Origin of the sequence: Pseudomonas baetica, from assembly GCF_019733355.1 — a bacterium.
GTDB lineage: Bacteria > Pseudomonadota > Gammaproteobacteria > Pseudomonadales > Pseudomonadaceae > Aquipseudomonas > Aquipseudomonas baetica_A.
Window position 1 is genome coordinate 57,672 of record NZ_JAIHLQ010000017.1, and the last position, 57,671, is coordinate 115,342.

Genomic DNA, 57,671 nt, shown 5'->3' on the forward strand with positions numbered 1-57,671 from the left:
AAGGCATCAACAAACGCTTGGCCGAGTTGAAGGCGAGCGGGCAGGGCATCGGAATTGAAGTGTCGCGAGTCGATGTGCAATCGAGTCTGCCAGGCCCTGCGGTCAGTGCCTTCAATGCGGTTTTGACCGCCAGCCAACAAGCCGATAAAGCCGTGGCCAATGCGCGCACAGACGCGGAGAAACTCACCCAAACCGCCAACGAACAAGCCGATCGCACCTTGCAAGTTGCCCATGCCCAGGCCGGCGAACGTCTGGCGAAAGCGTCCGCCGACACCGCCACAGTGCTGAGTCTGGCCAAGGCGCAGCAACAAGGCACCGACCCGCAAATGCTCTTGCGGATTTACCGTGAGCGTATGCCGAAGATTCTCGCTCAGGCCGGATCGGTGACCACGGTCGATCCGAAAGACGATTCCCGCCTGATCATTCAGGGAGCCAGTAAATGAGTGCGACCACTGCTGCACCGAGCCTGTTGTCCTCGGCCGAACAACGCCGCGCCGCGAGGCAATTGACCTTGGCGATGCTCGCGCTCGGTCTGCTTGGCCTGGGATTGATCTGGCGTTGGCAGGTGCCGGAACAAACCGGCGTCAGTCAGTTGCTGCTCGGTTTTGCTTCTGTGTTGGTGGCCGTACCGGTCATGCGCTCGGCGTGGTACAGCCTGCGTTATCCGAGCCTGCACGGCATTACCGATCAACTGATTGCCCTGGCGATGTTGGGGGCCTGGGCGACGGGCGATCTGCTGACGGCGGCGCTGCTGCCGATCATCATGATCTTTGGTCATGTGCTGGAGGAGCGCAGTGTCATCGGTTCGCAGGAAGCGATTCACGCCCTCGGTCAATTGACCCGCAGCCATGCGCGCAAGATTCAGGCTGACGGTTCGATCATCGAAGTGGACAACGGCACGCTCAGATCCGGCGACACGGTTGAGGTGCGTGCCGGTGATCGCGTCCCGGCGGACGGTCGGGTTCTTTGCGGTCAAGCGAGCCTCGATACCGCGTCGATTACCGGTGAGTCCGTACCGGTTGAGGCGGGTGTCGGTATGACCGTATTCGGTGGCGCGATCAATCTCGACGGTTTGCTGCGCGTCGAAGTGACCCGTACGGGCGATGAGTCGACCCTGGGTAAAGTTATCGCACTGATGCAAAACGCCGAGCGCTCGAAGCCGCCGATCACCCGGTTGCTCGAACGTTATGCCGGCAGCTACATGGTGCTGGTGTTGCTGCTGGCGGCGGTGACCTGGTTTATCACCCACGATGCGCAGGCGATGCTCGCAGTGCTGGTGGCGGCGTGTCCGTGCGCCTTGGTGTTGTCGGCACCGGCCACGGCGATTGCCGGTGTTGCGGTGGCGGCGCGCCACGGGATACTGATCTGCAGTTCGGCGTTCCTTGAAGAGTTGGCCGACCTCACATCCCTGGTGGTCGACAAAACCGGGACCCTGACTTACGGCACTTTGCGCTTACAGTCGATCAGCAGTCCCCGGGCGGACTCAACCAGTGTCATGGCGCTGGCCGCCAGTCTTGGCGCGGCGAGTAGTCACCCGGTTAGTCGTGCGCTCGCCGGGTTGGTTAGCCAGGAAGGATATTTGTCGCTCACTGAGATACATGAGCGGCAGGGGCTTGGTGTCGTCGCCATGACCGGGCAAGGCGAGGCGGCCCTCGGGCGGCCGGAGTTGTTCGCGCAATTGGCTATCGCCACCACGCCGATTCCTGAACATGACGGACCGATTGCCGGCCTGGCGCTGAACGGTGAGTTTCTCGCGTGGTTGTTGTTGGCCGACACGGTTAAACCGGAAGCGCGTTTTGCGCTTGGCGAATTACGAGAGCTGGGCCTGGGCCGGCAGTTGTTGCTGACCGGTGATCGGCAAAGCGTCGCCCAGACCTTGGCCAGGGATGTCGGTTTGCAGGAGGTTCAAGCCCAAGCCTTGCCCGAGGACAAACTCAATCGCGTGCTCAAGGAAATCGACAACGGCTTCCGGCCGATGGTGGTCGGTGACGGCATCAACGATTCGCTCGCGCTCAAGGCTGGCGTGGTTGGCGTCGCGATGGGGGCGGGTGGTGCGGATATTGCGTTGGCGTCGGCGGACATCGTGCTGATCGGCAGTGATCTGCGTCGGCTCGGTACCTGCGTGCGATTAAGCCGTCAATGCCGCAGGACATTGCAGGTCAACGTGATCATCGGTCTGGGCTGGACGCTGGCCATCGTCGTGTTTGCCGCATTCGGCTGGCTGGGGGCAGCTGGGGCGATGATTGCCGCGTTGCTGCATAACCTCAGTACGCTATTGGTGCTGGGCAACGCCGGGCGTTTGCTGCGTTTTCAGGAGCCGTTGCTCAAGCTCAGAGAAGATATTTAAATTTTTTTGAGGCCTCTGTAACGCCGTCGGGGTAGCGCTCTCTAGTGCTATGTCGGGACTGAACAAACCGTCCAGCCGACATCCCTGACGATTACCGAGGATAAGAAAAATGACTATCAAGACCGCTGCTGCTGGTGCCGCTCTCGCTTTGGCCGCTGCCACTCTGTTTGCCGGTGTCGCCACCAATGCGATGGCCGCTGATGCCAACGTTCACTGCTACGGCGTGACTGCCTGCAAAGGCCAGAACGACTGCAAAACCAAAGACCATGCTTGCAAAGGCCAAGGCTCCTGCAAAGGCCAGGGTTTCAAAGCCATGACTCAAGCGGATTGCGAAAAAGCAGGTGGCAAGGTCGGCGAATAACTGACCGGCAAGTGCCGCCGCAGTGGCTCACGCCACTGCGGCCACTTTTTATCAGGAGTCTGCACATGTCCGCCTCTGTCCCCTTCCTCGGCTATGGCCTGGGATTGCGTAGCGCTTACTACCAGCAGATCCTCGAACAGTCGCCGAACGTGGACTGGTTTGAAGTGGTCTCCGAAAATTTCATGGTGCAGGGCGGTAAAGCCCTGTATCACCTGGACGCCATTGCCGAGCGTTATCCGCTGGTGATGCATGGCGTTTCCCTCTCCATCGGCGGGCCACATGCCCTCGATGTGGACTATCTGAAACAACTCAAGCAACTGGCCGAACGGGTCAACCCCGCGTGGATCTCTGATCACTTGTGCTGGAGTCGCGGCAACGCTCATCAGTTGCACGATTTGCTGCCTCTGCCTTACACCGAAGAAAGTCTTGAATACATTGCCGAACGCGTGCGCCACGTTCAGGACGTTTTGCAGCGGCCGTTGGTGCTGGAGAACGTCTCCAGCTATGTCCGCGGCGCTTCGGATGATTTCACTGAATGGGAATTTCTTGCTGTCCTGAGTCGGGTGAGCGGTTGTGAGTTACTGCTGGACGTCAACAATGTCTACGTCAGCTCCCGCAATCATGGTTTCGATCCGTGGACGTTCATTCAAAGCCTGCCGACCGACAAGGTGCGTCAACTGCATCTGGCGGGACACAGCGACTACGGCGATTACGTCATCGATACCCATGACCAACCGGTGAGCGACCCCGTCTGGGCGTTGTATCAACGTACGTTGGAGCACTTCGGGCCGGTGGCTACTTTGCTGGAACGTGACGACCACTTTCCGCCTTTTGAAGAGTTGCTCGATGAGCTGCAAAAGGCCCGGGCGCTGGGTGAAAGGGTTCTGGCCGGGAGACAGCAATGCGCCTGAAAGAATGGCAATTGGCATTCGAGTCGTATTTGCTGGATGAGGCGGCCACAGCCCAACCGCTGCTGGGCGCCAGCCTGATCGGCGGGCCTACGCTGGATGTCGGCACCGGTCTGGCGATCTATCACAACGCTTATCAGGCCCGACTACTGGAAGTGTTGCGCAACGATTTTCCGGTGATCTGGTACTGGATGGGCGACGAGGAGTTCGACTCGCTCGCCACCGCGTACCTGCGTCAATACCCGTCGGCGCATTACAGCCTGCGTTGGTTGGGTAAAGGTTTCGAAGGGTTTATTCGCGAGCATCTGGTGCCTGAACACAGTGCGCCTTTGTCTGAAATGGCCACGCTCGAGTGGGCATTCACTTTGGCTTTCGATGCGCCAGCGGGTGAGCCGTTAAATCTCGAAACCATGACGACGCTGTCCGCGCAAGAATGGCCAGTGCTGCGGGTCAAACTCGCGCCTTGCGTTCAGTGGCTGGAATGCCGGTTCAACAGCGTCGCCCTGTGGCGTTCCGTTAAAGAACAAACCGATTTCCCTACCAGCCAGCCACTCCAAACCCCTCAGATCTACCTGATCTGGCGCAACGATCTGATCTGTCATTACCGCAGTCTGGAATCTGCCGAGGCCAATGCTCTGAATGGCTTGGTAAACGAAGGTTGGAGTTTCGCCGAACTGTGCGCCGAGTTAGCAGTCATCTATGAAGAGGGCGCTCCACTTCAGGCCGTGACCTGGTTGAAACAGTGGGTGCAGGAAGGCCTGTTAGAGCGTCTGCAACAATAGATAAGGCTAATTAAATCGATAGCCTGCTATTTTTCCAGGATGGTCTACCCTCAGATTCGACGTCTGAAACAAGGGGGATTTCCATGCTCGCGCAACTTCCACCGGCCTTACAGAATCTGCAGCTTGCGCTTCGTCTGCGACTTTGGGATGGCCATGAGTTCAATCTCGGGCCATCGCCCAGTGTCACCATCGTGGTCAAGGATCCCCAGATGGTTTCGCAGTTGACCCACCCAAGCCTTGATGCGCTAGGGGCTGCATTCGTCGAGGGCAAGCTCGAACTGGAGGGCTCGATTGCCGAGGTCATCCGTGTTTGTGACGAGTGGAGCAGCGCTTTGCTCAATGAGGATGACGACAGCAACCCGGTACGCTCGCTGCACGACAAGGAAACCGACGCCAAAGCCATCTCCTATCACTACGACCTGTCCAACGCGTTCTACCAGCTCTGGCTGGACAGCGACATGGCGTACTCCTGCGCTTATTTTGAGACTGGCAGCGAAACCCTTGAACAGGCGCAACAAGCCAAATTCGGTCATCTATGCCGCAAGCTGCGTTTGCAGCCAGGCGACTATTTACTCGATGTCGGTTGTGGATGGGGCGGCCTGGCGCGCTACGCCGCGCGGGAGTTCGGCGCCAAGGTATTGGGTATCACCCTGAGCAACGCGCAACTGGAACTGGCCCGCGAGCGGGTGAAAGCCGAAGGCCTGGAAGACCTGATCGAACTGCAACTGCTCGACTACCGCGATCTTCCCCAGGACGGGCGTTTCGACAAAGTGGTCAGCGTCGGTATGTTTGAGCACGTCGGCCACGCCAATCTCGCCGAGTACTGTAAAACCTTGTTTGGCGCGGTGAAGGAGGGCGGTCTGGTGATGAACCATGGCATCACCGCCAAGCATACCGATGGCCGTCCGGTGGGGCGTGGTGCCGGGGAGTTCATCGAGAAATATGTATTCCCCAACGGCGAGCTACCGCACCTGGCAATGATCTCGGGCGAGATCAGCGAAGCCGGACTGGAGATTGTCGACGTCGAAAGCCTGCGCCTGCATTACGCACGTACGCTGGATCACTGGAGCGAGCGGCTGGAGGACAACCTCGAAGCCGCCGCGAAACTGGTGCCTGATCAGGCGTTGCGTATCTGGCGCCTGTACCTGGCTGGCTGTGCTTACGCATTCGCGCATGGCTGGATCAATCTGCACCAGATTCTCGCGGTGAAAGCGCACGCCGATGGCAGCCATGAACTGCCTTGGACCCGTGACGACATCTACCACCCTTGATAACCGCCGCTCCCTCAATCTGTAGGAGGGAGCGTTTAGAGAATCGGTGAAATAAGCCGGGCGATCCGCATGCCGACCTGTTGCAGGCGGTGGATCTTCCGGCTTTCTTCTTTGGCGATCTCAAAGGCTTGCTCGAAATCCTCGTTGAGCATGTGTTCCACGCTGACGGCAAAATCGCTGTCGACGGTCAGCAGCATCACTTCGAAATTCAGCCGGAACGAGCGGTTGTCCAGATTGGCGCTGCCGATGGCGCTGATCTCACTGTCGATCAACACGACTTTCTGATGCAGGAACCCCGGTTGGTAGCGGAATACGCGCACGCCTGCGCGCACGGCTTCAAACGCATAGAGGCTAGAGGCGGCATAGACGATACGGTGATCGGGACGCGAAGGCAGCAGCAAGCGCACATCCACACCGCGTAAAACCGCCAGCCTTAACGCCGCGAATACGGCTTCGTCAGGAATGAAATAAGGGCTGGTGATCCACACCCGCTCCGTCGCGGCGTGGATGGCTTCGACGAAGAACAGAGAGCAGGTTTCGTAAGCATCCGCCGGCCCACTGGCGAGCAGTTGGCAGAGCACGCCATCGTCGGGGTACTCATCCGGCAAGATGAGCGGCGGTAACGTTCGCGCGGCCCAGAACCAGTCTTCGGCAAAGGATTCCTGCATGCACGCCACCACCGGGCCTCGCACTTTCACATGCGTGTCGCGCCATGGCGCCAACGGTGGTTTCTCCCCCATGTATTCATCGCCGACGTTATGCCCGCCGACAAACCCGATCACACCATCGACCACGACGATTTTGCGGTGGTTACGGAAATTGACCTGAAAGCGGTTGAGCCAGCCGCTGCGTGTGGCGAAGGCTTTGACTTCGACGCCGCCATCACGCAATGCCTGCACATAGCTGTGGGGCAGGGCGTGGCTGCCGATGCCGTCGAAGAGCAAATGGATGGTCACGCCTTCAGCGGCTTTCTTGAGCAGCAAATCGCGCAGGCGTTGGCCGAGTCGGTCGTCATGAATGATGAAGAACTGGATCAGTACCGCTTCCCGGGCTTGATCGATGGCATGGAAAATCGCCTCGAAGGTGTCTGTGCCGTTCACCAACAACTGTACTTCGTTGTTTGCCAGGCACGGCATGCGGCCCAGTTTGGGCATGGCGCGTAGCGATGCATAGGCATTCGAGGCCCGGGCGGTCAGGGCTTCTTCTACCCATGGACGCCAGTTCAGTTCGGAGATGGCCTGACGCATCTGTTCGTTGGCTTGGCGTCGCGCTTTGATGTAGCCATCGAACGTGCTGCGGCCGAACACCAGGTAAGGAATAAGCGTCAGGTAAGGAATGAAGATCAGCGACAATGCCCAAGCGATCGAGCCCTGAGCCGTGCGCACGGTCAGCACCGCATGAATCGCGGCGATCAATCCGAGGGTGTGTATCAGGGCGATCATATAACCGAAAATGTGCGGTCCAAAATAATCCATGGGGCAGCCTTGCTCCGCAAGATTCAATGCTTAACAGACCATGTTCTATCGCGAATGTCGCTATTTAATTGGTGCATGAACCGAAGCAATCGGCCGACGTCTAAAGGCCACTACTGATCAGGAGTTTATCGATGAATGTTCGTCTGCTGGGTTTGGCGCTGGGCCTGGGTTTGGCAATGCCGGTGATGGCTCAGGCGCAGATGCTGCAACCGGGTCTGTGGGAAATGACCTCGAGCAATGTGAAAGTCGATGATCAACCGATGGATGTGCAATCGATCCTTGGCCAACTCCAGGGGCAGATGACTCCCCAACAGCGGGCAGCGCTGGAAAAGAACGGGATCAATATTGGCGGTAAAGGCATCCGCGCCTGTCTGACGCCGCAACAAGTGGCGACCGATGATATTCCGTTGGCTGATCCGCAATCGGGCTGCAAACAGCAGATCACCGACCGTAGCGGCAACCAATGGAAATTCCGCTTCAGTTGCCCGAGAGCGCAGGGCACTGGTGTGGCCACGTTCCTCAGTGATCGTGAATTCACCACGGTCGCCAACGGTACATTCAACGCCATCGGTATCAATCAGAAGGGTAGTCTGGAAACCCGCGCGGTATGGCTGGGCCAGGATTGCGGCGCTGTCAAACCAAGAACTTAAATCCTTCGCGAGCAAGCCCGCAGCCTCAGGTCTAGTGTTGACCTTGTGGCTGCGGGCTTGTTCGTGAACGCGTCTCTAAAGCCTTATCAAAATGAGGGGTCAGAACTCGTTCTGCAGGGCTTTGTAGCCGCGTACCAGATCGACGTTGGTACGCGCCACGTCTTCGGAAAACTCTGAGGCGCTGACACTCACTGGCGCGAATAACGACAGGTCGGTGTTCGGGCCGATGCGGGTGGTGGAGGGCACATAGAACGCGTCTGGCAAATCGCGACCATCGACCACGGAGTTATGGCGTACCACGCAGCCACTGCCAACCACGCAGTTGAACAACACGCTGTTGAAGCCGATGAATACCCGGTCGCCGACCACGCACGGGCCGTGCACGATCGAGCGGTGTGCGATGGAGCTGAACTCGCCGATGGTCACCGCTGCACCGGATTTTGAGTGGATCACCACACCGTCCTGAATGTTCGAATTGGCGCCGATGGTGATCGGCTCCATCCCGCCCGATGCATCCACCTCGTCCGCGCGGATGACCGCGTACGGGCCGACGAAGACGTTTTCGCCGATCACCACTTTGCCGCAGATGATCGCGGTTTTGTCGACATAGGCCGACTCGGCAATTTGCGGTAAATCGCCTGAAGGATTTTTGCGGATCATGGTCGGCTCAGCGCGTCGTAAAGGGTGTTGAGGTTGTATTCGAATAAGCCGGTGAAGGTGCTGGCGGGGCCACTCGCGGCGAGGGCGTCCGAGTAAAGCGTGCCGCCGATGTGCGCGCCGCTTTCGTCGGCGATCTGTTTGAGCAGGCGGGCGTCCTTGATGTTTTCCATGAACACCGCTTTGACGTGGGCCTGGCGGATCTGGGTGATCAGTGCAGCGACTTCTGCGGCGGACGGTTCGCGCTCGGTCGACAGCCCCTGGGGAGCCATGAAGTCGATACCGTAGGCCTGACCGAGGTAACCGAAGGCATCATGGCTAGTAACGATCTTGCGATTGCCCGGTGGTAGCGAACCCAGTTTGGCCTTGGCTTCGGCGAGGAGGGCGTAGATTTGCTTCAGATAGGTTTTGCTGTTGCGCTCGTAATCGGCTTTGTTCGCCGGGTCAGCCGCGATCAGTGCTTTGGTGATGTTGGCGATGTACAGCTCAGTGTTGGCCAGATTGTGCCAGGCGTGTGGGTCGGGAACGGTCTCGCCGTCCTCGTCCAGCGAGCGTGGAATCACGCCGTGACTGGCACTGACGACCGGGGCTTTGGTCTCAGTGCTGGTCACCAGACGATCCAGCCATGGCTCAAAACCGAGCCCGTTCTTGATGATCAGTTTGGCCTTGAGCAGGGCTTTGGCATCGTCCGGTGTTGGCTCATAGGTGTGGGCGTCAGCGTCCGGGCCGACCATGTTGGTGATCTGGATATGCTCGCCGCCGACCTGATGCACCATGTCGGCGAGGATGCTGAAGCTGGTGACCACTGGCAATTTTTCCGCCGCCGACAACGACATCGACAGCATCAGGCTGAACAGCACAAGTAGAGCGCGCATCGGGAAACACCTCATTGGGATGTGAGCAAAGGCGGGCGGCGCAGCAGGCCGTGCACCGGTCCGAACACCACGGACAGCAGATAAGCCGCGCCGGCGACCAGCACGATGGCGGGGCCGCTGGGCAGTGAGTAATAGAACGACAGCAACAAACCGAGCCATACCGACAGGCAACCCAGGGTTGCTGCAACGGCTATCAGGATGGGTAGGCGTCGACTCCAGAATCGTGAGGCCGCAGCGGGAAGCATCATCAGCCCGACCACCATCAGCGCACCGATGGCCTGGAAACCGATCACTAGATTCAGTACAACCAGCGTCAGAAACACACCATGGGCGAGCGGGCCTAGGCGGCTGACGGTTCTCAAAAATAGCGGGTCGAGGGTATCGAGCAGCAGCGGTTTGTAGATGAGCGTCATGGCGATCAGGCTCAGCGCCGAGACCCACAACATGCCATTGAGGGTTGGCCCATCGACGGCCAAGGCCGAGCCGAACAGCAGGTGCAAAAGGTCGAGGCGTTTGCCGGCCACGCCAAGAATGAGTACGCCGGCGGCCAAGGAGATTGGATAGATCGCCGCCAGGCTGGCGTCTTCGCGCAGGCCGGTGCGTCGGGTGATCCATGCGGCGAGACCGGCCATGGTCAAACCGGCACCGAGGCCGCCGAGTGTCAGCGCCGGCAGACTTAGACCGGCGAACCAGAAGCCCAATGCGGCGCCGGGAAGGATGCCGTGGGCGACGGCGTCACCAATCAGGCTCATGCGTCGCAAGATCAGAAACACACCCAGGGGGGCGGTGCTGCAGGCCAATACCAGCCCGCCTAACAAGGCGCGACGCATGAAGACGAACTCGCTGAACGGCTGCCAGAAGTGGGCGACGGTGAGCATCAGGCCACCTGCGTATGAGGTGTTTGCCGGATCAGTTCGGCGCTCGGTCCATACACGCAGCCGGTGTTTTTGATCAGCAAGGTTTGGGGGATGTGTTGGCGCACGGCGCTCAGGTCATGACACACCACGACGAGTGTGCGTTCCTCTGCATGCCATGCGTGGATGTGTTGCCAGAGTAGCTGCTGACCGAGTTCATCGAGTGCGGCGTGGGGTTCGTCCAGCAGTAGCACAGGTGTGTCCGTCAGGCTTAGTCGAGCGAGCAGGGCGCGTTGTAATTCGCCGCCCGATAGCGCCATGAGTGGACGGCGTTCAAGTCCACCAAGGTGCCAGTTTTCCAGTGCGGTTTTGAGGCGCTGAGCGCGCAACGTTGTCGACAGTCTGCGTCCCCAGAATCCGGCGGCCACGAGTTCCTCTAGGCTAATCGGGAATTGCCGATCCAGATGCTGTTGTTGTGGGAGGAAGGACAGCCCGCTCTGCCGTGGAACGCTCAGGGTGACTTGGCCTGCCAAGGGTTTTTGCAGGCCCGCGATCACTTTCAGCAAACTGCTTTTGCCGCAGCCGTTAGCGCCGATGATCGCGGTAAGACTGCCTGTTTCGAATTCGAGCCTCAGAGGCGAAGTCAGCGGCTGGCCGGGTGCGCCCCAGCTCAAGGATTGGCAGCGGATCATGCGTTCTCCCGGTGCCAACGACTTTCGGCGACGGCGTCATGGGCGTGCAGACTTTCTGCGTGAATCACTCGCAGGTGAAAGGCGTTGACGCCTGGTGAGCGGCGTAAGGCCAGATTCAGTCGGCGAGCGGCGTCTTCGCAGAACATCGGATTCTGTCCGTTGGCCAAGGCGAAGGCTTGTTCGTCAGCACGTTTCACAGCGGTTTGGACGGCGGTGCCGAGGGCTGCTTCAGCATCGTTGATGATCGTGCTCAACGGCAGCTCATCGATAAATTCATCGAGGTGCAGGTGTAATTGCGCGGTACTGCGTTGGCTGTGTGGCGTCGCGACGATGCCTTGGCTTGTACCGAGCCAGGACAGCACATCGGCGTGTTGCAGCGGTTTGTTGGCGAAGTCATCAATGAATTGTTGCTGGATGAGCTGCCTCGCGAGTGCTGCGGAGCAAGGGCACGTCGAGGAATATTTCACGTCAATTTTGAGTTCCACGTGGAACATATCGTTTTTCAGACTGGCTGAAAGGGTGACTGGGTAGGATCGCCACCCGGCCAAAGGGCTGACCAATGCGGTACGTTTCAATAGCAGATCGGTGTGGATATTCAGGTAGGCATTTTTGGATAAGCCGTCATGGCTATCGAGAAAATGCTGGAGTATTTGGCGCAAAAAATTGGGGGAGAGGTTTGTGTGTTCGAGGGCCGCTAACGACACATAGAGTCGCGACATATGAATGCCGCGTGCTTCACCGTCATCGAGACTCACACCGGCATCAGCCTTGGCGCTCAGACGTTGGCCTTCTAGCAACACGGGTAACTCAATGCCGCACATGCCCACCCATTCGAGGGGTAAAGCTTGGCGAGACGCCTGCGCGGCGATATCCGGGAGTGTCAGCGAATTCATGTTCGGGGCCATCGTGTTAATTGAATTAGATGTTACATTATAACAATTCAAATCACGATGCCTTTTTCATGAACAGGCTTTCATATGCACAGACGTCATTTGCTCAATTTGATTCTGGCCAGTGCGGCCTTCGCTCTCCCTTTCAGTGCGTCAGCTACGCAGATCCGCAACGCTCGACTCTGGCGCTCAGATGAAAGGCTGCGTTTGGTCTTCGATTTAAGCGGACCGGTACGCTACAAAACCTTCACGCTCAGTGCGCCGGAGCGGCTCATTATTGATTTGAGTGGGGCGAGTGTCAGCGGTGATTTCAGTCAGCTAGCGTTAAAAAACACCGTTATTCGATCTATCAGATCCGGCGCTTTTGGCCGTGGTGATACGCGGATTGTTCTCGATTTGAGCAGCCCTGTACTGCTTAACAGCTTCCTTCTGGCGCCACAGGAGGGTCAGGGACACCGGCTTGTGTTGGATTTGGTCAGCGCAAAGCAGTCCCTTGCAGCGCCAATGGTTCCACGTGAAACATCCTTGGATAAGGTTCATCCAAAGCGCGACATCATCGTGGTTGTCGACCCTGGGCATGGTGGAAAGGACCCTGGTGCAGTCGGCGCCAAGGGAGAGCGGGAAAAGGATGTGGTGTTATCCATCGCGAAATTGCTCGCCAAACGTCTGAAAAAAGAGAAAGGTTTTGACGTGAAGCTGGTGCGCAACGACGACTTCTTCGTGCCTTTACGCAAGCGTGTCGAGATCGCTCGTCAGCACAAGGCCGACATGTTCATTTCGGTACATGCCGATGCGGCGCCGCGTCTGACGGCCTCTGGCGCGTCGGTGTATTGCCTGTCTGAAGGTGGCGCGACATCAGCGACTGCCCGCTTCATGGCGCAACGCGAAAACGGTGCCGATCTGCTCGGCGCCACCAGCCTGCTTAATCTCAAAGACAAGGACCCGATGCTCGCGGGGGTGATTCTCGACATGTCGATGAACGCGACGATCGCTGCTAGTTTGCAGCTTGGGAAAACGGTTCTCGGCAGTCTTGCAGGCATTACTACGCTGCACCAAAAGCGCGTCGAGCAAGCAGGCTTCGCGGTTTTGAAGTCGCCAGATGTGCCCTCGATCCTGGTGGAAACAGGCTTTATTTCCAACGTGCGTGACAGTCAGCGGCTGGTCACGACGCGGCATCAACAGGCCGTCGCTGATGGTTTATTTGACGGGCTGCAGCGCTACTTTGAAAAGAATCCACCCATCGACAGCTACCTCGCGTGGCAGCAGACCCGGAAAAAAACGCAGGCCTAGCAGCCGGTGATTCGGCTGCAAGTAAACTTCGCGCTGCTACCGCCCGAACTGGAGAAGCGGTTGATAGTCGTCCAACCAACCCGACGGGTATAGCCCACCCAGGCTTCCCCGTCGGAGGCGACGCCGGTGAAGAACGTCAGTTGACCGAACCGACTGTTGGTTTGCGCCCAGTAACGCTGGCTGCTCTTTTCAAAACCACGCAGATAGAGCGTGTTGCCTACCGTATTGACGCTATAGGCGTTGCCATCGGCATCGACGCAGGCCAGCAGATTAGCGCTGCGCGTGCACTTGGCGATCTCCGGAATTTGCGCCCAAACGCGGCCAGTCATTAACAGCATGAGGCTCAACAACGAGCATTTCAGCGCATTTTTCATAGTGTTTCCCGGGCGTGAGAGGGGTTGCAGCTTCCTGCTCTTCGTCGTTTAGGGCGGGAGGGGGCTGGATTATTCATATTGTTATACTATAACATCAGCTTGAACTGAGCCTGAGCGGGTCGATTTAAAGCGTTCACCTTTCATGACCCTGTCGTGGGAGGCCAGAAAACGTCATGCGCAACCTATGCGTTGATCGGCTGCTATCTAATGAGGATTATCCAATGTCAGCCGAATTGCCCGTGACCGTACTTTCCGGATTTCTCGGCGCCGGTAAAAGTACACTTTTGAATTACGTACTACGTAATCGAAACGGTTTGCGTGTTGCGGTCATCGTCAATGATATGAGCGAGATCAACATTGATGGCAGCGAAGTCCAGCGTGATGTCAGCCTGAACCGCGCCGAAGAAAAACTCGTGGAAATGAGTAACGGCTGTATCTGCTGTACGTTACGTGAAGACTTGCTTGAGGAAGTCAGCAAGCTTGCCCGTGATGGCCGCTTCGATTACTTGTTGATCGAGTCAACGGGGATCTCCGAGCCACTGCCGGTGGCGGAGACCTTCACCTTCCGCGATGAGCAGGGACAGAGCCTCGCTGACATCGCCCGTCTCGACACCATGGTCACTGTCGTCGACGGCATGAATTTCCTCCTCGACTATCAGGCCGCCGAAAGCCTTGCCTCTCGCGGTGAAACCCTTGGTGAGGAGGACGAGCGCTCCATCACTGATCTGCTCATTGAGCAAGTCGAGTTCGCCGATGTGTTGCTGATCAGCAAGATCGATCTGATCAGCCAGAGCGAGCGCGAACAACTGATCGCCATCCTCAAGCGCCTCAATGCTCAGGCCGAAATAATCCCTATGGTCATGGGCGAAGTGCCGTTGGGAAAAATCCTCAACACGGGTCGCTTCGACTTTGAAAAAGCTGCGCAAGCCCCCGGTTGGTTGCAGGAACTGCGTGGTGAGCACGTCCCGGAAACTGATGAATATGGCATCGCCTCTACCGCTTATCGCGCGCGCCGGCCATTCCACCCGCAACGTTTTTACAACTTCATTGATCGTCCGTGGCTCAACGGCAAGCTGCTGCGCTCCAAAGGCTTCTTCTGGCTGGCGAGCAAGCCTACTGACGCGGGCAGTTGGTCACAGGCCGGTGGTTTGATGCGCCATGGTTTTGCCGGACGCTGGTGGCGTTTCGTACCGAAAAACCAATGGCCGCAGGATCAGGACAGTACTGCAGCGATCATGGAAAACTGGACAGCCAGCGTCGGAGACTGCCGTCAGGAGTTGGTGTTTATCGGCCAGAACATCGATTTCGTGCAGCTTTCCGCCGAGCTCGACGAGTGTTTGCTGACCGATGATGAAATGGCCATCGGCGTCGAAGGCTGGCGATCGATGCCGGATCCGTTCGGCCCCTGGCATGAAGAGGCGGCCTGATGCTCGCGCTCAAAATGCTGCAAACTCGCACCCGCTACCAGCATCGGGGGGCCACGCCCAAAGTGCTGACACGCATCCTTGAGGACGAAACCAACCTCGCGGTCTGGCAGCGGCAACTACCACTGCACATCGCCGAATTCGCTGATTTGCTGCTGTCCCTCAACGACCCCTTGGCTGAGTCGCTGTGCCTGGAAATGGCTGACGAAGAGGCCGAGCCGGATCTCGCCGGGTTGGCGGGCGGATTGCGCGATCTGCAGGGTTACGAGGGCTTTATCGCAGACCTGAAGTGGCTGGTCAGCGCCTTCGCGTGCCTGCTCGGCGCCCGGCGTATCGGCTTGCGTCTGCGGGTGCTGGATAAGGCCATGTGTCCGCGTTTCCACGTTGATCATGTGCCGGTGCGGCTGATCAGCACGTATGCGGGTGTCGGCAGCCAGTGGCTCAAAGAAGGTGCGATGGATCGTCAGCAACTGGGCCAGGCGAACGCGCAGCCGCAAGACTCGGCACAGATCCAGCAACTGGCCAGCGGTGAAGTCGCGCTACTCAAGGGCGAGAAGTGGCACGGCAATGAAGGTTTTGGCTTGATTCATCGCTCGCCCCAGCCGGCGGCCGGCGAGCGACGGCTGATTCTCACCCTCGACTGGCTCGGCTAACGCTTCAAGGCTTGAGCCATTTACCGTGGCTCTGCCCCTCGCAATAGGGCTGCAGATAAGCGGCATCAGTGGCCACGCCGTAATAGTGAGTATCCTGGCGATAGGGCATATTGGCGACTTGCGCGTTGCTGCAAACGCCGAAGGCTCCGGTCGGGCACTGATCGACGTACTGCACCTCGACTTTCTGCCCGGCCAGCGTGGGTTGGCAAAAGCCGTCGTTGAACAGTTTTTCCGGGATGTTGCGGTTCTGCTGGCAGACTTTGACGTCCAGCCGCTCGCCCTGGCTGCGCACCACGCAGGCTTGGGCCAACACTTCGCTCGACACCAGCATCAGCAACAACGACCATCCCATCCAACGCATCTTCGCTCTCCTCAGAAAATCCCCGGCCATGTTGCAGAACATTCCTACCCATGTCATCGCCGGCCCTTTGGGCGCCGGCAAGACCAGTCTGATTCGCCAGCTCATGGCGCAACGACCGGTCGGTGAACGCTGGGCCGTGCTCATCAACGAGTTCGGCCAGATCGGCCTGGACGCTGCGCTGTTGACTCGCGACGGCGATGGTATCGCACTGGGTGAAGTGGCCGGAGGCTGTTTGTGTTGCGTGAATGGTGCGCCGTTTCAGGTCGGCCTTGGACGTTTACTGCGCAAGGCCAAACCGGATCGGCTGTTTATCGAGCCATCCGGGCTGGGCCATCCCGCGCAGTTACTTGAACAGCTGAGCGAAGCGCCATGGCAGGGCGTACTGGCGATACAACCGTGTGTGCTGGTGCTGGATGCCCAGTCGCTCAACGCGGGGAATGCGCTGCCGACAGCGCAACAGCAAGCGTTGGCCCGTGCCGGTTTACTGTTGCTGAACAAGGCTGAAGGCCTGGATGGGATTGCCCGACAGAAAATAGCCAGTCAGTTGCCGCCCGTCAGGCTGATCTGGACGCAACAGGCGCAACTGCCCTTGAGCGAACTGCCAGGCCTGGCCGCGCAAGCGGTGGCGGGTGTGGATAACTGGGTCGCGCCCAAAGGGTTGGCGCAGATGCCGGCTGTCTGGAGCGATCCGACGCTACCGATTTGCCTGAGTCAGGCACAGGAGGGCGGTTGGAGCATGGGATGGCGCTGGCATCCGAGCCAGACGTTCGATAAGCAACAAATAGCCGTTTGGCTTGAGAGCCTTGAGTGGGCAAGGGCCAAACTGGTTATCCACAGAGCCGACGGTTGGTTTTCGGCGAATGCTCTGAATAACGCTGAGCTGAATTGGCAAACCAGTGAATGGCGAAAGGATTCGCGAATCGAGCTGATCTTCGCCGACTCGCAGAATATCGATCAACTGCAGGCAGGATTGGCGCAGTGCCGGATTCAGACGCGCTAATTCACGGCTTCCACTTGGTATGTTCCTGCCGCCACTGACTCAGTTCGATCACTTCAGCGCGTGGCTTCTGGACTTCGACCACGGGCGGCGTATCGTCGAACGGCGCCGGGTAGGGCGCCAGTTCGATCTGCGCGCTGTGGGCGCCAAACTGGGTGATGGTGCCGTTGTGGCGGGTTTCGCCGGTCACCGTGAATTCGAAGGTGTACACCCGCGCCAGACGTCGGCGACCGTTGGCGTCCTTGATCAAGCCGATCTTCTTTAGCGCAACGTTGCCGTCGAGCAACTCGACGCGCACGTTCAGACAATGCTGCTTGACCCGCTCCAGCGCTCGCTCGCGCAAGCCGTGGTTGTGCCAAAGCCACGCGCCGGCAGCGGCAAACAGCATCAACACAAAGATGTTTTCGAGGGTCAGCATCAACATCAAACTCCAAAAGATGGCGTCAGCTTAACTGCGTCGCCGGTCTGTCGTACAGACTGCGTTTCGTCGCATACTGCGCGGCTTGAATTTCAATCGTTTTACGGAAAACCCGAATGAAACGTACGCCTCATCTGCTCGCCATTCAGTCCCATGTGGTGTTTGGCCACGCCGGCAACAGCGCTGCGGTTTTCCCGATGCAGCGGGTCGGGGTGAATGTCTGGCCGCTCAACACCGTGCAGTTCTCCAACCACACCCAATACGGCCAGTGGGCCGGCGAAGTGCTGTCGCCTGAGCAGATTCCCGAACTGGTCGAAGGCATCGCTGCCATTGGCGAATTGGGTAACTGCGATGCGGTGCTCTCGGGGTATCTGGGCAGCGCCGCACAGGGGCGGGCGATTCTCAGCGGCGTTGCGCGCATCAAATCGGTCAACCCGAAGGCGCTTTATCTGTGTGATCCGGTGATGGGGCACCCGCAGAAGGGGTGCAGCGTGCCGACGGAGGTCAGCGACTTCTTATTGGAAGAGGCGGCCGCGGTGGCGGACATTATGTGTCCGAATCAACTGGAACTGGACAGCTTCTCCGGACGCAAGCCGCAGTCATTGTTCGATTGTCTGGCGATGGCGCGGGCATTGCTGGCGCGTGGGCCGAAAGCGGTGCTGGTCAAACATCTGGATTATCCGGGCAAACCGGCGGATGGCTTCGAGATGTTGTTGGTGACTGCCGAGGGCAGTTGGCATCTGCGCCGTCCGTTGCTGGCGTTCCCGCGCCAGCCGGTGGGCGTGGGCGATCTGACGTCTGGTCTGTTCCTGGCGCGGGTGCTGCTGGGCGACAGCCTGGTGGCCGCGTTCGAATTCACGGCGGCGGCGGTGCATGAAGTGTTGCTGGAGACTCAGGCGTGCGCCAGTTATGAGCTGCAACTGGTGCGTGCGCAGGACCGAATTGCGCATCCGCGAGTGAAGTTCGAGGCTACGGCGATCAGTCTGTAAGACCGCGTCACCCCTTTCGCGAGCAAGCCCGCTCCCCCATTCGACCGCGTTCTCATGGGAGGACTGCGATTAAATGTGGGCGCTGGCTTGCTCGCGAAGGCTATCTGTAAAGCGACATCGTTCCAAAGGATCGATCAGGCGTCGCCCTTGATCTCCTGGTAACGCTTCTCCAGTTCCTGACGAATCTGCCGGCGCTGCTGGGCCTGCATGTAACGGCGCTTGTCTTCACTGTTCTGCGGTTGTAGCGGCGGCACGGCAGCGGGTTTGCGCTGATCATCCACCGCGACCATGGTGAAGAAGCAACTGTTGGTGTGGCGCACCGAGCGTTCGCGGATGTTCTCGGTCACGACTTTGATGCCGACTTCCATCGACGTATTGCCGGTGTAGTTGACCGAGGCGAGGAACGTCACCAGTTCACCGACATGGATCGGCTCGCGGAAAATCACCTGATCCACCGACAGGGTCACCACATAGCGGCCGGCATAGCGGCTCGCGCAGGCGTAGGCCACTTCGTCGAGGTATTTGAGCAGGGTGCCGCCGTGGACATTGCCTGAGAAGTTGGCCATGTCGGGGGTCATCAGTACCGTCATCGACAGCTGGGCGTTTCCGGGTTCCATAACGTTCTCACGGATCAAGGCTGGATTGCTGGAAGCACCTCTGCGGGTGCCTGGTCACTTTTCAAAAAGTACCGTTATCGGGACGCCGGGCAACAGGTCGCCGTCACGCCTGGATCGATCTGTTTCCATATATTGCACTGCCTTCCAGCCCGAAGTCGCGGTGTTACCCTGCAAAAGCCCGTGCAAAAAGGCAATTCCCACAAGAAAAGCGGATTTTTCCGAGCACGCTCAGACCTCTCTGGCGTCTGACTGCGCGCTTCGCCAATCTAGGAGCCCACGCCATGCATGCCATCAGCTTTATTCAGGATCTGGCGGTGATCATGTTGGTCGCTGGCGTGGTAACTGTCCTGTTTCACCGGTTCAAGCAACCGGTGGTGCTCGGTTACATCGTTGCCGGTTTCATCATCGGGCCGCACACCCCGCCGTTCGGCTTCATCCATGACGAAGAAACGATCAAGACCCTCGCCGAACTGGGGGTGATTTTCCTGATGTTCTGCCTGGGCCTTGAGTTCAGCCTGCGTAAGCTGTTCAAGGTCGGCGCCACGGCGTTTATCGCGGCGTTCCTCGAAATCGTCCTGATGATCTGGATCGGCTATGAGATTGGTCGCTGGTTTGAATGGAGCACCATGGACTCGCTGTTTCTCGGCGCGATCCTGGCGATCTCCTCGACCACCATCATCGTCAAGGCGCTCAATGATCTGAAGATGAAGAACGAGCGCTTCGCGCAGCTGATCTTCGGTGTGTTGATCGTCGAAGACATCCTCGGCATCGGCATTATTGCCCTGCTGTCGAGCATCGCCGTCAGCGGCACAGTGAGCTCCGGCGAAGTGTTCTCCACGGTCGGCAAGCTGTCGCTGTTCATGATTGTTGCGCTGGTGATCGGCATTCTGTTGGTGCCACGCTTGCTGGCTTACGTCGCCAAATTCGAAAGCAACGAGATGCTGCTGATCACCGTGCTGGGCCTGTGTTTCGGCTTTTGCCTGCTGGTCGTGAAGCTCGAATACAGCATGGTGCTGGGCGCATTCCTGATCGGCGCAATCATGGCTGAGTCACGGCAACTGCTGAAAATCGAACGGCTGATCGAGCCAATTCGTGATCTGTTCAGCGCGATCTTCTTTGTAGCCATCGGTCTGATGCTCGACCCGATGATCCTGCTGCAATATGCGTGGCCGATAGCGGTCATCACCGTCGCCGTGGTGCTGGGCAAGATGCTGTCCTGCGGCCTCGGTGCCTTTATCGCTGGCAATGACGGACGCACCTCACTGCGAGTAGGGATGGGGCTGTCACAGATTGGCGAATTTTCCTTCATTATCGCGGCACTGGGCATGACCTTGCAGGTGACCAGTCACTTCCTTTATCCGGTTGCCGTGGCGGTGTCGGTGATCACTACACTGCTGACGCCTTATCTGATTCGCGCCGCTGATCCGCTGTCGATCAAGCTGTCTGCCGCCATGCCGCAGCGCCTCGCGCGGGTGTTCGGGATGTATGGCGAATGGCTGCGCAGCATTCAGCCGCAGGGCGAGGGCGCGATGCTGGCGGCGATGATTCGGCGGATTCTGTTGCAGGTCGGGGTCAATCTGGCGCTGGTGATTGCGATCTTCTTCACCGGCGCATTCTTTGCCGGACGTCTGTCGGTCTGGATGCAAGACTGGATCAGCGATCCGAGCTGGCAGAAAGCGTTGATCTGGGGTGGAGCGTTGCTGGTGTCGCTGCCGTTCTTGATTGCGGCGTACCGCAAGCTCAAGGCGCTGTCGATGTTGCTGGCGGAGATGGGCGTGAAGCCGCACATGGCTGGGCGTCACACGCAACGAGTGCGCCGGGTGATCTGCGAAGTGATCCCGATTCTCTCGCTGCTGGTGATTTTTCTGCTGCTGGCAGCCTTGTCGGCCAGTATTCTGCCGACCAACAAGTTGCTGGTGCTGATCGCCGTGGTCGCGGCCGCCGTGGCGGCGCTGCTCTGGCGTTGGTTCATCCGCGTGCACACGCGGATGCAGGTGGCCTTGCTGGAAACCCTCGACAATCACAAGGAGTCGTCGGGGCACTGATCACCCGGGGCGCTTGGCCGATCAGCTTTCCAGCCAGACGTCCCGTGCCCAGTGCCATACCGATTCCCAGGTTTCTTCGGCAACCAACTCTTCTTCGGCCTGCCACAGCACCACTGTGCCGTCTTCCTCGACACAGTAGTAGTCGTCGCCGTCCTGACAGATCGGGATCAGGCTGCGATCAACACCGACATCCCAGGCGTTGGCGGCAACATCCGGCAAGTAAGTGTGGGATTGTGGGTCGGTCACGGTCACAGGTTCCAGGCTGCCGTAAACCACATCGCTGACGGTCAGCAAAAACTCTTTGAAGACAAACGGAATATCGATGAACAGTTGTTCTTCGATTTCGACCAGCAGATCTTCGTCAGGCAACTCCAATGGAACCGGTACGGGTTCGTTGGCTTCGCGCAGTTGTTCGATGATTTCTTCCACGTCCGGGATCCTCTTGCTTGAATGGCGCGGTTTATATGGGCCGGTTTATACAGTAGCTCGCTATAGATGCAACCGTGAAATAGAAAAACCCCGGACGAGTCCAGGGTTTTCATGAGCGCATGCTTAACGCAGAGGGTATCAGCCGTTCTGGCGGATACCGGCGACCAGCCAAGGCTGGTTGTCGCCCTGCGGACGTTCCATGTTCCAGCTTTCGCTGAACACTTCGCCCTGGTCGAAACGCGAAGTCTTCGACACACCGCTGAAGGTCAGGGTGGCGATGGTCTTGTCGGCACGGTCATCCACGCCGTCCAGTTGCACCTGGAGGTTGTCGATGTAGGTCGACTGGAACGCGTCGCCCAGATCCGCACGCTCACGCTTGAGGAACTCGAGCATTTGCGGGGTCACGAACTCGGCGATCTTGTCCATTTCGTTGGCATCCCAGTGCTGCTGCAGCGACTGGAAGTGGCTGCGCGCAGCTTCAAGGAAGTTCTGTTCGTTGAACCAGGCCGGTGCGTTGATCACCGGACGGGCGGCAGCCGGTGCAGCCGAACCACCGAAGATCGACCCCATGGCCGCAGGCTTGTGCTCGAACGTTTCACGCTGCATCGGCGCGCCGGCCGGAGCGAATTGCTCTTGCTGCTTGCGGCGACGAGCGGCGATGAAACGGAAGATCACGAACGCGATCAAGCCCATGATCAGGATGTCGAAGATCTGCATGCCCTGGAAGCCGCCGCCCATGAACATGGACGCGAGCAGGCCACCGGCAGCGATGCCGGCCAGAGGGCCGAGCCAGCGCGAAGCACCGCCGGCCTTGGCAGCGGCGCCAGCGGCACCGGCAGCACCCGCGGTCGCCGCAGCGCCGCCCATGCCTGAGGAAGAAGGAGCCATCTGGCTGGTCTGGTGCGTCGGCGCAGCGCCGGCGCTTTTGCCACCACCAAAGCGCTTGGCGTTGGCGTCGAGGCTCATCGTCAGGCCGATGCACAACGCCATGGCGATGCTAAGAAAACGTTTCATAAAGGGAATACCCGTTTGTGGAGACACGCGCGCCATGTTGCACAGCTGAAGTGTTACTGGCTAGCGAGAGAGTGTTTCGGGCTTTTGCCTGACAGGTTACGTTCAGCTTGGTCCAAGCAATAAGGCTATGTACTTTTGTCTGTAGGAAATCGGGATGGGTTCAGTGAGAAATTAGCTCAGCGACGAAACGCCAGCATCACCACACCGGCCGTAATCAGACCGATTCCACCCCATTGACGCAGGTCGAGTTTCTCGCCCAGCAGGATCACGCTGAGCACTGCCACCAGCACCACGCTGAGCTTGTCGACTGGAGCCACCAGCGAGGCCGGGCCGACCTTTAGCGCCCGGAAATAGCACAGCCAAGACGCGCCGGTGCCCAGGCTGGATAACAGCAGGAACAGATAGCTCTTGGCGGATATTGATCCCAATGACTGATATTGGCCCGTGGCGTACAAAATCAAGGCCAGGCTGACGAGTACCACGATGGTGCGCAGGAGGGTGGCGAAGTCGGAATTGACGTTTTCGATGCCGACTTTGGCGAAAATCGCCGTCAGTGCCGCGAACGTCGCCGAGAGCAGTGCCCAGAATGTCCAGGAGGAAAAGAAGCCTGAGCCCATGTGGCTATCCTGATGATTAACGCCAGCCCCTGTGGGAGCGAGCGTGCTCGCGATGAGGGTGTGTCAGCCAACGCAGTGTTGAATGAAAGACCACTTTGGCGACAAGCTCGCTCCCACAGGGACGCCGTAAGGCTTAAATGGCTTCCAGCTTCGCGTAGCCCAACATCAGCCACTTGCTGCCTTCGCCGAAATTCACCTGCACCCGCGCTTGAGCCCCGGCGCCTTCGAAATTCAGGATCACTCCGTCGCCAAAGATCGAATGACGAACAGTCTGGCCGAGGCTGAAGCCGGTTTCCGGAATTTCGCTGCCGCTGAACAGATTGCTGCCACTCATCGACTGATTGCCGCCGAATGGCCGGCTGACGCTGTTCGACAAGCGCACTTCCTGAATCAGACCCTTGGGCACTTCGCGTACGAAACGCGACACCTTGTTGTAGGTTTCACTGCCGTAAAGGCGTCGGGTTTCAGCATAGGTCATCACCAGATTCTGCATCGCCCGGGTGATACCGACGTAGGCCAGACGCCGTTCTTCCTCAAGGCGTCCCGGTTCTTCCAAGCTCATCTTGTGCGGGAACAGGCCTTCTTCCATGCCCACCAGGAACACGTAAGGGAATTCCAGGCCTTTGGCGCTGTGCAGGGTCATCAACTGAACGCTGTCTTCATGCTCATCGGCCTGAGTGTCGCCGGCCTCAAGCGAGGCGTGGCCGAGGAATGCCGCCAGCGGTGACAGTTCTTCGTCTTCTTCGGTGTTCTCGAAGTTGCGCGCGGCGCTGACCAGTTCCTCAAGGTTTTCCACCCGGGCCTGGCCTTTCTCGCCTTTTTCCGCTTCGTGATAGGCGATGAGGCCGGATTGCTCGATGACGGTTTGCGTCATCAAATGCAGCGGCATCTCCATGCACTTGGCGGCGAGGTTCTCGATCAGCTCGATAAACGCCCCCAGCGCGCCCGCCGCGCGCCCGGTCAGGCCTTTATTGGCGACCAGTTGGCGCATGGCTTCCCACATCGATACATCGCTGTGGCGCGCATGCTCGCGGATCGCTTCGACGGTTTTCTCGCCGATGCCACGGGCCGGGACGTTGATCACCCGCTCCAGTGCCGCATCGTTGCCACGACCTTCCAGCAAGCGCAGATAGGCCATGGCGTTTTTGATTTCCGCCCGTTCGAAGAAGCGCTGGCCGCCGTAAATGCGATACGGAATGCGTTCGCGCAGCAAGGCTTCTTCCAGAACGCGCGATTGGGCGTTGGAGCGGTACAGAATCGCGATATCGCTACGGGCTAAGCCGGTTTTCAGCGCGCTTTCGATGGTTTCGACAACGTAGCGTGCTTCGTCGTGTTCATTGAACGCGGCATACAGGTTGATCGCTTCGCCGTCGCCGCCGTCTGTCCACAGCTCTTTGCCGAGGCGGCCGGTGTTGTTGGCGATCAGGGCGTTGGCGGCCTTGAGGATGCCGGCAGTGGAGCGATAGTTCTGCTCCAGGCGAATGGTCACCGAATCCGGGAAGTCGGAAGAGTACTGATGAATGTTTTCGATTTTCGCGCCGCGCCAGCCGTAGATCGACTGGTCGTCATCGCCAACCACCATCAGGCTGTCGCCGCCCTTGCCCAGCAGACGCAACCAGGCGTACTGCACGGCGTTGGTGTCCTGGAATTCGTCCACCAGAATGTGCCGGAAACGCTTCTGATAATGCGCCAACAGGCCCGGATGATCGCGCCACAGGTCGAGCGCGCGCAGCAGCAGCTCAGAGAAGTCGATGACGCCGGCACGCAGGCAAGCCGCCTCGTAGGCCTCATAGATGCTGCGCATGGTTGCCAGGTACAGATCGCCGCTGGCCTGAATGTGTTTGGGACGCAGACCTTCGTCTTTCTGCCCGTTGATGAACCACTGGGCCTGACGGGCGGGCCAGCGTTGTTCGTCCAGACCCAGCTCGCGAATCACTCGCTTGACCAGCCGCTGCTGATCGTCGCTGTCGAGAATCTGGAAAGTCTGGCTCAAGCCCGCTTCCTGCCAGTGTGCCCGCAGCAAGCGGTGCGCCAGGCCGTGGAAGGTGCCGACCCACATGCCGGCCGGGTTGATGCCCAGCAACTGCTCGATGCGGTGACGCATCTCGGCAGCGGCCTTGTTGGTGAAGGTCACCGACAAAATGGAGTGGGGCGAGGCGTTTTCGACCTGGATCAACCAGGCGATACGGTGCACCAGCACTCGGGTTTTACCGGAGCCAGCACCGGCCAGGACCAACTGACGGCCAACGGAGGCGGCTACGGCCTGGCGTTGGGCATCGTTGAGGGAGTTCAGCAGAAGGGAGAGATCATCGCGCATCGGGGCATTCTAGGGTGCGCCGCAGGCCCGGGCAAACCGAGCTTTGCATTAGCCGATGAAAGTCCTGCCAGTGACGACCGGTCGGTCACTGCCTACAGGCGTCAGCCCGCCTCGCTTTGCGGGTTTTTTCAGTGGCGAGAGGGCGAAAAGTTTCCGTGAAATTATGATCTGGAGCAGTTTGGCAACGGGATCGGCTTGTGTATGCTCCGTCCACGTTTCGGGCGCACGCCCTCCTTATAAGAACAAGAACGTTGCCCATGACCCTCAGCTCCGAACTGTCGGGCCCCTCTGTGGAACCCCGGGTTATTCGCCGGCACTACGCCACCGAAATGGCGGTCGAGCGCACACGCCTGCTGTATCAGGGCTCTTTATTGCCCACGCTGTTCATGTTGATCAATGGTCTGGTCTGCGCCGGTTTGCTCTGGAGCCCGCAGCGTTACTTCGTGGTCAGCGTCTGGTTGGTGTGGTTGCTGTTGCTGGTCGCATTGCGGGTGATTCAGGTGGCAGCGTTCGATTCGGCGATTCCCCATCGCCAAGCCCAGCCGATCTGGTTCCGGATGTTCCTGATCGGCTCGACCATGACCGGCCTGACCCTGGCCGGCGCCGGCATCGCTCTGGTGCCGGCCGACAATTTCATGCAGCAAGCCTGGGTGTTCGGCCTGATCGGCGCCGCGACCCTCTCGGCCAGTGTTGCCTATGCGGTGAGCCTGCCGGCGTTCTTGTCCTTTACCTTGCCGTGCCTGCTGCCGGCGATCGGTTTTCTGTTTTGGGGCGGCGATGAGCAGGCGCGCGGCTGGGGTTGGCTGGGGCTGATTCTGTTGGGTTCGCTGAGCGTGGTGGCGTGGCAGGTCAATCGTTTGATCGATCGCGGTTTGCTGCGACGCTTCCAGAATCAGCGCCTGATCGAACACCTGCAACAGACGCAGTCGCGCAGCGAGCAACTCAATCAGGAACTGGCCAGGGAAATCGAGCACCGCCGCTGTGCCGAGGGCCAATTGCGCGAAGCGCAGGTCGAACTGGAAGACCGCGTCGCCCAGCGCAGTCGTGAGCTGGACGCCGCTAACCAAGCGTTGAGCAAAAGCGAGGCGCGCCTGGCACTGGCGTTGAAAGCCAGTGAGTTGGGGCTATGGGACTGGAATCTGCAAACCGACGAAGTCCATCACACGCAGATTCAGGAGCTGTTCGGCCTCGCCCCGGAATACGTCACGGCCATCCTGCGCGACCTCAAGCCGCGGCTGCACCCACAAGACCTGCCGTCGCTCAAACACGCGCTGATCGAACATTTGAAGGGTCGCACCGAGGACTACCAGATCGAATACCGCGTGCGTCACGGCGACGGCCACTGGGTGTGGATTGAAGATCGTGGTCGCGCCGTGGAGCGCAGCGAGAGCGGGCGGGTGATCCGCATGCTCGGCACGCGCCGCGACATCAGCGCCAGTAAACACCTTGAAGAACAGCAGCGACTGGCGGCGACCGTGTTTGAAGCGGCCAGCGAAGGCATCGTGATTCTCGACCCGAATTACGCGCTGATCGCGATCAATCAGGCATTCAGTCGGGTCACGGGGTACGACATCGACGACATGCTTGGGCGCAATGTCGTCGAGCTGCCGTGTAGCCGCGATGCCCGCCGCCATTACGTTGCGATCCGCCATGCGCTGGAACAGCACGGCAGTTGGCAGGGCGAACTGGTGGAGACCCGCAAGAACGGTGAGCTGTATCCGCAGTGGCTACAACTTAACGCGGTGCGCGATAGTCGGGGAAATGTCAGCCATATCGTCGGCTTTTTCGCCGATCTGTCGGCGCGGCGCGAATCCGAAGAGCGCATGCGTTATCTGGCCCATTACGACGAACTCACAGGTCTGGCCAACCGCTCGCTGTTCCGCGAACGCCTGCACGAAGCGCATCAACGGGTGCGGCAGGGCGGGCGACGCAGTCTGGCGCTGCTGCACATCAATCTGGATCGCTTCAAGCTGCTCAATGACAGCCTGGGTCATGAAATCGCTGACCAGTTGCTGCAAAAAATGGCGCGACGGTTGGTTAACGCCTTACCGGAAGCCGACACCATTGCCCGGTTGTCCGGCGACGAATTTGCGGTGCTCTTCGACGCCTACGGCAACCTGTCGAGTCTGGCCCGAGTCGCCACGCGGTTGTCGGCCAAACTGCGCCTGCCGCTGACGGTCGAAGGCCATGAGTTGGTGGTCAGCGCATCAATGGGCATCAGCATGTTGCCGGACAACGCGCGGGAGATTTCCGCGCTGCTCAGTCAGTCGAACATGGCCATGCAACATGCCAAACATTTGGGCGGCAACAACTTCCAGTTCTACACCGACAGCTTGCAGGCCAGCACCCTTGAGCGCTTGCAGCTGGAAAACCAGTTGCGCAAAGCCATCGAAGAGCAGCAGTTGAAGGTGTTCTACCAGCCCAAGCTGTGCCTGGAGACCGGGCGCCTGAATGCGGCGGAAGCGCTGGTGCGCTGGGACCATCCAACCATGGGCCGGGTGCCGCCGGGAGATTTCATCGGGCTTGCCGAAGAAACCGGACTGATCGGGCCGATCGGCGAATTCGTGCTGCGCCAAGCCTGCTGGCAGGCGTGTGAGTGGCAGCGTCAGGGGCTGGCGCCGATCCGTGTTTCGGTGAATCTGTCGGTGCACCAGTTGCGTCAAGGCAAACTGGTCAGTCTGGTGCGTCAGGTGCTGGAGGAAACCGGGCTGGCGCCGCACTACCTCGAACTGGAACTGACCGAGAGCCAGTTGCTCGACAGCGTCGAACACATCATCGCGACCTTCCAGCAACTACGCGACCTGGGCGTGAAACTGGCGATTGATGATTTCGGTACAGGCTATTCGTCGCTCAGTTACCTCAAGCGCATCCCGGTGGATTACGTGAAGATCGATCAGGCTTTCATTCGCGGTTTGGGGGAGGGCAGTGAAGATGCGGCGATCACCCGGGCGATCATTGCCATGGCCCATGGGTTGTCGCTGAAGGTGGTGGCCGAGGGGGTCGAGCGGCAGGAGCAACTGGAATTTTTGCGCGCCGAGCATTGTGATGAAGTGCAAGGCTATCTGATCAGTCGACCGGTGGAAGCTGCCGATCTGGCCGGGCTTTTGCGCGAACAGGACAATACGTTTTAAGGGCTACATGTATGCCATCGCGCCTGATATGGGGGCATGGAGTTACGTATTGAGCAGGCAAAAAGCCGATTCATGTAGTATAACTACAAGCTTGCTACATCCCCGACCATAAGAAGAGTCCAGCCCCGTGAATCTGCTGCAACACATCGCCCAATCACGTCACCTGTTACGCAAGTCGGAGCTCAAGGTCGCCGACCACGTGCTGCTTGACCCTGCGGCGGTGATGCACAGTTCCATGGCCGACCTGGCCCACAGCGTCGGCATCAGCGAGCCAACCATCGTGCGTTTTTGCCGCGCCATCGGTTGCTCCGGGTTTCAGGATCTGAAACTCAAACTGGCGCAGAGCCTGGCCGCCGGTGCGAGTTTCGGCCAGTTCGCGATCCATGAGGACGACTCGGTTGCCGATTACAGCCTGAAGATTTTCGACACGACGTTGCACACGCTGATGGAAGTTCGCGAGAAGCTCGATCCGGTGGAGTTGCAGCGTGCGGTGACGCTGATGTCCCAGGCCCAGCGCGTCGAGTTCTACGGCTTTGGCGCATCGGGCGCGGTGGCCGCGGATGCGCAGCACAAGTTCTTCCGCCTGCTGCTGACGGCGGCGGCGTATTCCGATCCGCACATGCAAGCGATGTCGGCGGTGACGTTGAAGCCGACCGACGTGGCGATCTGCATTTCCCAGTCCGGGCGTTCGAAGGATTTGCTGATCACTGCCAACCTGGTGCGCGAGAGCGGCGCTTCACTGATCACGTTGTGCCCGAGCCAGACGCCGTTGGCTGAATTGTCCACGGTCAACCTGGCGATCGATGTGCATGAAGACACCGAAATCTATACGCCGCTGACTTCGCGCATTGCGCATCTGGTGGTCATCGACGTGTTGGCGATGGGCGTGGCCATGGCGCGGGGGCCGAGTCTGGTCAACCACCTCAAGAGCGTGAAGCGCAGCCTGCGCAGCTTGCGGCTCTCACCCAAGGCTGTGAAAGCCTTGGACGATTAAAGCAAGGTCGCTCCCACATTTGATCCCCAGGACACAAGATGTGTGTCCGCCGCAGATCCACTGTGGGAGCAGGCTTGCTCGCGAAGGCATTCTCTAAAACACCCTCGCCCTGCGAAACTTTCATCGCACTGTCATCCACGCGAAGCCAAACCGTCATCCCCCGCGCCTATCGTGAAACTCCCGTACTCGCCTTGGGAGACTCGAAATGGCTCAGCCCTACGAAGAACGCAACAGCGCAGCGAAAACCCGTCGTCAGCAGGAAGATCAGCGCCGCATGGAATTTCGCCGCGCCATCGAAGATCGCTTTGAACTCCGCCAGCTTCAGGCCCAGATCGGAGATTTTCCCGAGGAAGGTAAACTCAACTACTGGCACGCGGCACCGGCAGCTTCCCGTCGAAGCGTTCAACCAGCGCGCTGATCTGTGCCCGTTCGCTGCGGATAAACGCCAGGAAGGCGTGTGCCACCGGTGACAGCCGTTTGGCTTTGGCTTGCACCAGGCACCAGCTGCGAAACAGCGGCAACTCTTCGACCGGCAGCTCGACCAGGCCACCGGTCGCCAGCTCCAGGTTCAGGGCGTGGCGCGTCAACAGCGCCAAGCCCAGACCCGCCACCACGCATTCGCGCTGAGCTTCGGCCGAGGCCACTTCCTGAGTCTGGGTGAAGTGCACGCGTTTCTCTTTGAAGTATTCCTCGCAGGCCAGTCGTGTACCCGAACCCGGTTCGCGGATCAGCAAGGTGTAAGGTTCCAGATCCTGCAAGCGCAGCGGCCCCAAGTGCGCCAGCGGATGATCCGGGCGGGCCACGGCAACAATCGGGTTGTTGAGGAACGGCAGGAATTCCAGGCCCATGTCCTGGGGCACCATTGACATGATCACCAGGTCGTCACGGTTATCCGAGAGGCGCCGGATGACCTGGCCACGGTTGACCACCGTCAGTTGCAGGTTCACCTCCGGGTGCTGGCGCTTAAAGGCGGCGAACAGGTGCGGCACGAAATACTTGGCGCTGGATTCCACGGCCAGTTTCAGTTGGCCTTGCAGTGAGCCCTGCATGTCCGACAGCTGCATATCGAGGTTTTCCAGGCGCCCGAAAATGTCCCGGCTGGCGCGCTGCAAAGCTTCGGCAGCCTCGGTCATATAGAGTTTTTTGCCGACGTAATCGAATAATGGCTGCCCGATCAGCTCCTCGAGCTGACGAATCTGAAGGCTGACGGCCGGTTGCGTGAGAGACATTTCATCCGCAGCGCGGCTGTAAGAGCGCAAATCACACACTTCGTTGAAGATCTGCAATTGACGCAATGTCATACGCATCAGGGACTTACGCATTTTTTACAGGCTCTGAAGGCTGGCGAGTGGCTCAACTATAAGTCTTTACTTATGCCTGACCCAATTTTTATTCATTTTTATTAATCCCTTACCGACGCTAGTGTGGGGTCGCGACTAAATTGAAACATTTGGTCACGCGTCGACCTGGGTCTAGCAGGTCGTGGTGCCACCGGCTCAAGGGAACCTCCAAGTGATAACAAAGATCCTGATCGCCAACCGTGGTGAGATTGCCGTACGAATCGTGCGAGCCTGCGCCGAGATGGGCATTCGCTCGGTTGCGATTTTTTCCGACGCCGACCGACATGCGTTGCATGTGAAGCGTGCGGACGAGGCCCACAGCATCGGTGCCGAGCCACTGGCCGGTTATCTGAACCCGCGCAAACTGGTGAACCTGGCGGTTGAAACCGGCTGCGATGCACTGCACCCCGGTTACGGTTTCCTTTCGGAAAACGCTGAGCTGGCAGACATCTGCGCCGAACGCGGCATCAAATTCATTGGCCCCTCGGCAGAAGTCATTCGCCGCATGGGCGACAAGACCGAAGCGCGCCGCAGCATGATCAAGGCCGGCGTACCGGTCACCCCAGGCACCGAAGGCAACGTTGCCGACATCGAAGAAGCCTTGGCCGAGGGCGACCGCATCGGCTACCCGGTGATGCTCAAAGCCACTTCCGGTGGCGGTGGCCGCGGTATCCGGCGCTGCAACAGCCGCGAAGAACTCGAACAGAATTTCCCCCGCGTCATCTCCGAAGCCACCAAGGCTTTCGGTTCGGCGCAAGTGTTCCTGGAAAAATGCATCGTCAATCCCAAGCACATCGAAGCGCAGATCCTCGGCGACAGCTTTGGCAACGTGGTGCACCTGTTCGAGCGTGACTGTTCGATCCAGCGTCGCAACCAGAAGCTGATCGAAATCGCCCCGAGCCCGCAACTGACCCCGGAACAGCGCGCCTACATCGGCGACCTGTCGGTGCGTGCGGCCAAGGCTGTGGGCTACGAGAACGCTGGCACCGTGGAGTTTCTGCTCGCCGAGGGCGAGGTGTACTTCATGGAGATGAACACCCGGGTGCAGGTGGAGCACACCATCACCGAAGAAATCACCGGGATCGACATCGTCCGAGAGCAGATTCGCATCGCTTCCGGCCTGCCGCTGTCGGTGAAGCAGGAAGACATTCAGCACCGTGGTTTCGCGTTGCAGTTCCGCATCAACGCCGAAGACCCGAAAAACAACTTCCTGCCGAGCTTCGGCAAGATCACTCGTTACTACGCCCCGGGTGGCCCGGGCGTGCGTACCGACACGGCGATCTACACCGGCTACACCATTCCGCCTTACTACGACTCCATGTGCCTGAAGCTGGTTGTGTGGGCACTGACCTGGGAAGAGGCGATGGACCGTGGCCTGCGCGCCCTCGACGACATGCGTCTGCAAGGCGTGAAGACCACTGCCGCGTACTACCAGGAAATCCTGCGCAACCCGGAATTCCGTAGCGGCCAGTTCAATACCAGCTTCGTTGAAAGCCATCCGGAACTGACCAACTACTCGATCAAGCGCAAACCCGAAGAGCTGGCCCTGGCCATCGCCGCCGCCATCGCCGCCCACGCAGGCCTGTGAGGAATAGAACAATGACCAAAAAGATTTTTGTAACCGACACCATCCTGCGCGACGCCCACCAATCGCTGCTCGCCACCCGCATGCGCACCGAAGACATGCTGCCGATCTGCGACAAGCTCGACAAAGTTGGCTATTGGTCGCTGGAGTGCTGGGGCGGCGCGACCTTCGACGCCTGCGTACGCTTTCTGAAAGAAGACCCGTGGGAGCGCCTGCGCCAACTGCGCGCCGCGCTGCCTAACACGCGCCTGCAAATGCTCCTGCGCGGGCAGAACCTGCTCGGCTACCGCCACTACAGCGACGACGTGGTCAAAGCCTTCGTCGCCAAGGCCGCAGTCAACGGTATCGACGTGTTCCGCATCTTCGACGCGATGAACGACGTGCGTAACCTGCGCGTGGCCATCGAAGCGGTGAAAGCGGCGGGCAAACATGCACAGGGCACCATCGCTTACACCACCAGCCCGGTGCACACCATCGACGCCTTTGTGGCGCAGGCCAAGCAAATGGAAGCCATGGGTTGCGACTCGGTGGCGATCAAGGACATGGCCGGTCTGCTGACCCCGTACGCCACGGGTGAGTTGGTCAGGGCATTGAAAGCCGAGCAGTCGCTGCCAGTGTTCATCCACTCCCACGACACGGCCGGTCTGGCCGCCATGTGCCAGCTCAAGGCAATCGAAAACGGCGCCGACCACATCGACACCGCGATCTCCAGCTTCGCCTCGGGCACCAGCCATCCGGGCACCGAATCGATGGTGGCAGCGCTCAAGGACACCGAGTACGACACCGGTCTGAATCTGGAACTGCTGCAAGAGATCGGTCTGTACTTCTATGCCGTGCGCAAGAAGTACCACCAGTTCGAAAGCGAATTCACAGCGGTCGACACTCGTGTTCAAGTCAACCAGGTGCCGGGTGGGATGATCTCCAACCTCGCCAACCAGTTGAAAGAGCAGGGCGCCCTTAACCGCATGGCCGAAGTGCTGGCGGAAATCCCGCGTGTGCGTGAGGACCTCGGCTACCCACCGCTGGTGACCCCGACGTCGCAGATCGTCGGCACTCAGGCGTTCTTCAACGTGCTGGCCGGCGAGCGCTACAAGACCATCACCAACGAAGTGAAGCTGTATTTGCAGGGCGGCTACGGCAAAGCGCCGGGCGTGGTTAACGAGAAACTGCGTCGTCAGGCCATCGGCAGCGAAGAAGTGATCGACGTCCGTCCGGCCGATCTGCTCAAGCCGGAAATGACCAAGCTGCGTGCCGATATCGGCGCACTGGCCAAGTCCGAAGAAGACGTGCTGACCTTCGCCATGTTCCCGGAAATCGGTCGCAAGTTCCTCGAAGAGCGTGCCGCCGGCACCCTCACGCCGGAAGTGCTGTTGCCGATTCCTGAAGCCGGCAAAGTCGCTTCGGCGGGCGGCGAAGGTGTGCCGACCGAGTTCGTCATTGACGTTCACGGCGAAACCTACCGCGTCGACATCACCGGTGTTGGTGTGAAGGCCGAAGGCAAGCGTCACTTCTACCTGTCCATCGACGGCATGCCGGAAGAAGTGGTGTTCGAACCGCTCAACGAATTCGTCGGCGGTGGCAGCAGCAAGCGCAAGCAAGCGTCGGCGCCGGGCCACGTCAGCACCACCATGCCGGGCAACATCGTTGATGTGCTGGTCAAGGAGGGCGACACCGTCAAGGCTGGCCAAGCGGTGTTGATCACCGAAGCCATGAAGATGGAAACCGAAGTCCAGGCCGCTGTTGCCGGTAAGGTCACGGCGATTCATGTGGCCAAGGGCGACCGGGTCAATCCGGGCGAAATCCTGATCGAGATCGAAGGCTGAGATAACAGCCTCGGTACAACGCTTTAAACCTCGGGGGGGCATGTGCTCCCCTTTTTTTTGCCCGGGATTTGACTGAATCACGCAAATCCCCTGTGGGAGCGGGCTTGCTCGCGAATGCGGTGTATCAGTCACAGAACATGTCGACTGACACCCCCTCTTCGCGAGCAAGCTCGCTCCCACAGGGACAGTGTTCAGACCATCAGAACGCCATTCGCCACTGGCCCATCACACTGTGAGTACGGCTTTCGGTTCCGAAATCCCCCGTGATGCCTAGCCCAACGGTGTGGTTGGCCGACAGGCCAAGGTCGAGGCCAGCATCGACGCCCAAACTGTTTCGATCCAGCGCGGCACCGGCCACTTCAAAGCGTTTCCCACCCTTGAGCAGTTGTTGGCGGGCATCGCTGTCGAGTTCGCCGAAGGTATGTTTCCAGCCGGCGGCGAATCGCGGCGTCAGGCTCATGCCGTTGTCCAGTCGGCTGATTTTCGCTGCACGCAGGCCGAAGGTGCTGCTGAGGTTGTCGCGGGTTTGCCCGAACACCTTCAGCGCCGCATCGCCGCCTTTTTCGCTGAAGCTGTCACGTTGATAACGCTGATAGCCGAGGCTGGCGAACGGTTCGAGCGTCACGTTGTTATGGCCGAAATTGAAGCCCAGTTCGGCAAAGGCCTGCTGGGTGTTGGCGTCGTAGTTGCCCTTCAGGCGGTCGCTGAAGCCCTTGAACACCACTCGACGTTTGCTGCTGCCGTCATGGCTGGCGTAGGTCGCCCCGAGGCGCAGGGCCAGTGGCCCGTCCTGGCGCACGGCATAGGCGCCGAGGTGCCAGCTGTCGAGGTCGCCATCGTACTGGCGGGCATCCAGTTTCGTCTGGGACTTACCGCCCAGCAGGCCGATATGCCATTGCTCATCGAGTCGCCAATCCGCGCCCATGACCAGACCCTGGGTGGCGTGTTTCAGGGTGCTGTCGTGATCGCGATCGACCTTGCCACCATGGCCGATGGCCTGAACCCAGACGCGTCCGGAGTCTGCACTGCCGGCCGCCTGCCGGGGTGAACTGCCAGAGCCAGACGCAGCGCCCGAGCGGCTGTCCAGTTGGCGCATGGCCGAAAGCATGCTCGCGCTCACGGGCGTGACGCTGCTCAATGTGGCTTTGGCGAGGTTGGCGTTGCTGCCGGCGGCCAACTGCTCGATGGCAATCGGTGCGGTGCTTTTGTCGCTAGCCAACAGTGCGACGACCGCTGCGTTTTTGGGGGCCGCTGTTTGAGGGGCTGGCGGTGTGACGACAGGGGCGGCACGCACAGCCACCGCGTCTTCTGAAATGGGGGCTTCTTCTGACGTGGAAGATGGACCTGTCGCCAGTACGGGCGTTGTTGCCGGCAGTGGTGCTGATATCGGTGGTCGATCCGAGATCGATGGCTCTTCAATACTTTCGGCTACTGCACGACCGTTGTCGGTGGTGGCCACGCTAGGCAGGGATACCTCGTTGCGGGCGTAGGTCAGTCCCACAGATTTTTTGTTGTATTGAGGTGTGGCTGTCATGAACGCCAGATCGTTCAGTATCGTGCCGAACTGACCTTCAACCTTGCTGGCTTCGATGATTTTGTACTGGCTGCTTTGCGGGTATTCCCCTGCAACTGCAACGACTTTCAGGGTGGCGCCTTCAAGTTTGGCAGTGCCGTCTACCTTGATCGTTTGACCACTGCTGCCGGGGGCGACCTCATAAGACAGTTCAGCATTTGGGGATAGGCTCAAACTGCCTTTCACTCGAGGGCTACCATGCAATCCATTGACCATGAGCAGGCCGTTAACGTGCAAGTTTCCTACCGAGCCCTTACCCGCAAAGCTGCCGCCGTTCTCGACATAGACATCCCCTTTTATGCTTCCATTGTTGAAGAGTTTGCCAGCGGTAACCGCCCCACCGTTGATGGTGCCCTGGTTGGTCAGCGCACCGTTGTGTGTTACCAGCACGCCTTGGTTGAAGTCTCCCTTTGTGCTCAGCGTCCAGTCTCCGCGCACGAGAAACAGTGCATTGAAATTGCGGGTGTCTTTCAGCGTGCCCCCCTGGGAGATATCCAGTAGCAGCATGTTGTCCCCCTTGCCACCATCCAACTGCCCCGTGAAGCTTGCGTCGTCTTGAAGAGCGATCAGATCGTTGAGGTCAGTTCCTCGAAAAGTGCTCTGGGGTGTATTGAAGGCAATCGGAACGGTCGCTTTATCGTTGATAAAGTCCTTAATCCTCCCAAGAGATTCTGCATAGACGGTGTCCTCGGGCTGTTCTGGCACCTGCGCGGTGGACGCTGCGTCAGAGGCTTCAGGCAGTTGCTGGGCGTTTGCAATCTCTGCGCAGCCCAGCGCCAACGCAATGGCCAAAGCCAAGTGTTGTGGTTTGAATGTGTGTTGAATGAGCATCAAGTAAGGCCTTTTTTGAAAGAAGGCCAAACTCTAGGGATGCAGCAAAAATTTCGATGTCGGCTACTTCCCGCCGTTTTGCAGGCGCTGTCGCATCATTTTGTCGAAATCTTCCGCTATATCCGGAACCGGTATTTTTACGCGACTGCACCGGCTCCTTTTCCTACGACTAATCAAGACCACACTGGCTATTCAACGATCAAAAACTCATCTGCCACTGCCCGATCATTCCGTGATTACGGCTGTTGCTGCCGATCTCGCCGCTGTAACCCACCCCTAGCGTATGACGCGCCGAGATCCCGAGATCGAGACCGGCCTCCAGCACCAAGCTGTCGCGGTCCAGCGCGCTGCCGTCGACATTGAATGCTGTGCCGCCGACTACGAAGGCCTGGCGCGTCGAGCTGCTGACGTCGCCGTAAGTGTGTTTCCAGCCCGCCGCCATACGTGGCGTCAGGCTCATGCCGTTGTCCAGACTGCTCAGGTGTGCCAAGCGCAGGCCGAAGGTGCTGCTGAAGTTGTCCTGGGTCTGGCTGTCGACTTGCAGCGCAGCGGCGCCGCCCTTTTCCCGGTAGCTGTCACGGTGGTAGCGCTGGTAGCCGAGGCTGGCGAACGGTTCGGCGCTGAGGCGGCCGCTGCCCATGGCGTAACCGAGTTCGGCGAAGGCTTGCTGGCTGTCGGCGTCATAGTCGCCTTTGGGGCGATCACTGAAACCGTTGAAAGCGATGGTGCGTTTGGTTTCGCCTTGATGGCCGCTGTATGCCGCGCCGAGGCGCAGTGAGATCGGGCCGTTCTGATGCAGGGCATAAACGCCGGCATGCCAGCTCTCGACATTGCCATCGACGCCTGTGGCGTCCAGATCGGTTGTCGAATAACCGCCCAATACGCCCAACCGCCATGCTGGATTCAGCGACCAGTCGGCACCGAGCACGCTGCCCTTTGAGCGTTGCTCCAGACCGCTGCTGCCGTGTTCGCCGTCGAGCTTGCCGTAGCCGCCGATGGCTTGCAGCCAGAGGCGGCCGCGAGCGTTCGGATCATTCAGGTTGCGCGCCTCGGACGGCACGCCGTTGGCCGCCAGCACAGGGGTTTCGCGTTGATCGAGGCCGACCATCAGTCCTGGGCTGCCGCCGATCTGCTGCATCGCCGAGAGCATGCTGTTGCCCACCTGGCTGCTGGCGCCAAGGGTGGCGCTGGTCAGGTTGGCATTGCTGGCCCCGGCCAGCTGTTCGATTGCCGCGCCGGCAGTGCTTTGGGTGGTGTTGAGCAGGGCGTTGTATAGCGCGTTGTTCTTGCCCATTGAGGCCAGACTGTTGGCGGCGCTACTGCCGTTGCCGGTGGCGGCGAAATCTTTGAAGGCGACGTCGTTACGGGTGTACGTCAGGTCGACTTGAGTTGGCGTGTAGGCGAGCGTGGGTGTGAGAAAGGCGTAATCGCTGCTGACCTTGCCGAAGGTGCCGTTGATCTGCGTGGCTTGCAGCACGGTGTAATGGCTCTGCCACGGATAGGTGCCGCTGCCGGGATTAACGGCCAGGGTCGCGCCGTTGAGATTCGCGGTGCCGCCGACCTGCACTGGCGCGCTGCTGCCGTCGGCGTTGACGCCGTAGGCGAGGGTGGCTGCGCTGCCCATGTTCAAGTCATGCACAATCGTCGCGCGGCCCAGGCCCGTGTCAGTGCGTAAGGTGCCGTTGACGTTGAGGCTGCCCACCGAACCGCCCCCGGCATACATACCACCGGCATCCACGGTGAGATTGCCGGCGATACCGCTCTGGTTGATCAACGTCGCGCCGTTGCGCACTGCGCCGCCGTCGCTGAAATCGCCGCTACCGGTCAGCGTCCATGCGCCTTGCTTGACCTCCAGCCACTCCAAATTGCGACTCTCGCCGAAGCTGCCACCCGCCACGTCGTCCATCACCACCCGGTCGTAACCGCTGCCGCCATCGACCACACCGATAAAGCGGCTGCCATTGCGCAAGGTCAGGCTGTCGTTGCCGCCGCCCAGATCCAGTGCCAGGCCATTGCTGCCGCTGAGGGTGCCGCCGTTGACCACGTTGTCGGCGAACTCACCGACGAACTTCACGCCAAAACCGTCGAGGCCCTGGAGGGTGCCGAAGTTTTCCAGCGTGGTTGCCGCCAGCCCCGAGCCGTCGCTACCGTCGTCTACCAGGATCGCGCTGTTAGCGCCGCTGATCAGGGCGCCGCTGGCGTTGAGAATGTAGCCGCCGCCCAGGGCGATGCCTTCACTGCCGTTGGCGAACCCAGCTTTGTCGACACCGCCCGCGCCGACGCCTTGAATGGTGCCGTAGTTTTCGATGTGGGCAATCTTGTCGATGTCCACGCCGTCGCCATCACCGTTGGCTTGCAGCCCGGAGTACGCGCCGGTAATGGTGCCGTGGTTGATCACCGTGCCATCGCCGTCGGAGCCGAATCCCGAGCCGTTGCGCCCGGTGATCTGTCCGTAGTTGACCAGTGTCGCGCCGAGGTCAGTGGTGATGCCGTGGCGGCCGCCGGAAATGACGCCGTCGTTGGTGATCGACACACCCGTGGCGGTATCGATATCGATGCCGTCGAATTTTTGGTCGGCGTTGTGCGAATCGCCCGTCGAGATCTCGCCGTAGTTGGTAATCGTCGCGTTGGCGCCGGTCTTCATGCCGTCGCTGGCCTCACCGCGAATCAGCCCGCCCGCACGGTTGATGATCGTGGTTTTCACGCCGTCACTGCGCAGCGCATCCAGATCCAGCCCTTGGCCGGTGGCGGAGCGAATGACGCCACTGTTGTCGATCAACAGGCTGCCGCTGACGAAGTTGCTGTCGATGCGCAACGCATCATTGGCACCGAGGATCTGCCCGCCGCTGCGGTTGTAGAGGGCGTAGTTGCGCGCCTGGCTCAGGTCGCCGCTGCTGTCGATGGCCCGGCCGCCAGTGGAGATGATTTTGCCGGCGTTATCGATCACCACGCCGACACCGCTGGTGTTGTCCTTCAGGCTGACAGCCTTGCCAGTGTTGGTGATGCTGCCCGGCGCCGAAATCGTCAGCGTGTCGCTGCCACCGAGGGTTTGCGAAGCCGTGGTGGCGCTGTCGATCTGCACGGTTTTACCGTGAGCGGCCGTGGTGGCGATCAACAGGGCGATGGCGAGGGACAATCGCTGAGGCGAGAAGGGCATGGGCGGACGGCCTTTTGTTATAAGCGGGCCGTCCTGTATAGCGATGGGGTTTTACAGAATGATGTCGGTAATAGTGCAGAGCACCTTAGGTACGGCGTTCGTAAGCCTTGCCGTAATGGCGCTCCATGCGTGCCTGAATCAGCTCAAGCCCGATCGACATCACCCAGTAAATGATCGCGGCGGTCGTGAGCATTTCGATGTAGCGATAGCTTGACCGACCATACGACTGCGCCAGAAACATCACCTCCCAAACGCCCATCACCGAGATCAGCGACGAGTCTTTGAGCATGGAAATGAATTGGTTGGTGGTTGGCGGGATGATCGTGCGCATGGCCTGGGGCAGGGTGATGCGCCAGAAAATCACCGACTCACGCATGCCCAGCGCCAGCGACGCTTCGCGTTGACCATAGGGGACGCCGAGGATGCCGGCGCGGAAAATTTCGCTGAGATAAGCGCCATAGTTCAGCGACAGGGCGATGATCCCGGCAACGATGGCGCCGGGCACGATGCCCAATTGCGGCAAGCCGAGATAGATCAGCAGGATCTGGATCAGCAGCGGCGTGCCACGAAAAAACGAAGCGTAAAAACTGGCGATGCCAAACGCCACGGCACTTTTCGACAAGCGCGCCAACGCGGTGACGAAGCCCAGCAATGACGAGGCGACAATCGAGCACACGCACAGAAACAACGTCAGCGCCGCGCCTTGCAGGAAGCCATTGGGTGCCAGCTTCAGGCCGACCAGGTTGGGCAGCTTGTCGAGGATGATCGAGAACTTCAGGTCGAAGCTCAGGAAGAACCCGGCGCACAGGCAGAACATCGCCGCCCAGGTCAGGTACAACCGCGTACGAAAACCGAAGAGCCGTTGCAGGCGTGATGCAGCCACCGGTTGCGGTGGCTGTGGAGGTGTCGGGAAAGAAGTCATTGACTGAGGTCGGCGCCGATCCATTTTTGTGAGAGCTTGCTCAGGGTGCCGTCCTGCTTGAGCTGCGCAAACACCTCGCGCACTTTGGCATCCCACTGGGCGTCACCCTTTTCGATGGCCACCGAATTCGGTTCCGAATACAGCGGCGCACCGGCCAGTTTGAAGCGTTTGTCTTCGTTCAGGCGTGGCTGCGCGGTGACGAGGTTGGTGAGGATCGCGTCCAGACGCACACCGGCCCCCAGGCCCAAGTCTTGAAAGGCAACGTTGTCGGTATCGTACGGAGCGATCTGCACGTCTTCGAACGGGTACTGCAACTGCGTGTCTTCGGCGCCTTCGATGACCAGATTCTTGTTCAGATAACTTTCGTAGCTGGAGGCGCTGGTGAGGCCGACCTTCATACCGCTCAGGTCCTTGGCGCCGTGGATGCGGTCATCCTTGGCGTTGACCACGATCACCGCAGGGGAGGCGTAGTACTCGACCGGGAAATCGAACACTTCGGCGCGGGCCTTGCTCGGGGTCATCGAGCAGATGCAGATGTCGTAGCGCCCGCTCCAGCGGCCGGCGGCGATGACGTCCCAGGACGGCGTTTCCAGACGCAGCATAACCCCCAGTTTGTCCGCCACGGCTTTGGCGACATCAACGTCGAAACCGTCGAGCTGGTTCTGCTCGTTGAGAAACGAGAACGGTGGATAACTTTCCATCAGCACGCCAACCAGTTCTTTTTTCTGCTCGACGCGATCCAGTGTGGCGCCGCCGAAGGCTTGGGATGTGGCGGCCAGAATCGTCAGGCCCAGGGCCAGTAGCGGTTGAAATTTCACAGTCGATCCCTGGTTGAAAAAGAGGTTGTCATTAACGGAATGGTGCGTATTAAATAGTTATAAGAACGACTCTGATAGTGAGTTATTTTCATAAGCTTATGAGTGAAAGGCATATGGGCGCAGCAAGCACGATTATTCTCGATGGCGGCATGGGCCGTGAGTTGCAACGCGCCGGTGCGCCATTCCGGCAACCCGAGTGGTCAGCGCTGGCGTTGAGCGAAGCGCCGCAGGCGGTGGAAGCGGTACACGCCGCTTACATCGCCAGCGGGGCCAATGTGATCACCAGCAACAGTTACGCGGTGGTGCCGTTCCACATCGGCGAAGAACGTTTCGCCGCTGAAGGGCAGGCGCTGGCGGCGTTGGCCGGTGAACTGGCGCGGCGTGCGGTGCAGGCTTCGGGCAAAGCGGTGCGGGTGGCCGGCTCGTTGCCGCCGTTGTTTGGCTCCTATCGTCCGGATCTGTTCGAGGCGTCCCGGGTGACCGAGTTGCTGGGCCCGCTGGTCAAGGGGCTGGCACCGCACGTTGATCTTTGGCTGGCGGAAACCCAAAGCTCGATCGTCGAGGCGCGCGCCATTCACGCCGGGCTGCCGCAGGACGGCAAGCCGTTCTGGCTGTCGTTTACCTTGAAGGACGAAGACACCGACGAAGTGCCGCGTTTGCGTTCCGGCGAGCCGGTGGCCGAAGCGGCTGCAGCGGCGGCTGAGTTGGGCGTCAAGACGCTGTTGTTCAATTGCAGTCAGCCGGAAGTGATCGGCGCGGCGATTGACGCGGCACGCGCCACCTTCGAACGTCTGGGCGTGAAGATAAACATCGGCGCCTATGCCAACGCCTTCCCGCCGCAGCCTAAGGAAGCGACGGCCAATGACGGACTCGATCCGTTGCGCGAAGACCTCGATCCACCCGGCTATCTGCAATGGGCGATTGATTGGCAGCAGCGCGGCGCCAGTCACTTGGGCGGTTGCTGCGGGATCGGCCCGGAGCACATTGCGGTGCTGGCGCAGAAACTGGCTTGAGAGAAGATCAAAAGATCGCAGCCGGCGGCAGCTCCAGGGTGTAGGGGCCATCCCACATGACGGACGCATAGCGACTCCAGGATTGGCCTCATCTGCTTGATGAGGTCTGTCCCATGACTCCTGCCATCGCCCCCCTGACCAACCCGGTGCGCCGATAAAAGTGCGCGGCGTTAAATGCTCCTACGGCCTACTTATCGGGTTTGCGCTTCCACGGGTTCTTCGGGGGAACGGCAAATCGCCGTCCTGAATTGGCGGAATAACGAGAACCTGTAACCGCTTCCAGCTCCCCGCCGTCTCGCACAAAATCACTCACTTCTTTAACCCGACGGCTGCGCAGCCATGTAATCCACTGCGCCAGATCGGTGTGGCCCTGTTCTTCAAACATCCGCATGAAACGTACTTGCCAACGCTTGCACGTCTGCTGGCAAAGGCCTGTACGCCGCTGTAAATCAGTCACGCTCTCGCCGTTGATCAAGCCTTGAACAAAACCCAGCCAATGCTCTGGATAACCCAATCGGGCCAGTAGCGTGCCCTGCAGCAAACTCACAGTGCTGTAACAGCCTGGGCAACGAAAATCAGGGCGGCGCTCATCGAAACGCTTCATGTCAGGTGAACCGCACTTTGGACAGACTGCTTGAGGAGTCGTGAGCAAATGCTCCAGCCCACTCAGAAACGCTTGGGCCTGAGCCGCAATAGGTGCGGGTGGCTCCAGATCGATTCGATCCTGGCGTGCCGCCCACCACTGATACAACGTTGGAAAGTCTTTAGCCATGACGGTGCGGCAGTGTTTGTTCCACCGCGAAGTGGTGCTGGGGGCAATATTCATGGCTTCGGCAATACCTCGCATCGACCAACCCGCTAACAGGTATTGACCAAAGGTTGACCAGAGGTGCATTAGCCCGACTTTCGAAAACGGTGTTTTCGAGAGACAGTTAAAGCCTTTGTTGCAGGCCACACAGCGGTAAAAAGGCAGGCGTGTTTTCTGGCTGGTTTCCAGTCTGAAGCGTGGATGACCGCACTGTGGGCACTCGACCGGCGACCTCTTGGGCAGTTCGTGCAAATAGCGAATGAAATCATCCGCATGACTGTGGAGTTCGGCGGGGAGGCATTGGTGATAATCGGGCAGCGCTTGAGCTTCGGACATTGAACTTGAATCTTTCATGGAAAACCTCGCGGGTTAACCGGGCAGCCTTCGGGCGCGGGCTACCCGCAAGACACGCAAATGGCGAGGGTGCCGGACTGTTTTTAGATGAATGAATCGATATCCAGCGTATGCGGCGCACCCACTGTATGGCCGTAGATCGACGCCAGTAGCCCGTCATCACTTTTGCTGGTGGGCGCCATGGCCAACTGCTCGACGACTTTGTTTTCCGAATGGGCAAGCCAGCGCGACAGGCTTTCAGATAACGGTTCCGGCTGGGTGGAAAGCGATCCATAGACCTTGTTTTCGGTGATGCGCTGGCTCTTCAAGATTTTCAGTCGAGCGACTGTGGTGTGTATTTTGTCGATCTCGTGATTGAGCGCCTCGGTGGTTTTTTCATGAGTGCGAACGTAAGCGTCGGGGCGCGTCTGTTCGCGCTTTGCCCGCAATTGCCGAGTGACACTCGTCAACGCTTTTTCTATCCACTCAAACTCCCCGTCAGTGACGAGGGATCGGTTTGCTGATTGCGCTTCCTGCCAACGTTTCAGCGTTGCCCAGCACGCCGGAATGTAGCTGCCGACCATCGAGTGGCTGCCGGCATTGAAGAGTTGCGTCAGTAACGAAGGTCGATCCGGGAGGCCGTTTTTTTGCTGAATGGCCACCGAGCAGGCGGCATGCTGGGCAACGGTGTCGCAACCGGGCTCCCACAGGATCATGGACTTTTCCTTGCGATCAAACTGCACCGGCATCGCGTGGTACAGCTTGCCGTGGTGCTCGTAGGGTTCGCCGGTCCAGTTGGTAATACCGGCGACAAACACCGAGAGGCCAACGGGCACGTTGACGAAGGTCAGTGCCGCACCTGTTCCGTAAACACTCGTTTTGGTGTTCATCCAGGTGCCGGGCACACTGGGCACCGGGTCGTTATGGGCGACCATGCGGTGATGTTCCAGCGGCTCTGCACCTTTGGTGAAAAGGGCGTCACCGGCGCGGGGGGCGCCGTAGGTGTAGAGCTGGATGTTGTAGCCTTCTGGTCTACGACGCAGCATCTCCGACAGCAGCAATGCGACTGCGCCTCCGAGGCTGTGCCCACAGATCAGCAGTTTTTGACCGGTATAAAACCTGTCGAGGTATTCCAGGACGAAGTCGTAGGCTTTCCGCGCAGCTTCGTAGAAACCACGGTGTACCTTGCTGTCGGTGTCTTCGAACGGCACTTGGAGCGCATCGGCGTCGCGCAGGCCATCCGCGATAAAGGTGTCATCGGTGCCGCGTATCGAAATCAGGATCAGCTCGTCGTGGTGGGTGATAAAGGCTTGGGTATCAGTGGCTTCCGAGCCGGATTTCCTGTCGTCGTAGAAATGAATCTTGGCCGGGTATTCCTGCTCGTCTTTCCGTTCAGGTTTGTTTGCGTCATAGAGGTCTGAGTCGAACGGCACGATCTCCAGTCGCCTGGAGTAAGGCACATCTTCAAAAAGCGGGTAATACGCTGATGTCTGCGTCGCATCGACTTTCCCAAGCTCTTCGAATTTGGCCAGTGCATCCCCGAACCAGTTACCAACAGTGGGTTGCAAGGGGAAGCGCACAGTCTTCGTCTCGACGGGGTGTTTATCCGGCTTCTGACCAAACGGGCAATAGCTCAGGGTGGCCATGAGCGCCAGTTGATAGAGATTTAGCGCGCAGAACCCAGCGTCGATTGACAGCATGGGGCGCAAGGCGCGCATCGGGCGTACTTCCAGCACCGTGTGTTTGAGCGGCATGAGGGCAACACCGCGTTCACCATGCTTGCCCATGATTTTCGCCGGCCCCGACCCGGGCGGGTAGTGGCTGTAAACCTGCGGTGGTAAATGCGAAACATGCTTGACCAGATGGCGCACTTCCACCTGAAAGAATTCGTCGGCGCAGGCTTGTGCGGGGTTGTCTTTGATGCGGGTCGAGTTGTGGTTCAGGTAATGGGTTTGTTCGGCGCGTACCTGGAGTTCAGTGATTTCGAGGGGGTAGTGACGTCTATTGATCGCACGCACATACACCATATCTTCCCCTTGGTATTTCTTATCAAGAGTGAGCGCAATCGGGCCTGCGAAGTGGTCAGCGACCTTGCCAGCGCCTGTGGCATCCAGACTGCCTTCGTAATTCTTTCCCTCGGAATCAATGACAACGTAGGCCAATCCTGCATAAGGTTCACCAGAACCAAACTCGTCGACCAGTTGAAAGCTGCTCCACCGACCCTGTGCCGGACATGCCAATACACGGCTGCTGAGCGGCGATTCCAGTTCTTTTTCCATTGACGTCATATTGGAACCTCCTTATTCGGTGCAGCCGGGGTAGATGGTGCATTGCTTACCGTCAGGCATTTGAAAGCCGCTGAAATCTTTGTAATTGCCAAAGCAATAAGCGTCTTGATCTTCAAAATTTTTGCCCATACAACGCTTCCAGCCGTTCGGCACCTTGACCCACGTATCCTTGAAGGCCGGCTCTTCCTCGCTGGCCAATTTGATGTGCATCTTCACGGTCTTACCCGGCAGTTGGTCCGGGGTATAAGCTGCGGAAGGTTTGCCTCGTCGCAGCTCCCCCTGGGCACCGATCGTTTTGCAGTCGAGGAGTTTTCTGAGGATTCGGGGCTTACCCGACGTGCGAAATAACTGTTGGCATTCACCTGAGAAGGTACTTTCGCCCGTTTTGTTAAAAACGCTTTTGTATTGATCTTCCACTTCATTCCGAATAAACACGCTGGCGATATCCACACCGTAATCACCCCGGGCTTTACCGTAAGTTGCGTAGATTTTCAGCTCGATGCGGCTGATGACCAGCGGGCAACCGCTGACCGTTCTGCGCAGGGCTATTTCATTGCTGGGCTGGTAGATTCCCCGCCATTTCATGTTGTATTCCACTTCAGTATCTCGCCCGCCCGGCACGGTGCAGGTTTCGCCTTTGGCGGGCACATACACAGCAATGGCCTGATACGTGAAATCGGGCGGCATATCGGCGGTAAAGGTGAAAGTGTTGGGCTGACTGCTCGCGCAGCCAGCGGTTAATAAGATGGCGTAACCTAAGGCTGAGCGTTTCAACAGCAAGTGAGTCATCCGATATGACGTTGTCATTAGTAATGTCCTTATTCGGTGCAACCGGGGTAAATGGTGCAGACGCGTCCATCATTCATCAGAAATTTAGTAAATTGCGGATTGCGATACGCACAACGCTCCTCACCAAGCCATTTCCAATCTGCTTTGCAAGGTTTCCATCCGTTATCAAATTTCATCCAGTTTTCCGAAATTTGTGGACGCACAGTCGATGTTCTCCGGTACACATATCGGATGGGAGTAACCTTTAGTTCGTCCAGTGAAATCGAGATATCGGAATCGTTTCCATATGGTTCATCGTCGGGAATTTGCCAATGCTGGTCAGCAGTCGTGCATCGCAAAGAGACCGAGAGTTTTTTCAGTTCCGCATGTTCTGGTATGAGCCATAAGGATGGTCCACATAAGTTTCGAATAAGTTTTTCGGGTGCGGGCTGTCTGCTAAGTTTTGAACGTGCACTTACAATATTCAGGCTCGAGCTGTCTTGCTCTTTGTTGATAATAGATGAAATGGACGTATTCAAACTCGATAGATTCATTGTGCAGGTACCTAAATGATAGGTTAGCGGTACCTTGAATTTAGCGGTTCGCGCTTGGGGACTCGCTTCAATGATTTCAGACTTTTGAATTCCTCCGCGGGTGTGATAAGTACCCGTACCAACACTATAAATCTGGCATTCTTCTGCTGTACGGGGTTTGTAATAGGCCTTGTAAGACGCAGAGTAATTCTCCGGCACCTCAACTATTAAAGTGGCTCGCCGCAATCCGTGATGGCTTGACAGCTGCACAGCGCCTTCTTTTATAAAGAGCAGGCCCCAGCTACAGCCTGTTAATAATGGCAACGTCATTATTATTATCAGTATTTTCATCTCGCCATTCGCTCCATAAATAACTCGGCATCCATCATTTGCAACTCACTCTCATATCGGGGTGTCTTGCTGCCAAAATGCTGTTGTTTGCGACACCCGTTCGAAATGCTCACTCGCTGTTTCACCCGGCCGAACCTGCCAGTGCGGCGCCAACGTATAGCCCTGCGCCTGCAGGCTCTGAGTCAGTAAAAACTCCAGTTGCTCCGGCGCCAGCCAACCCCACGTTTGCGCCTGCGCCAGTCTGTTGCGCAGCCACGTATCAGGATCATGGTGTTCGGCAAGTTTGGCGTAAGCCTGGACATGCTCCGCCAGCAGATAGCGATGAGCATTGCTGCGGCGAATTTCATCCGTCTGTTGGTTGGGCGCTGGCACTTGATGCCACAGCGGCTGATCTGGCACTGGGTAACTGCCGGGGGCGGGATTGTTCGTGCCTTGCCAGTGTGTGCCTTGCCAGTAACACACGCTGATCGCTGGCCCGAGGTAGGCCGGCCAGGCGTCCTCAGGCAGGTGCGCGAGGGCGCGGCTCAATACCCGATTATCGTGAAAGCGGTACAGCGCCTGATGTGGGCGGGCACCGATGATCAGGCGTTCGTGCCAATGTTTGACCAGCGTGCTCAAATCGCCTTTTTGAAGGCTGGCAAACCAGCCCCAGTTGCGTTGCGGATTCTTCAGCAGTTCACTGATGCGGCTGTCGTCAGGCTGATCGAAAGTGAAGATGAATGGCCCGGCATCCGCCAGATCAGCCACCAACGTTTCACCGTAAACACTCAGGCATTGGTCGAATTGGCTGGTTTTTAAAAGGGATTGGCGCAGGTCGCGCTCGTTCTGTGAGTCCAGAACGACGCACAAGGCAAAACCTGAACGTTGCTGTTCTCTCATCCATTGGCGGGGTAGCGAGTCAGTCATGCGGCGGCTCCCTGGGGCAGGCAAATACCCGCACGACAGGCCTCGCAGATGGGGCAGAAGTCCGATCCCATAGCACTGCTGACCGCCATCAATTCGTTCTGGCTGGGCGCAATCATGGGCGGCCGTTCTAATGGCATCGCCAAGGCGTCATTGGCCCCCGGCATTGACAATGCGGCAGCGGAACCCGCCACCGGGGCACCCCCGATCTGGATTTCGCTGCTGCTGAAAATGCCCGCGTGGCCAATCACAATGTGCTGCCCACCGGCCTTGAGGCTGATGCTCGCGCCAGCATCCAGCGTCAGGTGCGCCCCAGCCTTGATGTGCACTTGCTGGCCAGCCTCCACCACCAGCGTTTGGTCGACTCGGGTCTGGCTGTTGCTCGCGACATGCAGATAGTCATTGGCTTTGAGTTGCACTTTGCGGTCGGCGGTGATGGTTCGGTGTTCTTCGGCTTCCAGCACGGTAATGCTGTTGCCCTTGATGGTTTCCCGGCGTTCGTTGCCGACTTCAAGTCGACTGTCGTTTTCGACCTTGTGCTCCATGTCGCGCTGGGCACGCAGGTAGATCAACTCCTGCCCGGCGCGATCTTCCAGGTGCAATTCGTTGAATCCGCCGCTATCGGGTGAACTGCGTGAGCGAAACACACTTCGGGTTTTGTGCGCGGGCAGTTCGTAGGGCACCGGGTTGGCGCTGTTGGCCAGACAGCCACTGATCACCGGTTGATCAGGATCGCCTTCAAGAAAACTGACCAACACCTCCATGCCCACTCTCGGAATAGTGACGCTGCCATGGGCGTTGCCGGCCCAATTCGAAGACACCCGCAACCAGCAACTGCTTTTGTCGTCGCTACGACCTTCTCTGTCCCAAAAAAACTGAGCCTTGACCCTGCCGAAGGGGTCGCAGTGGATTTCCTCGCCTTTGGGACCGGTGACCATGGCGGTCTGGCTACCCAGTATTCGCGGCTTTTGGTAATGGTGTGGCGGTCGGTAGAAAACGTCCCAAGGCGTTGCGACAAATTGATTTCGATAACCTTGAACAAAGTCATGTTCTTGCGCGGAGCCTGCGCTGGTGATGCTCTCTTCCAGCACTTGCGGCTGCTTACATTCGTGGCGCACTTCTGTCAGCAACCAAAGCGCATTCCACTGCGTGCGTGAATGCTCGGACATCTCCATAAAATGCCCGGATACCAAGGTCTGCTGATCGCTTTTGCCTTCAGCCTGTCGATAGTCGGCACGATGGCGCTCCAGCGCCCGTTTGGTTAAAAACTTGCCGCGCTCACGCAGGGTGAAGCGGCCGGGATAGTCGTAATCTTCCAGGTCAGGCTGCGTGAGATCGGTGCCAGGTTCGTAGTTGGACTCCAGAAGAATTCGGGATTTTTCGAAGTCGTAGTCACGGCGAGTGGTGCGACTGGTGCGCGCTTCGACTCGCAGGTCGAATCGTTTGATCACTGATCCCTCGGCAACCATGCCGCTGTTTTGTTTGTAGGGTGTTGGCCGGTCAAGTCTGGGGAATACGGTTTGGTCGTCCCCAAATACCATCAGGTGTTTTTCGCGACTGTGCCGAAAGTGGTAATGAATGCCTTCTTCTTGGCAGAGCCTTTGGACGAAGTGCAGATCTGATTCGTCGTACTGCACGCAGTACTCGCGATCCGGATAAATGGCACCCAACTGAAACAGATGAAGGTCGCGGTGGATGCCGTGTTCTTCCAGCACCTGCGCAATGATTTGCGGGACGGTCAGTTGTTGAAAAATACGTTGGTTGATGCGGTGGCCCAAATAAGCCACCCGAGGAACAAGCGTGAGGCTGTAACGCGTCAGACGTTTGCCAGCGTCGCCTTGCGCAACGCGATGGATTTGCCCATGGATGCCATTGCGACCGTCGCTGAATGCCAGAAACGCTTGTTTGTGCAGCAGGCTTTCAAGATCGAGATTCGGCCTCTCGCTGACCAGCACCACGTCGAAGGCATAGGGTGTGCTGATCGCTTCCTGACCGGTGAACTCCAGGACTTGAAGGTCGTGCTCCAGACTATCAATGGTCAGATTGAAACGTGCGAGAGGGCTGGGGCTAGGCATCCTTTGTTCCTTCGACGGTCGCTGAGGGAATTTGTATCTGAATGCGTGAAGGCAGATACAAGTGCCGAAAGCTAACAAACGTGCCGAAGAAAAAATGTAGGAGGGGTCCTATGGGGTTGAAGGAAAGGACCTTGATTGTTCGTGTGGTTCGGTTGCCTCTTCACTGACGCTATTGCGAGGCTCGGATTCTTGGCATGTATGCGGCTCAAATACGTCAGACAAATCGCCAATTATTTTTGTGTAGTAAACGTCTGGCGTTGTTCTCGTTTAAGACCTATTGGCTTTACGCCTCGCGACCTACAAATCCTTGCGTCGTTGCCTACGGCTACGCCAGAATCCGCCGGCTTGTGCGCTCAGGGCTGGCTGCGTAACTTGGATCGGGTCACTGATTCCCAGTGATCGGGTTTAGCAGCCTGGCTTCGTTTCATTCCGGTCGTACAAGTCTCATCCGGTCAGGCATTTGCCTGCGCTCGATGGTGGCTGTGCGCATGGCACCTTCGGGTGCGCCGGGTTTCGGAGTGACCGGTCTGCTAACTTGCGCACAGCCGCCACCCTATCGTTTAGCAGCGGGATGGTGCGGCCTCATAGAGGTACACTCCGATGTTCAAAGTAACGCCAAACCCGCCGATCCCCGATCCGGCATCCCCCTACGAATCGCCCAATTCAAAGAAATTCCACGAAGCCGCCGAGCGCGCCCTCGACCACTATCTCTGCCCGCCGGCCGCCGCCATCATGGCCACGCCCTACACCCCCAACACGCTCTACATGGCACACCCCGAGGCTGACACCGAATCCCTGCTGGCCGACGCCAGTGAAACGCTCGGTTCCGCCACCGTCATGCTCCACAACCACGCGGCAATGGTTGAAGGCTCGAACCGCAAAACCCTGCAAGGCATCGCGCAGGTGGTGATGCTGGCCGAGCTGGCGGTTAATCGTGTGCTGGATAAGTTAGTGCCCACGGAGTGATCAACGTGCTGGCGGCGCATGCGCATGTGCCGCCAGCGCATTGGTTGGGAAATACGTTATTGAGGCGTGATTGACCAGCGATTGAAAAAGTGGGGTCTGAAATAAGCCTGACCGTTGTCGAACGCACTGTGCTTATTGAAAACATACAATCGCCCGTTTGGGATGAAGATGGGCGTGGTGCGAATTCGGCGAGATGTCCGTTAAACATCAAAAGATCGCTGCCTGCCAGGCTGCGATCTTTTGCTTTCAGACGCTCAGGAGCGGCACTCGACCAGCCCTTTCACCTGCCCGTCAGGCGTCTGGTTTTCATCGGACAACCACCGCTCAAACCCGGCCGCAATCGCCGGCCACTCACCATCGAGAATCGAATACCACGCAGTGTCGCGGTTCTCGCCCTTGACCACCATGTGCTGGCGAAACACGCCTTCGAAGCTGAAACCCAAGCGCTCGGCGGCGTATTTGGAGCGGGCGTTGCCGTTGTTGCACTTCCATTCGAGGCGACGGTAGCCCAGCTCAAAGGAATATTTGGCCAACAAGTAAACCGCCTCGGTGCTTTTCGGCGAGCGCTGCATCGGTGCGCCGAAGGTGACGTGGCCGATTTCGATGCGGCCCTGGGCCGGGACAATCGACATCAGGCTGAGGATGCCTTGCACCTGACCTGTGGCGCGGTCGATGACGCTGAAGAAATACGGATCGCTGCTGGCGGCGTGTTTGTTCAGCCAGTCATTGAAGACGCTGCGCTCAGGGAATGGGCCGTAAGGCAGATAATTCCACAGTTTCGGGTCGGCGCCGGGGCCTTCAAGGGCTTTGAACAGCTCGTCGGCGTGACGGGCCGGGTCGAGTTTTTCCAGGCGAATGAAGCGGCCTTCGATCAGTGTGGTCGTGGGGGCGGGGGCGCCTTTCCAGTCAGCCAGTGAAGCGGTCATGAGCGTCTCTCCTTAAAGGGCTTTGCGAAACTGGATGAAGCCTGGGCGTTCGGCGATGCGCTCGTAGAGCTGGATCGCGGTGGCGTTGGTTTCGTGGGTCAGCCAATGCACTTTGGCGCAACCGTCAGCCTTGGCCGTGGCGTAGACGTGTTCGATCAGCAGGCGACCGACGCCGGTGCCGCGGGTTTCAGGCGCCACCAGCAAGTCTTGCAGGTAGCAGGCGTTTTCGATGCTCCAGTTCGAGCGATGGTAGATGTAATGCACCATGCCCACGGCTTTGCCATCGGCCCAGGCGAGGGCGGCGTGGGTTGGCTCGCTGGGGTCGAGCAGGCGCTGCCAAGTGCTATGGGTTACGGCCTCGGGCAGCTCGGTGTTGTAGAAACGCAGGTAGGTCTGCCACAGCGGCAGCCAGGCGGCGTGGTCACTGGCGGTGACTGGGCGGATCTCGATCTGACTCATGATGAATTCCTTAACGCATCAAGTGGGCGAGGGTTTGATCATTGCTGTCGGGGCTGGCGGCCAGACCTTCGCGCACGCCGGCAATGTCTTCGGCGCTACGGTTCTGGCTGAGCTTGCGCTTGCCTTCCAGTCGGTCGATGGGAATGGCGAAACCGACGATGGCCTTGAGCATGCCGTCGATGTAATCGGCGGGGGCGTCGTCAACCTTCCACGGTTGCGCGCGGCCGGCCTCATGGCGGTCGGTGAGGGTGCTGACGATGTCGAGCAGCCGTCCGCCGTCGCTGAAGGTTTCGGCGTGGCCGTAGGCGTGCACCGCGATGTAGTTCCAGGTCGGCACGACTTTGCCGTGCTCGGCCTTGCTCGGGTAAAAGCCCGGGCTGACGTAGGCGTCCGGGCCGGCAAAGATCAGCATCGCTTCAGCCCCGTCGCGCAAGTCTTTCCACTGTGGATTGGCCTTGGCCAGATGCCCATAGAGCGTGCCGTTCTCGCCTTGCTCGCAATGCAGCAACACCGGCACATGGCTGGCTTGCAGACCGTTTTCGCCGTGGGTCACCAGAATGGCGAGGCGGGTGGCGAGGATCAGTTCGTGGAGTTGCGACAACTCGTCGATGGCAAAGGCGCGGGGCGTGTACATGGAGAAATTTTCCTTGGCGAATGCCTGCATCCTAGGCAGGCTATTGGTCTGTTGTAAGAGCCATTGATGACCCATTTCATAGGTCCATTGCCATGCCTGAATCGCCCACGTTGTCCATGCCCTTCAATCCGGCGGGTATCGAGCTCGACCGTCGCTTGGGCTTGACCCGCCAGCTCTATCAGGCGCTGCGTTTGCGTGTGCTGGACGGGCGCCTGTGCGGCGGCACACGCCTCCCGGCCAGCCGTGATCTGGCGGCGGCGCTGGGCATTTCCCGTAACAGTGTGGTGCGCGCCTACGATCAGCTATACGCCGAAGGCTTTATCGAGGGGCGAGTCGGTGATGGCACCTACGTCGCGCAATTACCCCAAGCCGCGTTATCGGCGGAAAAACTATCCACAAAAGTATCCACAGGGTTTTCAACAGGCTTACCCACAGACTTATCCACAAATTGGCTGGATTTACCTGTTGATCCGTCCAGTAAAGTTATCCACAGCGATCCGCTGTGCCGGGTCAGAAACAATCATTTACCCAAACCTCCCAGTGGTCCGCCCCGCGCATTTCGAGTGGGCGTTCCAGCCTTCGATCTGTTCCCCTTTGACGTGTGGGCCAAGCTCAACGCGGCTTTCTGGCGCAAACCCGATCTTCAGCAACTGTGCTACGGCGACCCGGCTGGCGATGCGCGTTTGCGCGGTCTGATTGCCGCTTATTTGCGCAGTTCGCGTGGCATGCAGTGTTCGGCTGAACAAATTGTGATCACCAGTGGCGCACAGCAAGGCATCAGTCTTTGTGCACAGTTGCTGGTGGCTCCGGGCGATGGCGTCGGTATCGAAAATCCGGGTTACCGAGCGGCCGGCCATGCGTTCGCGGTGGCGGGTGGCCGTTTACACGGTATTGCCGTGGATGAAGAGGGCATGGATTGCTCGGCGCTGTCGGCAGCCAGTGACTGTCGCGTGGCTTATGTGACGCCGTCGCATCAATACCCGACGGGTGTGGTGATGAGCCTGGCGCGACGGCTTGAGCTGCTGGCCTGGGCCGAACGCACCCAAGGCTGGATCATCGAGGATGACTACGACGGTGAGTACCGCTACACCGGCGCGCCATTGGCACCGTTGGCGGCGCTCGATCGACAGGGGCGAGTGCTGTATGTCGGCACCTTCGGCAAAGTCGCGTTCCCGGCGTTGCGACTAGGCTATCTGGTGCTGCCACCGGGGCTGGTGGACGCGTTTTCGCAACGCCGGGCAGTGGACGTCCGGCATTCCGAGGTGAGTACGCAAATGGTGATGGCCGAGTTCATGGCCGCCGGGCATTTCCAGCGCCATATCCGGCGTATGCGTCGGGCAGCACTCAGCCGTCGCAATGCATTGCTGGACGGCTGGCCGACGGCAATTGCCGGTGTGGGCAAGCTGCCTGCGGTGTCTGCCGGGTTGCACCTGACGGTGGCCGTGGACAGCATCGAGCGCGAGCAGCAATTGGTTGAACAAGCCGCCCGCGTGGATGTGGAAATCAACGGTTTGAGCCATTACTGGCTGCCCGATTCCCTGACTTCAGCCGATCAGCGCGCCGGACTGGTGCTGGGCTTTGCCGCCGTGCCGGAGCCTGGGATCAGAGCAGCACTTATGCGTCTGCGACAGGCGTGGCAGGTTTGAAAAACAGGGTTTGCGCCAGGGTACTGCCGATCTGGCTGCGATAGATTTCGATCAGTTCCTGGTTACTCTTGTCGCGCAGGTCAAACTTGCCGCCCAGGCGCCGTTGCTGAAGGGTTTTCATGTGCCCGACGGTGAACGAGCCAGACGCGTCGCTGACATTTTTATAGTGAAAGTGCGCATACCAGAGCACTTTTCCGGTTTTGGCGTCGCTGACTTCATATTCGTCGAGAAAATCCTTGTCTTGCCCCTTGAGGCTGCGCCGGGTGACCGTTTGCGTTATCTGCACCTCATGCTTGTTTTTGAGCCACTCCACTCGGGCCGCCGTCGGAGGTTGTTGTTTGATGATCCTGATGCGGGCACTGGTGCCTTTTTCGTAGAGTGCGGTCGCCGCATTGTTCAGCGCATGACCGAGAGCGGCCGTCGGATGTTTCGGGTCGACGGTCAGATTGGCGGCCGTCATTGCCTCATCAAGCGCTTCGCCGGCTTTGCGCAAACGCTCGGCTTCCTCGTGGTAGATCTCCTCAATCTCGACCGGGATACGTTGACCCCGTTTGATGCGCGCCTCGGTACGCCGGTGGAACGCTGCCAGGCCATCGACTAATGCCTGAGCGTGCTCGACCGCTTTTTTGAGGTTCGGTCTGGCCTTGGCAGGTTGTGTTTTCGTGATGCCGTGTTCGACCCAGACACCGGGCGATTTTTCGTGAAACGTGGCGATAACGCCGGTCAGTTCTCCGCGCACCTCGACCAGTTCGGTGTCTAGGCCATCCGTGCTTTTTTTCCGTTCCCCAACGAGCGTGCCCTTGAATTTGGTGCTGATGATCTTGCGACTCGACGCCGGTTTCGCTGGGCCTGGTAACGGCTCCAGTAGATGTTTATTGCGCAGCAAGTCAGCCAGGCGCACGTCTGTGTGTGCTTTGAACTCGATTACCCGAGTACGTACATGCCCCAGTCGAGTGGTCAGGAGTTGATCGGGAAACTCAGCGACAAGGTCGGAAAAACGTTGGTCCACCGCGGCAAACTGCTCGGAAACATTGCTCAGGGCTTCGATTCGATCGCGCAAGTTGCTCAGGCTCTCATCGGCGGTCAGATTCATCGAGCTCTGAATATTCAGCGCGGCATCCTCGATGAGCGTTTCCAGTGCCTGTTGCGCGTCTGCCCGAGTCGCGGTCTCGCCGGGCTTGACGCAGATCTCTTGCCCAAGACTGATCTGCAACAGTTTGAGGTCATTGAGGTCGTAGTTCGGGAGTGCCTTTCGATAAGTTGAAACGGTCTCTACGGCTTCTTTGCCGAGCAGCTCAAGTTCTGCGAACCGGGCATGGGCGGCCTCGATCTTTTCGATGATGCCTTGGGTTTGATCGGTGATGTTTTCACAGGACTGGATAAACTTTTGCGGTTCGACATGGGTGTGGTCAGCAATCATCGAGATGGTCGCGTTCACATTGGCCTGAAAATCGGTGTTGTGCTGGCTGAGCCATTCCTGCCCCAGAAACAACAGCATCTGCAGCCGTTCGATCATGACTGTCCGATAGTTGGGAACTGTCTGTTTGCGGTTCAGTGACTTGATTTTCTCGACGTTTGCCGCGTACGCCTCGCCCAGCGAGTCGAGGGTGTCCAGGTACTTTTTGCCAACGACTTCGTCCACTGTCGACGATGTATCGTGCATTGCGCTATGGGCCGCGTCGAGTTGACTCTGCTTGTCTGCCATCGTGTTGTCGAAAGCTTCGATTTCAGCAATCAGAGCCTGTACTTTTCTGAGGTTTTTGCCTCTTTCTTGTTCGCGCGCACTGCGCAGTCCACCGCCACGCAGGCGCAATCTCAGGTCGATGATCCATTGTCCGCCGGCGGTGCGGGCCAGCAACGGCCCCGCGTGGGGTGGTTGCCGGCGCGAGTCGATGATCTGTACGTCCTGGTTTTCGTTGATCAGCACTTCGAACCAGCGATTGCCGACCGATGCGTACCATTTCTGCTGTTTTGCGTAGAGGTGGCGATGCACGCCTTCGTTGGCTGCGGCGCCGAGTCCTTTGGGTTTGTCGATCTTGAAACTGTCGAGCAGCGCTGCAAGTGCGACAGGTGAGCGCTTCAGTGCGGTCACCGTATTGAGCGACATGTCATGAGCGATAGGCAGTTCGGTGCCGGCCACGTCCGGCAAACGCAGCGGTTTGATGGTTTCGGGGGCGGGCGTTACGGGGCGGGCTTCTTCCGGCGTCGTCGCAATTGATTCATGCACCGGCTTGTTCCCGACCGCTGCACGATGGGCCAGCACCATGCCCAAAGCGAGGAGAATGTCGGCGATTGCTGTCCAGGCAGTCTTGTCGGTCTGCTCATTCTCGACATCGCTGATTTCCTGCAAATCGTCCATGATCTGCCAGATCCACGCTGCCGTGCCGGCACTGCGACCGAGAAATGGCAGCGCCGCGTTGAACACCATCCAACCGCCGCGTTTAAGTGTCGCCCAGCGTGCCTCCGCATCCGATACCGATTGCCGTT

50 protein-coding genes (2 of these 50 cut by a window edge) are annotated in these 57,671 nt (G+C 58.9%); 21 read left to right on the forward strand and 29 right to left on the reverse strand.

Going from position 1 to position 57,671, the window contains the following annotated elements; all coding sequences use genetic code 11:
• The 6 genes from hflK to cfaB form a co-directional block, all read left to right on the forward strand.
• A protein-coding gene (hflK, locus tag K5E40_RS17145; protein ID WP_221731846.1) for a protease modulator HflK crosses the window boundary here: on the forward strand, nt 1–443 show its end. Its footprint begins 619 nt before the window's first position; only the last 443 of its 1,062 coding nucleotides appear in the window; its start codon lies beyond the left edge, outside the window; the stop codon is at nt 441–443.
• The gene (locus K5E40_RS17150; protein WP_221731847.1) at nt 440–2,347 is read left to right on the forward strand and encodes a heavy metal translocating P-type ATPase; all 1,908 of its coding nucleotides are present in this window, start codon (nt 440–442) and stop codon (nt 2,345–2,347) included. Before hflK ends, K5E40_RS17150 begins: the two co-directional genes overlap by 4 nt.
• Before the next feature lie 109 nt (nt 2,348–2,456).
• The gene (locus K5E40_RS17155) at nt 2,457–2,708 is read left to right on the forward strand and encodes a hypothetical protein (RefSeq protein WP_221731848.1); all 252 of its coding nucleotides are present in this window, start codon (nt 2,457–2,459) and stop codon (nt 2,706–2,708) included.
• A gap of 65 nt (nt 2,709–2,773) precedes the next feature.
• Complete coding sequence (locus K5E40_RS17160; RefSeq protein WP_221731849.1) at nt 2,774–3,619, forward strand: DUF692 domain-containing protein; 846 nt, start codon at nt 2,774–2,776, stop codon at nt 3,617–3,619.
• A complete protein-coding gene (locus K5E40_RS17165) occupies nt 3,610–4,398 on the forward strand; it encodes a DNA-binding domain-containing protein (protein ID WP_221731850.1) in 789 nt (262 codons plus the stop codon). Before K5E40_RS17160 ends, K5E40_RS17165 begins: the two co-directional genes overlap by 10 nt.
• 83 nt (nt 4,399–4,481) lie before the next feature.
• Nucleotides 4,482–5,669 carry a C17 cyclopropane fatty acid synthase CfaB gene (gene cfaB / locus K5E40_RS17170; RefSeq protein WP_221731851.1) on the forward strand — a complete coding sequence of 396 codons (1,188 nt, stop codon included), beginning with the start codon at nt 4,482–4,484 and terminating at the stop codon, nt 5,667–5,669.
• A gap of 35 nt (nt 5,670–5,704) precedes the next feature.
• Here cfaB and cls read toward each other — a convergent pair whose 3' ends face one another.
• Nucleotides 5,705–7,144, reverse strand: coding sequence for a cardiolipin synthase (gene cls / locus K5E40_RS17175; protein WP_221731852.1), 1,440 nt, complete (start codon nt 7,142–7,144; stop codon nt 5,705–5,707).
• A 131-nt stretch (nt 7,145–7,275) separates the two neighbouring features.
• On the opposite strand from cls, the gene K5E40_RS17180 reads away from it, so the two are divergent.
• Nucleotides 7,276–7,794 (forward strand): DUF3617 domain-containing protein, encoded by a 519-nt coding sequence (locus K5E40_RS17180; protein ID WP_221731853.1) that lies wholly within the window; start codon nt 7,276–7,278, stop codon nt 7,792–7,794.
• 99 nt (nt 7,795–7,893) lie between these two features.
• Here the strand turns inward: K5E40_RS17180 and K5E40_RS17185 are convergent, their stop codons facing one another.
• From K5E40_RS17185 to folE2, 5 genes are read right to left on the reverse strand one after another with little or no spacing between them, the layout of a single operon-like run.
• Nucleotides 7,894–8,454, reverse strand: coding sequence for a carbonate dehydratase (locus tag K5E40_RS17185; protein ID WP_221731854.1), 561 nt, complete (start codon nt 8,452–8,454; stop codon nt 7,894–7,896).
• Nucleotides 8,451–9,326, reverse strand: a complete 876-nt coding sequence (locus tag K5E40_RS17190; RefSeq protein WP_221731855.1) for a metal ABC transporter substrate-binding protein — start codon at nt 9,324–9,326, stop codon at nt 8,451–8,453. The genes K5E40_RS17185 and K5E40_RS17190 overlap by 4 nt, the downstream gene beginning before the upstream one ends.
• Nucleotides 9,327–9,337: 11 nt before the next feature.
• Nucleotides 9,338–10,204: a metal ABC transporter permease gene (locus K5E40_RS17195; protein WP_221731856.1), complete on the reverse strand. Its 867-nt coding sequence runs from the start codon at nt 10,202–10,204 to the stop codon at nt 9,338–9,340.
• On the reverse strand, nt 10,204–10,872 hold the full coding sequence (locus tag K5E40_RS17200; RefSeq protein ID WP_221731857.1) for a metal ABC transporter ATP-binding protein: 669 nt from the start codon (nt 10,870–10,872) through the stop codon (nt 10,204–10,206). The genes K5E40_RS17195 and K5E40_RS17200 overlap by 1 nt, the downstream gene beginning before the upstream one ends.
• Complete coding sequence (folE2, locus tag K5E40_RS17205) at nt 10,869–11,765, reverse strand: GTP cyclohydrolase FolE2 (protein ID WP_221731858.1); 897 nt, start codon at nt 11,763–11,765, stop codon at nt 10,869–10,871. The genes K5E40_RS17200 and folE2 overlap by 4 nt, the downstream gene beginning before the upstream one ends.
• 84 nt (nt 11,766–11,849) lie before the next feature.
• Between folE2 and K5E40_RS17210 the strand changes: the two genes are divergently transcribed.
• Nucleotides 11,850–13,052, forward strand: a complete 1,203-nt coding sequence (locus tag K5E40_RS17210) for an N-acetylmuramoyl-L-alanine amidase (protein WP_221731859.1) — start codon at nt 11,850–11,852, stop codon at nt 13,050–13,052.
• Here K5E40_RS17210 and K5E40_RS17215 read toward each other — a convergent pair.
• Nucleotides 13,049–13,426: a glutamine synthetase gene (locus K5E40_RS17215; protein WP_221731860.1), complete on the reverse strand. Its 378-nt coding sequence runs from the start codon at nt 13,424–13,426 to the stop codon at nt 13,049–13,051. The two genes, K5E40_RS17210 and K5E40_RS17215, sit on opposite strands and share 4 nt — an antisense overlap.
• Before the next feature lie 221 nt (nt 13,427–13,647).
• Between K5E40_RS17215 and zigA the strand changes: the two genes are divergently transcribed.
• Both zigA and K5E40_RS17225 read left to right on the forward strand, forming a co-directional pair.
• Complete coding sequence (gene zigA, locus K5E40_RS17220; RefSeq protein ID WP_221731861.1) at nt 13,648–14,853, forward strand: zinc metallochaperone GTPase ZigA; 1,206 nt, start codon at nt 13,648–13,650, stop codon at nt 14,851–14,853.
• Nucleotides 14,853–15,503 (forward strand): DUF1826 domain-containing protein, encoded by a 651-nt coding sequence (locus K5E40_RS17225; RefSeq protein ID WP_221731862.1) that lies wholly within the window; start codon nt 14,853–14,855, stop codon nt 15,501–15,503. Before zigA ends, K5E40_RS17225 begins: the two co-directional genes overlap by 1 nt.
• A 4-nt stretch (nt 15,504–15,507) precedes the next feature.
• Here the strand turns inward: K5E40_RS17225 and K5E40_RS17230 are convergent, their stop codons facing one another.
• A complete protein-coding gene (locus K5E40_RS17230; protein ID WP_221731863.1) occupies nt 15,508–15,864 on the reverse strand; it encodes an NADH:ubiquinone oxidoreductase in 357 nt (118 codons plus the stop codon).
• 28 nt (nt 15,865–15,892) lie between these two features.
• Between K5E40_RS17230 and K5E40_RS17235 the strand changes: the two genes are divergently transcribed.
• Nucleotides 15,893–16,864: a GTP-binding protein gene (locus K5E40_RS17235; protein WP_221731864.1), complete on the forward strand. Its 972-nt coding sequence runs from the start codon at nt 15,893–15,895 to the stop codon at nt 16,862–16,864.
• Between the two features lies 1 nt (nt 16,865).
• Here the strand turns inward: K5E40_RS17235 and K5E40_RS17240 are convergent, their stop codons facing one another.
• Entirely contained in the window at nt 16,866–17,279 is a 414-nt protein-coding gene (locus K5E40_RS17240) for a DUF3301 domain-containing protein (protein WP_221731865.1), read from the reverse strand.
• A 116-nt stretch (nt 17,280–17,395) separates the two neighbouring features.
• Between K5E40_RS17240 and pdxY the strand changes: the two genes are divergently transcribed.
• Nucleotides 17,396–18,268, forward strand: a complete 873-nt coding sequence (gene pdxY / locus K5E40_RS17245; protein WP_221731866.1) for a pyridoxal kinase PdxY — start codon at nt 17,396–17,398, stop codon at nt 18,266–18,268.
• Nucleotides 18,269–18,402: 134 nt separating this feature from the next.
• Here the strand turns inward: pdxY and K5E40_RS17250 are convergent, their stop codons facing one another.
• Nucleotides 18,403–18,885 (reverse strand): acyl-CoA thioesterase, encoded by a 483-nt coding sequence (locus tag K5E40_RS17250; RefSeq protein ID WP_003229693.1) that lies wholly within the window; start codon nt 18,883–18,885, stop codon nt 18,403–18,405.
• Nucleotides 18,886–19,166: 281 nt separating this feature from the next.
• Between K5E40_RS17250 and K5E40_RS17255 the strand changes: the two genes are divergently transcribed.
• Nucleotides 19,167–20,930 (forward strand): cation:proton antiporter, encoded by a 1,764-nt coding sequence (locus tag K5E40_RS17255; RefSeq protein ID WP_221731867.1) that lies wholly within the window; start codon nt 19,167–19,169, stop codon nt 20,928–20,930.
• A 21-nt stretch (nt 20,931–20,951) separates the two neighbouring features.
• On the opposite strand, the gene K5E40_RS17260 is transcribed toward K5E40_RS17255, so the two are convergent.
• The 4 genes from K5E40_RS17260 to uvrD form a co-directional block, all read right to left on the reverse strand.
• The gene (locus tag K5E40_RS17260) at nt 20,952–21,359 is read right to left on the reverse strand and encodes an SMI1/KNR4 family protein (protein ID WP_221731868.1); all 408 of its coding nucleotides are present in this window, start codon (nt 21,357–21,359) and stop codon (nt 20,952–20,954) included.
• Between the two features lie 138 nt (nt 21,360–21,497).
• The gene (locus K5E40_RS17265; protein ID WP_221731869.1) at nt 21,498–22,373 is read right to left on the reverse strand and encodes a Tim44 domain-containing protein; all 876 of its coding nucleotides are present in this window, start codon (nt 22,371–22,373) and stop codon (nt 21,498–21,500) included.
• Nucleotides 22,374–22,549: 176 nt separating this feature from the next.
• Entirely contained in the window at nt 22,550–22,990 is a 441-nt protein-coding gene (locus K5E40_RS17270; protein WP_221731870.1) for an EamA family transporter, read from the reverse strand.
• Between the two features lie 133 nt (nt 22,991–23,123).
• Nucleotides 23,124–25,307 (reverse strand): DNA helicase II, encoded by a 2,184-nt coding sequence (uvrD, locus tag K5E40_RS17275; protein ID WP_221731871.1) that lies wholly within the window; start codon nt 25,305–25,307, stop codon nt 23,124–23,126.
• Nucleotides 25,308–25,564: 257 nt separating this feature from the next.
• On the opposite strand from uvrD, the gene K5E40_RS17280 reads away from it, so the two are divergent.
• From K5E40_RS17280 to K5E40_RS17290, 3 genes are all read left to right on the forward strand, one after another.
• Nucleotides 25,565–28,438: a GGDEF domain-containing phosphodiesterase gene (locus K5E40_RS17280; protein ID WP_221731872.1), complete on the forward strand. Its 2,874-nt coding sequence runs from the start codon at nt 25,565–25,567 to the stop codon at nt 28,436–28,438.
• Nucleotides 28,439–28,565: 127 nt separating this feature from the next.
• Nucleotides 28,566–29,432, forward strand: coding sequence for a transcriptional regulator HexR (gene hexR, locus K5E40_RS17285; protein WP_007962240.1), 867 nt, complete (start codon nt 28,566–28,568; stop codon nt 29,430–29,432).
• A 205-nt stretch (nt 29,433–29,637) separates the two neighbouring features.
• Nucleotides 29,638–29,850: a PA3496 family putative envelope integrity protein gene (locus K5E40_RS17290; RefSeq protein ID WP_221731873.1), complete on the forward strand. Its 213-nt coding sequence runs from the start codon at nt 29,638–29,640 to the stop codon at nt 29,848–29,850.
• Here the strand turns inward: K5E40_RS17290 and K5E40_RS17295 are convergent.
• Nucleotides 29,792–30,754 carry a LysR family transcriptional regulator gene (locus K5E40_RS17295; protein ID WP_221731874.1) on the reverse strand — a complete coding sequence of 321 codons (963 nt, stop codon included), beginning with the start codon at nt 30,752–30,754 and terminating at the stop codon, nt 29,792–29,794. The two genes, K5E40_RS17290 and K5E40_RS17295, sit on opposite strands and share 59 nt — an antisense overlap.
• A gap of 190 nt (nt 30,755–30,944) precedes the next feature.
• On the opposite strand from K5E40_RS17295, the gene K5E40_RS17300 reads away from it, so the two are divergent.
• Nucleotides 30,945–32,360: an acetyl-CoA carboxylase biotin carboxylase subunit gene (locus K5E40_RS17300; protein ID WP_221731875.1), complete on the forward strand. Its 1,416-nt coding sequence runs from the start codon at nt 30,945–30,947 to the stop codon at nt 32,358–32,360.
• Between the two features lie 11 nt (nt 32,361–32,371).
• Entirely contained in the window at nt 32,372–34,180 is a 1,809-nt protein-coding gene (oadA, locus tag K5E40_RS17305; protein WP_221731876.1) for a sodium-extruding oxaloacetate decarboxylase subunit alpha, read from the forward strand.
• 199 nt (nt 34,181–34,379) lie between these two features.
• Here oadA and K5E40_RS17310 read toward each other — a convergent pair whose 3' ends face one another.
• From K5E40_RS17310 to K5E40_RS17325, 4 genes are all read right to left on the reverse strand, one after another.
• On the reverse strand, nt 34,380–36,584 hold the full coding sequence (locus tag K5E40_RS17310) for an autotransporter domain-containing protein (RefSeq protein WP_221731877.1): 2,205 nt from the start codon (nt 36,582–36,584) through the stop codon (nt 34,380–34,382).
• 199 nt (nt 36,585–36,783) lie between these two features.
• Nucleotides 36,784–39,741, reverse strand: a complete 2,958-nt coding sequence (locus K5E40_RS17315; protein WP_221731878.1) for an autotransporter domain-containing protein — start codon at nt 39,739–39,741, stop codon at nt 36,784–36,786.
• Between the two features lie 85 nt (nt 39,742–39,826).
• Nucleotides 39,827–40,663, reverse strand: coding sequence for an amino acid ABC transporter permease (locus K5E40_RS17320; protein WP_221731879.1), 837 nt, complete (start codon nt 40,661–40,663; stop codon nt 39,827–39,829).
• Nucleotides 40,660–41,481 (reverse strand): ABC transporter substrate-binding protein, encoded by an 822-nt coding sequence (locus K5E40_RS17325; RefSeq protein ID WP_221731880.1) that lies wholly within the window; start codon nt 41,479–41,481, stop codon nt 40,660–40,662. Before K5E40_RS17325 ends, K5E40_RS17320 begins: the two co-directional genes overlap by 4 nt.
• 113 nt (nt 41,482–41,594) lie before the next feature.
• Between K5E40_RS17325 and K5E40_RS17330 the strand changes: the two genes are divergently transcribed.
• The gene (locus tag K5E40_RS17330) at nt 41,595–42,494 is read left to right on the forward strand and encodes a homocysteine S-methyltransferase family protein (protein ID WP_221731881.1); all 900 of its coding nucleotides are present in this window, start codon (nt 41,595–41,597) and stop codon (nt 42,492–42,494) included.
• 187 nt (nt 42,495–42,681) lie between these two features.
• Here the strand turns inward: K5E40_RS17330 and K5E40_RS17335 are convergent, their stop codons facing one another.
• From K5E40_RS17335 to K5E40_RS17360, 6 genes are all read right to left on the reverse strand, one after another.
• A complete protein-coding gene (locus K5E40_RS17335) occupies nt 42,682–43,638 on the reverse strand; it encodes a hypothetical protein (protein ID WP_221731882.1) in 957 nt (318 codons plus the stop codon).
• A gap of 101 nt (nt 43,639–43,739) precedes the next feature.
• A complete protein-coding gene (locus K5E40_RS17340; RefSeq protein WP_221731883.1) occupies nt 43,740–45,923 on the reverse strand; it encodes a lipase family protein in 2,184 nt (727 codons plus the stop codon).
• A 12-nt stretch (nt 45,924–45,935) separates the two neighbouring features.
• Entirely contained in the window at nt 45,936–46,730 is a 795-nt protein-coding gene (locus K5E40_RS17345) for a hypothetical protein (RefSeq protein WP_409339141.1), read from the reverse strand.
• Between the two features lie 11 nt (nt 46,731–46,741).
• On the reverse strand, nt 46,742–47,575 hold the full coding sequence (locus K5E40_RS17350) for a hypothetical protein (protein WP_221731884.1): 834 nt from the start codon (nt 47,573–47,575) through the stop codon (nt 46,742–46,744).
• Between the two features lie 51 nt (nt 47,576–47,626).
• Entirely contained in the window at nt 47,627–48,481 is an 855-nt protein-coding gene (locus K5E40_RS17355; RefSeq protein ID WP_221731885.1) for a DUF4123 domain-containing protein, read from the reverse strand.
• Entirely contained in the window at nt 48,478–50,553 is a 2,076-nt protein-coding gene (locus tag K5E40_RS17360) for a type VI secretion system tip protein VgrG (RefSeq protein WP_221731886.1), read from the reverse strand. Before K5E40_RS17360 ends, K5E40_RS17355 begins: the two co-directional genes overlap by 4 nt.
• A gap of 600 nt (nt 50,554–51,153) precedes the next feature.
• On the opposite strand from K5E40_RS17360, the gene K5E40_RS17365 reads away from it, so the two are divergent.
• Nucleotides 51,154–51,519: a DUF6124 family protein gene (locus K5E40_RS17365; protein ID WP_221731887.1), complete on the forward strand. Its 366-nt coding sequence runs from the start codon at nt 51,154–51,156 to the stop codon at nt 51,517–51,519.
• Between the two features lie 254 nt (nt 51,520–51,773).
• Here K5E40_RS17365 and K5E40_RS17370 read toward each other — a convergent pair whose 3' ends face one another.
• From K5E40_RS17370 to K5E40_RS17380, 3 genes are read right to left on the reverse strand one after another with little or no spacing between them, the layout of a single operon-like run.
• Nucleotides 51,774–52,445 carry a GNAT family N-acetyltransferase gene (locus K5E40_RS17370; protein WP_221731888.1) on the reverse strand — a complete coding sequence of 224 codons (672 nt, stop codon included), beginning with the start codon at nt 52,443–52,445 and terminating at the stop codon, nt 51,774–51,776.
• 12 nt (nt 52,446–52,457) lie between these two features.
• The gene (locus tag K5E40_RS17375) at nt 52,458–52,904 is read right to left on the reverse strand and encodes a GNAT family N-acetyltransferase (RefSeq protein ID WP_221731889.1); all 447 of its coding nucleotides are present in this window, start codon (nt 52,902–52,904) and stop codon (nt 52,458–52,460) included.
• Nucleotides 52,905–52,914: 10 nt separating this feature from the next.
• On the reverse strand, nt 52,915–53,538 hold the full coding sequence (locus K5E40_RS17380) for an FMN-binding negative transcriptional regulator (protein WP_221731890.1): 624 nt from the start codon (nt 53,536–53,538) through the stop codon (nt 52,915–52,917).
• Nucleotides 53,539–53,630: 92 nt separating this feature from the next.
• Here K5E40_RS17380 and K5E40_RS17385 point away from each other — a divergent pair, with 92 nt between their 5' ends.
• On the forward strand, nt 53,631–55,184 hold the full coding sequence (locus K5E40_RS17385) for a PLP-dependent aminotransferase family protein (RefSeq protein WP_221731891.1): 1,554 nt from the start codon (nt 53,631–53,633) through the stop codon (nt 55,182–55,184).
• On the opposite strand, the gene K5E40_RS17390 is transcribed toward K5E40_RS17385, so the two are convergent.
• Nucleotides 55,153–57,671 carry the 3' portion of a dermonecrotic toxin domain-containing protein gene (locus K5E40_RS17390; protein ID WP_221731892.1) on the reverse strand. It continues 2,056 nt past the right edge of the window, so only the last 2,519 of its 4,575 coding nucleotides appear in the window; the start codon falls outside the window, past its right edge — the gene reads right to left on this strand; it ends in the stop codon at nt 55,153–55,155. The genes K5E40_RS17385 and K5E40_RS17390 overlap by 32 nt on opposite strands.

Coding starts and splice junctions, on each gene's coding strand:
- K5E40_RS17360 (WP_221731886.1), bottom strand. CDS start 50,553: ATGCCTAGCCCCAGCCCTCTCGCACGTTTCAATCTGACCATTGATAGT.
- K5E40_RS17190 (WP_221731855.1), bottom strand. CDS start 9,326: ATGCGCGCTCTACTTGTGCTGTTCAGCCTGATGCTGTCGATGTCGTTG.
- K5E40_RS17340 (WP_221731883.1), bottom strand. CDS start 45,923: ATGACGTCAATGGAAAAAGAACTGGAATCGCCGCTCAGCAGCCGTGTA.
- K5E40_RS17225 (WP_221731862.1), top strand. CDS start 14,853: ATGCTCGCGCTCAAAATGCTGCAAACTCGCACCCGCTACCAGCATCGG.
- uvrD (WP_221731871.1), bottom strand. CDS start 25,307: ATGCGCGATGATCTCTCCCTTCTGCTGAACTCCCTCAACGATGCCCAA.
- zigA (WP_221731861.1), top strand. CDS start 13,648: ATGTCAGCCGAATTGCCCGTGACCGTACTTTCCGGATTTCTCGGCGCC.
- K5E40_RS17330 (WP_221731881.1), top strand. CDS start 41,595: ATGGGCGCAGCAAGCACGATTATTCTCGATGGCGGCATGGGCCGTGAG.
- K5E40_RS17380 (WP_221731890.1), bottom strand. CDS start 53,538: ATGTACACGCCCCGCGCCTTTGCCATCGACGAGTTGTCGCAACTCCAC.
- K5E40_RS17365 (WP_221731887.1), top strand. CDS start 51,154: ATGTTCAAAGTAACGCCAAACCCGCCGATCCCCGATCCGGCATCCCCC.
- K5E40_RS17320 (WP_221731879.1), bottom strand. CDS start 40,663: ATGACTTCTTTCCCGACACCTCCACAGCCACCGCAACCGGTGGCTGCA.
- K5E40_RS17370 (WP_221731888.1), bottom strand. CDS start 52,445: ATGACCGCTTCACTGGCTGACTGGAAAGGCGCCCCCGCCCCCACGACC.
- K5E40_RS17345 (WP_409339141.1), bottom strand. CDS start 46,730: ATGACAACGTCATATCGGATGACTCACTTGCTGTTGAAACGCTCAGCC.
- K5E40_RS17165 (WP_221731850.1), top strand. CDS start 3,610: ATGCGCCTGAAAGAATGGCAATTGGCATTCGAGTCGTATTTGCTGGAT.
- K5E40_RS17315 (WP_221731878.1), bottom strand. CDS start 39,741: ATGCCCTTCTCGCCTCAGCGATTGTCCCTCGCCATCGCCCTGTTGATC.
- K5E40_RS17350 (WP_221731884.1), bottom strand. CDS start 47,575: ATGAAAATACTGATAATAATAATGACGTTGCCATTATTAACAGGCTGT.
- K5E40_RS17180 (WP_221731853.1), top strand. CDS start 7,276: ATGAATGTTCGTCTGCTGGGTTTGGCGCTGGGCCTGGGTTTGGCAATG.
- K5E40_RS17270 (WP_221731870.1), bottom strand. CDS start 22,990: ATGGGCTCAGGCTTCTTTTCCTCCTGGACATTCTGGGCACTGCTCTCG.
- pdxY (WP_221731866.1), top strand. CDS start 17,396: ATGAAACGTACGCCTCATCTGCTCGCCATTCAGTCCCATGTGGTGTTT.
- cls (WP_221731852.1), bottom strand. CDS start 7,144: ATGGATTATTTTGGACCGCACATTTTCGGTTATATGATCGCCCTGATA.
- K5E40_RS17290 (WP_221731873.1), top strand. CDS start 29,638: ATGGCTCAGCCCTACGAAGAACGCAACAGCGCAGCGAAAACCCGTCGT.
- K5E40_RS17335 (WP_221731882.1), bottom strand. CDS start 43,638: ATGTCCGAAGCTCAAGCGCTGCCCGATTATCACCAATGCCTCCCCGCC.
- K5E40_RS17215 (WP_221731860.1), bottom strand. CDS start 13,426: ATGAAAAATGCGCTGAAATGCTCGTTGTTGAGCCTCATGCTGTTAATG.
- folE2 (WP_221731858.1), bottom strand. CDS start 11,765: ATGAATTCGCTGACACTCCCGGATATCGCCGCGCAGGCGTCTCGCCAA.
- K5E40_RS17155 (WP_221731848.1), top strand. CDS start 2,457: ATGACTATCAAGACCGCTGCTGCTGGTGCCGCTCTCGCTTTGGCCGCT.
- oadA (WP_221731876.1), top strand. CDS start 32,372: ATGACCAAAAAGATTTTTGTAACCGACACCATCCTGCGCGACGCCCAC.
- K5E40_RS17250 (WP_003229693.1), bottom strand. CDS start 18,885: ATGGAACCCGGAAACGCCCAGCTGTCGATGACGGTACTGATGACCCCC.
- K5E40_RS17210 (WP_221731859.1), top strand. CDS start 11,850: ATGCACAGACGTCATTTGCTCAATTTGATTCTGGCCAGTGCGGCCTTC.
- K5E40_RS17230 (WP_221731863.1), bottom strand. CDS start 15,864: ATGCGTTGGATGGGATGGTCGTTGTTGCTGATGCTGGTGTCGAGCGAA.
- K5E40_RS17295 (WP_221731874.1), bottom strand. CDS start 30,754: ATGCGTAAGTCCCTGATGCGTATGACATTGCGTCAATTGCAGATCTTC.
- K5E40_RS17385 (WP_221731891.1), top strand. CDS start 53,631: ATGCCTGAATCGCCCACGTTGTCCATGCCCTTCAATCCGGCGGGTATC.
- cfaB (WP_221731851.1), top strand. CDS start 4,482: ATGCTCGCGCAACTTCCACCGGCCTTACAGAATCTGCAGCTTGCGCTT.
- K5E40_RS17185 (WP_221731854.1), bottom strand. CDS start 8,454: ATGATCCGCAAAAATCCTTCAGGCGATTTACCGCAAATTGCCGAGTCG.
- K5E40_RS17160 (WP_221731849.1), top strand. CDS start 2,774: ATGTCCGCCTCTGTCCCCTTCCTCGGCTATGGCCTGGGATTGCGTAGC.
- K5E40_RS17280 (WP_221731872.1), top strand. CDS start 25,565: ATGACCCTCAGCTCCGAACTGTCGGGCCCCTCTGTGGAACCCCGGGTT.
- K5E40_RS17265 (WP_221731869.1), bottom strand. CDS start 22,373: ATGAAACGTTTTCTTAGCATCGCCATGGCGTTGTGCATCGGCCTGACG.
- K5E40_RS17310 (WP_221731877.1), bottom strand. CDS start 36,584: ATGCTCATTCAACACACATTCAAACCACAACACTTGGCTTTGGCCATT.
- K5E40_RS17195 (WP_221731856.1), bottom strand. CDS start 10,204: ATGCTCACCGTCGCCCACTTCTGGCAGCCGTTCAGCGAGTTCGTCTTC.
- K5E40_RS17255 (WP_221731867.1), top strand. CDS start 19,167: ATGCATGCCATCAGCTTTATTCAGGATCTGGCGGTGATCATGTTGGTC.
- K5E40_RS17235 (WP_221731864.1), top strand. CDS start 15,893: ATGTTGCAGAACATTCCTACCCATGTCATCGCCGGCCCTTTGGGCGCC.
- K5E40_RS17375 (WP_221731889.1), bottom strand. CDS start 52,904: ATGAGTCAGATCGAGATCCGCCCAGTCACCGCCAGTGACCACGCCGCC.
- K5E40_RS17200 (WP_221731857.1), bottom strand. CDS start 10,872: ATGATCCGCTGCCAATCCTTGAGCTGGGGCGCACCCGGCCAGCCGCTG.
- K5E40_RS17240 (WP_221731865.1), bottom strand. CDS start 17,279: ATGCTGACCCTCGAAAACATCTTTGTGTTGATGCTGTTTGCCGCTGCC.
- K5E40_RS17150 (WP_221731847.1), top strand. CDS start 440: ATGAGTGCGACCACTGCTGCACCGAGCCTGTTGTCCTCGGCCGAACAA.
- K5E40_RS17355 (WP_221731885.1), bottom strand. CDS start 48,481: ATGACTGACTCGCTACCCCGCCAATGGATGAGAGAACAGCAACGTTCA.